Annotated in this window: 53 protein-coding genes and 1 pseudogene (2 of these 54 cut by a window edge); 15 read left to right on the forward strand and 39 right to left on the reverse strand. The window is 45.2% G+C overall.

The window, feature by feature from the left end:
• Positions 1-484, reverse strand: partial view of a triacylglycerol lipase gene (locus BK026_RS13055; RefSeq protein ID WP_071816213.1) — the 5' portion only. It extends 491 nt beyond the left edge of the window; the window shows 484 of its 975 coding nt (coding positions 1-484); it begins with the start codon at positions 482-484; its stop codon lies beyond the left edge, outside the window.
• A gap of 249 nt (positions 485-733) precedes the next feature.
• Entirely contained in the window at positions 734-1486 is a 753-nt protein-coding gene (ubiG, locus tag BK026_RS13060; RefSeq protein ID WP_071816214.1) for a bifunctional 2-polyprenyl-6-hydroxyphenol methylase/3-demethylubiquinol 3-O-methyltransferase UbiG, read from the reverse strand.
• Positions 1487-1653: 167 nt separating this feature from the next.
• Here ubiG and BK026_RS13065 point away from each other — a divergent pair, with 167 nt between their 5' ends.
• Positions 1654-2013 carry a DUF2237 family protein gene (locus BK026_RS13065; RefSeq protein WP_083575088.1) on the forward strand — a complete coding sequence of 120 codons (360 nt, stop codon included), beginning with the start codon at positions 1654-1656 and terminating at the stop codon, positions 2011-2013.
• 201 nt (positions 2014-2214) lie between these two features.
• Here BK026_RS13065 and BK026_RS13070 read toward each other — a convergent pair whose 3' ends face one another.
• From BK026_RS13070 to BK026_RS13135, 14 genes are all read right to left on the reverse strand, one after another.
• Positions 2215-3645 carry an aldehyde dehydrogenase family protein gene (locus tag BK026_RS13070; protein ID WP_071816216.1) on the reverse strand — a complete coding sequence of 477 codons (1431 nt, stop codon included), beginning with the start codon at positions 3643-3645 and terminating at the stop codon, positions 2215-2217.
• A 31-nt stretch (positions 3646-3676) separates the two neighbouring features.
• A complete protein-coding gene (locus BK026_RS13075; RefSeq protein WP_071816217.1) occupies positions 3677-5317 on the reverse strand; it encodes an acetolactate synthase large subunit in 1641 nt (546 codons plus the stop codon).
• Positions 5318-5473: 156 nt separating this feature from the next.
• Positions 5474-5881, reverse strand: coding sequence for a DUF4112 domain-containing protein (locus tag BK026_RS13080; RefSeq protein ID WP_071816218.1), 408 nt, complete (start codon positions 5879-5881; stop codon positions 5474-5476).
• A gap of 118 nt (positions 5882-5999) precedes the next feature.
• On the reverse strand, positions 6000-7079 hold the full coding sequence (hemH, locus tag BK026_RS13085; protein WP_071816219.1) for a ferrochelatase: 1080 nt from the start codon (positions 7077-7079) through the stop codon (positions 6000-6002).
• Positions 7080-7290: 211 nt separating this feature from the next.
• Positions 7291-8868, reverse strand: coding sequence for an AbgT family transporter (locus BK026_RS13090; RefSeq protein WP_071817645.1), 1578 nt, complete (start codon positions 8866-8868; stop codon positions 7291-7293).
• A gap of 314 nt (positions 8869-9182) precedes the next feature.
• Positions 9183-10064 (reverse strand): protease modulator HflC, encoded by an 882-nt coding sequence (gene hflC, locus BK026_RS13095; RefSeq protein ID WP_071816220.1) that lies wholly within the window; start codon positions 10062-10064, stop codon positions 9183-9185.
• Positions 10065-10067: 3 nt separating this feature from the next.
• Positions 10068-11219, reverse strand: a complete 1152-nt coding sequence (hflK, locus tag BK026_RS13100; RefSeq protein ID WP_071816221.1) for an FtsH protease activity modulator HflK — start codon at positions 11217-11219, stop codon at positions 10068-10070.
• Between the two features lie 67 nt (positions 11220-11286).
• Entirely contained in the window at positions 11287-12576 is a 1290-nt protein-coding gene (gene hflX / locus BK026_RS13105) for a ribosome rescue GTPase HflX (protein WP_071816222.1), read from the reverse strand.
• A 17-nt stretch (positions 12577-12593) separates the two neighbouring features.
• Positions 12594-12842, reverse strand: a complete 249-nt coding sequence (hfq, locus tag BK026_RS13110; RefSeq protein WP_071816223.1) for an RNA chaperone Hfq — start codon at positions 12840-12842, stop codon at positions 12594-12596.
• 78 nt (positions 12843-12920) lie between these two features.
• Positions 12921-13814 (reverse strand): tRNA (adenosine(37)-N6)-dimethylallyltransferase MiaA, encoded by an 894-nt coding sequence (gene miaA / locus BK026_RS13115; RefSeq protein ID WP_256253938.1) that lies wholly within the window; start codon positions 13812-13814, stop codon positions 12921-12923.
• Positions 13815-13857: 43 nt separating this feature from the next.
• Positions 13858-15684, reverse strand: coding sequence for a DNA mismatch repair endonuclease MutL (gene mutL / locus BK026_RS13120; RefSeq protein WP_071816225.1), 1827 nt, complete (start codon positions 15682-15684; stop codon positions 13858-13860).
• Positions 15685-15826: 142 nt separating this feature from the next.
• Positions 15827-17176: an N-acetylmuramoyl-L-alanine amidase gene (locus BK026_RS13125; protein WP_071816226.1), complete on the reverse strand. Its 1350-nt coding sequence runs from the start codon at positions 17174-17176 to the stop codon at positions 15827-15829.
• A gap of 85 nt (positions 17177-17261) precedes the next feature.
• Positions 17262-17744 (reverse strand): tRNA (adenosine(37)-N6)-threonylcarbamoyltransferase complex ATPase subunit type 1 TsaE, encoded by a 483-nt coding sequence (gene tsaE, locus BK026_RS13130; protein WP_071817646.1) that lies wholly within the window; start codon positions 17742-17744, stop codon positions 17262-17264.
• Positions 17745-17813: 69 nt separating this feature from the next.
• Positions 17814-19313 (reverse strand): NAD(P)H-hydrate dehydratase, encoded by a 1500-nt coding sequence (locus tag BK026_RS13135; RefSeq protein ID WP_071816227.1) that lies wholly within the window; start codon positions 19311-19313, stop codon positions 17814-17816.
• A gap of 6 nt (positions 19314-19319) precedes the next feature.
• Between BK026_RS13135 and queG the strand changes: the two genes are divergently transcribed.
• Positions 19320-20462 (forward strand): tRNA epoxyqueuosine(34) reductase QueG, encoded by a 1143-nt coding sequence (gene queG / locus BK026_RS13140; RefSeq protein ID WP_071816228.1) that lies wholly within the window; start codon positions 19320-19322, stop codon positions 20460-20462.
• 53 nt (positions 20463-20515) lie between these two features.
• Here the strand turns inward: queG and BK026_RS13145 are convergent, their stop codons facing one another.
• The 3 genes from BK026_RS13145 to nudC all read right to left on the reverse strand — a co-directional run bounded on the left by BK026_RS13145 (position 20516) and on the right by nudC (position 23341).
• Complete coding sequence (locus tag BK026_RS13145; protein WP_071816229.1) at positions 20516-21139, reverse strand: hypothetical protein; 624 nt, start codon at positions 21137-21139, stop codon at positions 20516-20518.
• 23 nt (positions 21140-21162) lie between these two features.
• Positions 21163-22254, reverse strand: a complete 1092-nt coding sequence (gene hemE, locus BK026_RS13150; protein ID WP_071816230.1) for a uroporphyrinogen decarboxylase — start codon at positions 22252-22254, stop codon at positions 21163-21165.
• A 253-nt stretch (positions 22255-22507) separates the two neighbouring features.
• Positions 22508-23341: an NAD(+) diphosphatase gene (gene nudC / locus BK026_RS13155; RefSeq protein ID WP_083575090.1), complete on the reverse strand. Its 834-nt coding sequence runs from the start codon at positions 23339-23341 to the stop codon at positions 22508-22510.
• A 438-nt stretch (positions 23342-23779) separates the two neighbouring features.
• On the opposite strand from nudC, the gene BK026_RS13160 reads away from it, so the two are divergent.
• The 4 genes from BK026_RS13160 to BK026_RS13175 all read left to right on the forward strand — a co-directional run bounded on the left by BK026_RS13160 (position 23780) and on the right by BK026_RS13175 (position 26431).
• Positions 23780-24253, forward strand: coding sequence for a transcriptional repressor (locus tag BK026_RS13160; protein WP_071816231.1), 474 nt, complete (start codon positions 23780-23782; stop codon positions 24251-24253).
• Positions 24243-24707 (forward strand): chemotaxis protein CheX, encoded by a 465-nt coding sequence (locus BK026_RS13165; RefSeq protein WP_071816232.1) that lies wholly within the window; start codon positions 24243-24245, stop codon positions 24705-24707. The genes BK026_RS13160 and BK026_RS13165 overlap by 11 nt, the downstream gene beginning before the upstream one ends.
• Positions 24697-25134: a secondary thiamine-phosphate synthase enzyme YjbQ gene (locus BK026_RS13170; protein WP_083575091.1), complete on the forward strand. Its 438-nt coding sequence runs from the start codon at positions 24697-24699 to the stop codon at positions 25132-25134. The genes BK026_RS13165 and BK026_RS13170 overlap by 11 nt, the downstream gene beginning before the upstream one ends.
• Positions 25135-25234: 100 nt before the next feature.
• On the forward strand, positions 25235-26431 hold the full coding sequence (locus tag BK026_RS13175; RefSeq protein ID WP_071816233.1) for an OmpA family protein: 1197 nt from the start codon (positions 25235-25237) through the stop codon (positions 26429-26431).
• Between the two features lie 148 nt (positions 26432-26579).
• Here BK026_RS13175 and dnaB read toward each other — a convergent pair whose 3' ends face one another.
• The 5 genes from dnaB to BK026_RS13200 all read right to left on the reverse strand — a co-directional run bounded on the left by dnaB (position 26580) and on the right by BK026_RS13200 (position 30900).
• Positions 26580-27965 carry a replicative DNA helicase gene (gene dnaB / locus BK026_RS13180; RefSeq protein ID WP_071816234.1) on the reverse strand — a complete coding sequence of 462 codons (1386 nt, stop codon included), beginning with the start codon at positions 27963-27965 and terminating at the stop codon, positions 26580-26582.
• A 114-nt stretch (positions 27966-28079) separates the two neighbouring features.
• Positions 28080-28550, reverse strand: coding sequence for a hypothetical protein (locus BK026_RS13185; protein WP_071817649.1), 471 nt, complete (start codon positions 28548-28550; stop codon positions 28080-28082).
• 254 nt (positions 28551-28804) lie between these two features.
• Positions 28805-29806 (reverse strand): DUF4097 family beta strand repeat-containing protein, encoded by a 1002-nt coding sequence (locus BK026_RS13190; RefSeq protein WP_083575092.1) that lies wholly within the window; start codon positions 29804-29806, stop codon positions 28805-28807.
• A 13-nt stretch (positions 29807-29819) separates the two neighbouring features.
• Entirely contained in the window at positions 29820-30332 is a 513-nt protein-coding gene (locus BK026_RS13195; protein ID WP_071816235.1) for a hypothetical protein, read from the reverse strand.
• The gene (locus tag BK026_RS13200) at positions 30325-30900 is read right to left on the reverse strand and encodes an RNA polymerase sigma factor (protein ID WP_071816236.1); all 576 of its coding nucleotides are present in this window, start codon (positions 30898-30900) and stop codon (positions 30325-30327) included. Before BK026_RS13200 ends, BK026_RS13195 begins: the two co-directional genes overlap by 8 nt.
• 172 nt (positions 30901-31072) lie before the next feature.
• Between BK026_RS13200 and BK026_RS13205 the strand changes: the two genes are divergently transcribed.
• Positions 31073-31723, forward strand: coding sequence for an MOSC domain-containing protein (locus BK026_RS13205; protein ID WP_071816237.1), 651 nt, complete (start codon positions 31073-31075; stop codon positions 31721-31723).
• A gap of 21 nt (positions 31724-31744) precedes the next feature.
• Here the strand turns inward: BK026_RS13205 and BK026_RS13210 are convergent, their stop codons facing one another.
• Entirely contained in the window at positions 31745-32869 is a 1125-nt protein-coding gene (locus BK026_RS13210) for an MBL fold metallo-hydrolase (RefSeq protein WP_083575167.1), read from the reverse strand.
• 260 nt (positions 32870-33129) lie between these two features.
• Between BK026_RS13210 and BK026_RS13215 the strand changes: the two genes are divergently transcribed.
• Together BK026_RS13215 and BK026_RS13220 are read left to right on the forward strand one after the other, a co-directional pair.
• A complete protein-coding gene (locus tag BK026_RS13215) occupies positions 33130-33819 on the forward strand; it encodes a response regulator transcription factor (RefSeq protein WP_071816238.1) in 690 nt (229 codons plus the stop codon).
• Positions 33816-35222, forward strand: coding sequence for a sensor histidine kinase (locus BK026_RS13220; protein ID WP_071816239.1), 1407 nt, complete (start codon positions 33816-33818; stop codon positions 35220-35222). The genes BK026_RS13215 and BK026_RS13220 overlap by 4 nt, the downstream gene beginning before the upstream one ends.
• Here BK026_RS13220 and BK026_RS13225 read toward each other — a convergent pair.
• The 5 genes from BK026_RS13225 to rpsF form a co-directional block, all read right to left on the reverse strand.
• The gene (locus BK026_RS13225; protein ID WP_071816240.1) at positions 35200-36330 is read right to left on the reverse strand and encodes a PepSY domain-containing protein; all 1131 of its coding nucleotides are present in this window, start codon (positions 36328-36330) and stop codon (positions 35200-35202) included. The genes BK026_RS13220 and BK026_RS13225 overlap by 23 nt on opposite strands.
• 13 nt (positions 36331-36343) lie before the next feature.
• Complete coding sequence (locus BK026_RS13230; protein ID WP_071817652.1) at positions 36344-38389, reverse strand: TonB-dependent receptor; 2046 nt, start codon at positions 38387-38389, stop codon at positions 36344-36346.
• Positions 38390-38650: 261 nt separating this feature from the next.
• Complete coding sequence (rplI, locus tag BK026_RS13240) at positions 38651-39103, reverse strand: 50S ribosomal protein L9 (RefSeq protein WP_012519953.1); 453 nt, start codon at positions 39101-39103, stop codon at positions 38651-38653.
• A gap of 26 nt (positions 39104-39129) precedes the next feature.
• Entirely contained in the window at positions 39130-39357 is a 228-nt protein-coding gene (rpsR, locus tag BK026_RS13245; RefSeq protein WP_012519954.1) for a 30S ribosomal protein S18, read from the reverse strand.
• 11 nt (positions 39358-39368) lie between these two features.
• Complete coding sequence (gene rpsF, locus BK026_RS13250; protein ID WP_014951120.1) at positions 39369-39770, reverse strand: 30S ribosomal protein S6; 402 nt, start codon at positions 39768-39770, stop codon at positions 39369-39371.
• Between the two features lie 246 nt (positions 39771-40016).
• Between rpsF and BK026_RS13255 the strand changes: the two genes are divergently transcribed.
• The 3 genes and pseudogenes from BK026_RS13255 to BK026_RS19960 all read left to right on the forward strand — a co-directional run bounded on the left by BK026_RS13255 (position 40017) and on the right by BK026_RS19960 (position 42636).
• Positions 40017-40304 (forward strand): YebG family protein, encoded by a 288-nt coding sequence (locus BK026_RS13255; protein WP_014951121.1) that lies wholly within the window; start codon positions 40017-40019, stop codon positions 40302-40304.
• A 222-nt stretch (positions 40305-40526) separates the two neighbouring features.
• The gene (locus BK026_RS13260) at positions 40527-41309 is read left to right on the forward strand and encodes an ABC transporter ATP-binding protein (RefSeq protein WP_071816242.1); all 783 of its coding nucleotides are present in this window, start codon (positions 40527-40529) and stop codon (positions 41307-41309) included.
• Positions 41309-42636: pseudogene (locus BK026_RS19960) on the forward strand (ABC transporter permease). The gene BK026_RS13260 and the pseudogene BK026_RS19960 overlap by 1 nt, the downstream one beginning before the upstream one ends.
• Positions 42637-42753: 117 nt before the next feature.
• Here the strand turns inward: BK026_RS19960 and BK026_RS13270 are convergent.
• The 9 genes from BK026_RS13270 to BK026_RS13310 form a co-directional block, all read right to left on the reverse strand.
• Positions 42754-44337 carry a PAS domain-containing methyl-accepting chemotaxis protein gene (locus tag BK026_RS13270; protein WP_071816243.1) on the reverse strand — a complete coding sequence of 528 codons (1584 nt, stop codon included), beginning with the start codon at positions 44335-44337 and terminating at the stop codon, positions 42754-42756.
• A gap of 155 nt (positions 44338-44492) precedes the next feature.
• Complete coding sequence (locus BK026_RS13275; protein WP_071817653.1) at positions 44493-45998, reverse strand: sensor histidine kinase; 1506 nt, start codon at positions 45996-45998, stop codon at positions 44493-44495.
• Positions 45999-46073: 75 nt separating this feature from the next.
• A complete protein-coding gene (locus tag BK026_RS13280) occupies positions 46074-47156 on the reverse strand; it encodes a methyl-accepting chemotaxis protein (protein WP_071816244.1) in 1083 nt (360 codons plus the stop codon).
• 150 nt (positions 47157-47306) lie between these two features.
• Positions 47307-47618 carry a hypothetical protein gene (locus BK026_RS13285; protein WP_143142165.1) on the reverse strand — a complete coding sequence of 104 codons (312 nt, stop codon included), beginning with the start codon at positions 47616-47618 and terminating at the stop codon, positions 47307-47309.
• A gap of 137 nt (positions 47619-47755) precedes the next feature.
• Positions 47756-49081, reverse strand: a complete 1326-nt coding sequence (locus tag BK026_RS13290) for a sulfite oxidase (RefSeq protein ID WP_071817654.1) — start codon at positions 49079-49081, stop codon at positions 47756-47758.
• Positions 49082-49119: 38 nt separating this feature from the next.
• A complete protein-coding gene (locus tag BK026_RS13295) occupies positions 49120-50124 on the reverse strand; it encodes a YeiH family protein (RefSeq protein WP_071816246.1) in 1005 nt (334 codons plus the stop codon).
• A gap of 4 nt (positions 50125-50128) precedes the next feature.
• A complete protein-coding gene (locus BK026_RS13300) occupies positions 50129-51136 on the reverse strand; it encodes a TauD/TfdA family dioxygenase (protein ID WP_083575093.1) in 1008 nt (335 codons plus the stop codon).
• Positions 51137-51145: 9 nt separating this feature from the next.
• A complete protein-coding gene (locus tag BK026_RS13305) occupies positions 51146-52099 on the reverse strand; it encodes an aldo/keto reductase (protein WP_083575168.1) in 954 nt (317 codons plus the stop codon).
• Positions 52100-52476: 377 nt separating this feature from the next.
• Positions 52477-53226: a GntR family transcriptional regulator gene (locus BK026_RS13310; RefSeq protein ID WP_071816248.1), complete on the reverse strand. Its 750-nt coding sequence runs from the start codon at positions 53224-53226 to the stop codon at positions 52477-52479.
• 98 nt (positions 53227-53324) lie between these two features.
• Between BK026_RS13310 and BK026_RS13315 the strand changes: the two genes are divergently transcribed.
• The 3 genes from BK026_RS13315 to BK026_RS13325 all read left to right on the forward strand — a co-directional run.
• Positions 53325-54077 carry a sulfite exporter TauE/SafE family protein gene (locus BK026_RS13315; RefSeq protein WP_071816249.1) on the forward strand — a complete coding sequence of 251 codons (753 nt, stop codon included), beginning with the start codon at positions 53325-53327 and terminating at the stop codon, positions 54075-54077.
• Positions 54078-54167: 90 nt separating this feature from the next.
• Positions 54168-56234 (forward strand): alpha-xylosidase, encoded by a 2067-nt coding sequence (locus tag BK026_RS13320; RefSeq protein WP_071816250.1) that lies wholly within the window; start codon positions 54168-54170, stop codon positions 56232-56234.
• Between the two features lie 16 nt (positions 56235-56250).
• Positions 56251-57671, forward strand: the 5' portion of a protein-coding gene (locus BK026_RS13325; RefSeq protein WP_071816251.1) for a solute:sodium symporter family transporter. The gene runs 301 nt beyond the window's last position; the window shows 1421 of its 1722 coding nt (coding positions 1-1421); its start codon is at positions 56251-56253; its stop codon lies off the right edge, out of view.

A 57671-nucleotide genomic window follows, 5' to 3' on the forward strand; every position in this document is an offset into this window, starting at 1 on the left:
AGTCTTCAGCAAGGGCATCGCGTAGTTCGTCGGCCACTTTGCTACCCCAGTTGACCCCAGCAACCGAGCTTACTGATGCTACTTTGTCAGGAGCGACGCTTGCTGCATATCGTGCTGTGGGGCCGCCATGGCTGTGTCCGATAAGGTTAACCTTTTCAGCACCCGATAAGGCGAGTACCTCATCGATGTACTCCAGTAATTGCTCGCCTCGCACTTCTGTTGAGTTTGCTGGTGAAACCTCAGCAATGTATACAACAGCACCGTTACGGGTAAGTTTGTGTGGAACTTTGTAGAAATAATCGACAAATAGTATATCTTCAAAGCCGAAAAGGCCGTGCACCAATACTATTGGGTGATTCGTTTTTGCATATGTACCTGCGAAGGCTTGTCCTGCTCCTCCAACAAATACACTCATGCCTGCAAACATTGCAAGCAGGGAAACAATGAGAGCATTCCTTGCTCTTTTATTTTTGGATTTTCTCATCGTGTGTGTGCCCCATAATTATGACATTGTGGTCTGTGGTCAGACCTTTGTTATAATAATGTAAAACATATGTAAAGATCAACCTTACTGTTGAAACTTTAATAATGCCAATGAGTAAATATAGATAAAAAGTTTGTAGAGCTGCTCGCTATTAATCATTTAATTCAAGAAGATAGGTTTTTCCTGATGGTATATTTCCCCACACCATTTACGCCTAAAATATAGGGGATAACTAATATTTATAGTCGTCTATTTCTTTTTGGAATATGCTTGAATGAAGTTTACCGCAAGGCTTGAAGTGGTTAGCCACATTCCCTTAAACGGGTTGAGCTTCATACCTATTTGGTGCTTCAGCGTAAAATCATCTCCGACCCACCTTTCTAATTCACTTGGCTTTACAAATTTTTGCCAATCATGGGTTCCCACAGGTAAGTAACGCATTACGTATTCAGCGCCTAAAATAGCAATAACATAGCTTTTTAGCGTTCTATTTAACGTTGCCAAAATCAGTAAACCACCAGGCTTTACTAAACTGGCACATTCTTGAATAAGCTGCTGCTGGTCGGGAACATGCTCCACTACTTCAGCATTGATCACGACATCATACTGTAAACCTTCTTCTACTATCTCACTGGAAAGCATATGCCGGTAGGTAACCTCAACGCCATTTTTTTGCGCATGACGTTTTGCCACTTCCACGCTCACCGCGCTGGCGTCTATACCCGTCACCTGCGCTCCCAATCTAGCCAGCGGTTCACTAATAAGTCCGCCCCCGCTGCCAATATCAATAATAGACAACGCGGAATAGTCGGGGGGTAAGTTCCCTTTGCCAAAGTGACTCTCTATTTGTGTTTTTATCACATCCAGCCGCGCACGGTTAAATTCAAGGGCTGTTTTGTATTTTCCTTTCGGGTCCCACCAAGACTCAGCTAACGCATCAAAACGCGAAATCTCTTGTTCAGAAAAGTTATTTCCGCCAGTTTTTTTACTTTTATCTAGCACGATATTTTACCTTTAAACGTATTTAGTTGAGTGCTTTACAGTTGACCCTTATTACAGAGGGTCTTAAGGTGAACATAGGTACGGTTTTAACACCTGTCCGCATGCTATCTAGCTATTGAAAATAGGTATACCTTTAAAAATATACGTTGTAAGAGAGGGTTCTGATTTTGGCGAACGCAAAAAATGTTTATGGTCGTCCGCTCCAGCTGTGTTGTGGAAATACTGGGTTTACTCGAGAAGGTTTTTGTTATGTACCCGATGCTGATGTCGGTAATCACAGCGTGTGCGCGGTTGTCACCGACGAATTTCTTCAATTCTCGTTACGTCAAGGCAATGATCTTATTACACCGTGGCCGAGCATGTCATTTCCAGGGCTACTGGCTGGTGACAGATGGTGTCTGTGTGCAGCTCGCTGGCTACAGGCTTACGAGGCAGGTGTAGCGCCGAAAGTACGCTTAGAAGCCACGCATGAAAAAGCGCTAGACATCATTCCCCTTTCACTACTAGAAGAATATGCCGCAGATTAAGCGAGCGCTTTAATACCTAATATCTTCAACATGGTTAGTTGATAAAACTAGAAAAGTATAAATTGGAGACGAAAAGGCATGCTGTTAAGCATGCCTTTTCAATAAGCTCATAAGTGAGCAAATACTGCCGCTTGGCCCTCAGATGTGTTTATATGCAGCGTTGAGGGCACCCATATTGATAAGGCAACACATCACCGTCATTTACTGAGGCGTACGAATAACCATAAGTCGAGTTTCAGACATATCCTCTATCGCGTAGCGAATACCTTCGCGCCCCAGACCTGAGTCTTTAACGCCACCATAGGGCATGTTGTCGACCCGCCAGCTAGGTACATCTCCGATCACCACACCGCCAACCTCAAGCACATCCCATGCTTTGTGGGCTTTGTATATGTCGCGAGTAAACACGCCAGCTTGTAGCCCATATCGGCTGTTGTTCACCTCATTAAGTGCTTCGTCATAATCATCAAACGGTACTAGGATAGACAATGGCCCAAAAGCTTCCTCGGCACTGGCATCGCAATCTTTCGGTACATTTTCCATTACCGTAGCCTCAAGCATAGCACCGTCACGGGTACCACCACACAAAATGGTTGCCCCTTTTTCTTTTGCCTCTTTAATCCAGCTATAAAGGCGCTCTGCTTCACCTTCTGAGATCATAGGGCCAATAAAAGTATCTTCGTTTGAAGGGTCACCAGAAACAAGCGCCTTTACTCTTTCTACATAGCGCGACTTGAATTCTTCGTATATTTTGCTGTGCACCAGTAGTCGCTGAACGCTAATACAGCTTTGACCTGATTGATAGTAAGCTCCAATTATTACACGGTCGATGGCGTCTTCAATATCGGCATCTTCGTCAATTACACATGCAGCATTACCGCCAAGCTCTAATACCACTGGCTTCTTTCCGGCCTTAGCTTTAAGCGCCCAGCCAACATCAGGTGAACCCGTAAAGCTAAGCAGCTTTAGTCTTTCATCGGTGGTAAATAAATCAGCGCCATCACGGCTACACGGCAAAATTGAAAACGCGCCTTTAGGCAAATCAGTTTCCGCCAATACTTCACCGATAATAAGTGCACCAATAGGCGTACGCGAAGCAGGCTTGAGCACGAAGGTGCAACCCGCAGCAATGGCAGGCGCCACTTTGTGCGCCGCTAGGTTAAGAGGAAAGTTAAACGGCGATATAAATGAACACGGACCTATGGGGACCTTCTTGGTCATGCCCTGATAGCCTTTGGCTCTTGCCGATATCTCTAAGTTCACCACCTCGCCATTAATGCGAACGGATTCTTCAGCTGCTATTTTAAAGGTGTCGATAAGCCGGCTAACTTCACCCTTTGCATCTTTAATTGGCTTTCCAGCCTCAATACAAAGCGCTTGAGCCAACTCATCGGCCCTTTCAGTAAAGCGTTTTACACAGTGCTCTAACACCGCTTGCCTTTCATACGGGGCCATAGCTGCCATCGCAGGCTGGGCTTTTTCTGCGGCGGCAATGGCCTTATCGATGGTATCCGCATCTGCCAGTGCAACCTTAGTTGCCACTTCTTGGGTATATTTGTTTGTCACTTTTAAGTCGGTATTCGCGTATTTTGGCTCGCTCGCTAAATAATAGGGATAGCTATCCTTTAACATTGTTCACTCCTTACCTGTGTATTACGCTGGCTTAAAGCTTGGCGCTTAACGCTTTAATCGTTTGATTAAGCGTTTTGTCATTCATACTGTAATCAACTGGACAATCGATAATATGCACGCCTTTTGTGTTCAAACACTTATCCACCATGTGAATGAGCACGTCAGCATCATCAACTCTCCACCCTTGCGCACCATAACTTTGTGCGTATTTAACAAAGTTGGGATTACCGTAATCTAAGCCAAACTCGTCAAACTGCATGTTTGCTTGCTTCCACTTAATCATTCCGTACGCATCATCACGCAAGATGATCACCACAAGGTCTAGCTTTAGCCTGACAGCGGTCTCGATTTCTTGGCTGTTCATCATAAAGCCGCCGTCACCACAAACGCTTAATACGGGCACGTCTGGCTTAACAAGCTTTGCAGCGATAGCTGAGGGTAGGCCTGCTCCCATTGAAGCTAGTGCATTATCTAATAGCAGTGTATTGGGGTGATAAGCAGGGTAGTTTCTCGCAAACCAAATTTTATAAACGCCGTTGTCTAGGGTCACGATACCATTGTCTGGCATTACCTTTCGAATATCCCGAACCAAACGTTCCGGTAAAATGGGGAATCGGTTGTCATCTTCTGCTTCTGCACGGTGCTCAACATAGGCTTGATGAACGTCCTTGTAAAAATCTAGCGTCCAGTTATCCTGCGGTGTAATGCCTTCTTTTATTTGCCAAATACTGTTGGCAATGTCGCCAACGACTTCAAGCTGTGGGAAATAAACCGGGTCGACAGCTGCGGCATCAAAGTTAACGTGAATAACTTTTTTGTCGTTGTGATGCATAAAAAACGGTGGTTTTTCTACTACATCATGGCCAACGTTAATAATAAGGTCAGCCCGTTCTATAGCTCGGTGAACAAAGTCGCCGTCAGATAACGCCGTATTTCCGGCAAAGCGGGGGTCACTTTCATTCAGCACGCCCTTACCCATTTGAGTAGTGACAAATGGAATACAGGTTTTATCAACAAATTCCCTAAGCATTTTGGCAGTGAGCTTTCTATTGGCGCCTGCGCCAATCAACAACAAGGGTGACTGAGCTTCTTCAATCATGGTGATAGCCGAGGAAATAGCTTTGTACTCAGCAATAGGCCTGCGCGTCTTGCTTGGTGTTAAAAGCTGCGCACTGGTTTGCTCAGCCGCAATATCCTCTGGTAACTCTATGTGCACTGCGCCAGGGCGTTCTTCTGACGCCAAGCGAAAGGCCTCTCGAACGGTAGAGGGAATTCGGTCTCCACTCACTATCTGATTGGTGAATTTGGTGATGGGACGCATCATATCCACGATATCGATAACTTGGAAACGGCCTTGCTTGCTGGTTTTGATTGGCTTTTGCCCCGTAATCATAAGCATGGGCATTGCACCTAGCTGAGCGTAGGCAGCAGGAGTCACTAAGTTAGTAGCGCCAGGCCCTAAGGTGGACAGACAAACGCCTACTTTCCCCGTTAGCCTGCCATAGGTGGCGGCCATAAAACCGGCCCCTTGTTCATGGCGAGTGAGGACCAACTTAATGGATGACTCACGCAATGACTCTAATAAATCGAGGTTTTCTTCGCCGGGAATACCAAACACGTATTCCACACCTTCAGCTTCTAACGCTTTCACAAATAAGTCGGACGCTTTCATGTACTGCACGCTCCTTGTAAAGAGGTATTTCTATGTATTTAGACTGATTGCTACGACTTCAGCATAAAAAACGATTGGTATTTTATGACTTACTTAAGTTACAGGGACGGTTTTATGAATGCCAACTTTTATTGACGGATGGGTAGCAGTGGGCGCCTAGCTATTTTCCCGCTCCCACTGTGCTAGTTTAGCCTGTGTAGCAGCGTCAACGTTCGCTTTATTTTCTGTTATCCACCAGCGTTCCATAATGCGGACATTTTTTTGATTCGCTTTGTAAAAGACGTCGACAATATCACCAACAAAGGGAATAAAACCTAATCCAAAATCGATGGCAGAGTTTTTCACCATTTGCGCAACAAGGGCTTTCGGCATGCCCAACGATTTTCCAAGCCAAACGATGCGTAGTGAAACAAATAACATAAGGGCGTCACCTGCCCCAGGGATAAGCCCGACAATAGAGTCTAGACCTATCCTAATTGGAATAAGGGGGAGCTTAACCGCGGTGTCGAGCAAATTCGCCAGCTTTTGCGCTTTTAGTAATGCCTTTGGTGCTTTAACGTCCACGTTGTTATCTCCCTTTATCTAATTGCTCAAAACCCTTTAGCAGAGTGAACACTCAATCTAATAATATGCCTATTGCTTTGGCCCTTTACAAAAGCGTGGGATGCAGCAGCCTCGGCAGCTACTTTTCTGCGCCGAGCGCTCTTGCGAGTCCTGCACGCAAACCGTTGTCCGATTCTACCGTCCAACCATGTAAATTTTCTTGCACTATGTCAAACAACACATCAATGTGTTCTTTATCACTGTTTAATGCCGCGATGTATTCATAGCGTTCCCCCCCCGCTTCCATGAAGTATTCACGATTCTCTTCACCAATTTCTTCAATGGTTTCCAAGCAGTCGGCTGAAAAACCAGGACACATAACCTGAATCGATTTAACACCTTTTTCAGGCAATGATTTCAGTGTTTCATCCGTATACGGCTTCAACCATTCTTCTCGACCAAAGCGGGATTGGAAGGTTGTCATGTATTCGTCGTGAGAAAGCCCAAGTTTCTCTGCGAGTAGCCGCGATGTTTTATGGCATTCACAGTGATAAGGGTCGCCGTTCATCAAGTAGCGCTTCGGAATACCGTGGTAAGACAAAACAAGTTTATCTGCGCGGCCATGTTCTTCCCAATGGGCTTTTACTTTGTTGGCAAGCGCAGTAATAAAGTTGTCGCGGTCGTGATAATGATTAACGAAACGAAGTTCAGGAAGCCAGCGACGCGAGGTAAAATCTTTTGCGATAGCATCGAAGGTAGAGCCAGTTGTCGACGCGCTGTACTGCGGATAAAGCGGAAGTACTACAAGCTTGCGCACGCCTTTTGCCAACATGGTATCAATGGTGTCGCTTATCGCTGGCTTTCCGTAGCGCATAGCAAAATCAACAATGACATCATCGCCGTATTGGGCTTTACAGCGCTGTGCGATTGCCGAAGCTTGCGCTTTAGTTATTGCCATAAGCGGTGAACCTTCTTCGGTCCACACAGTAGAATACGCCTCTGCTGAGCGCTTGGGGCGAAAGTTTAGAATGATACCGTTTAATACAAACCACCATATTGCTTTTGGTACTTCCACTACGCGGGGGTCTGAAAGAAACTCTTTTAAGTAAGGACGTAGCGCCTGCTTTGTTGGCGCTTCTGGCGTACCTAAATTCGTTACCAGCACACCAATTTTATCTGATTGCCCGTGAGTAAAGCCTTTATTTGGTTTGTAATTCATTTATTCATCGTCCGAGAAGTACTGCGCTATATCCGTATTATACTGAATTACCTTAGATTATGATCTGCCATAACGCCAAAAAAGTGCGATTGCACTAATAGATTTTAGGCATTAAAAAAGCGGAATACATTCAAGAATACAACTCCAGAACATAAACCGCTTTTTTAGTTGCCATCGAATGAGTCGAATGGCAACGAGCCATGTTGATTATTTACGGCTGATAATACGTGGCTGCACCAGGTCCTACCGGCATGCCGAGCAGAAAGACCCATATGTAGAACAACACAGTCCAACCCACAATAAAGACCATAGAATAAGGTAGCATCATGGCGATGAGTGTCCCCATCCCTAAGTCTTTTTTATATCTAGCAGCCATTGCCAAGATAAGTCCAAAGTAACTCATCATAGGTGCAATAACGTTTGTGACTGAGTCGCCAATTCGATAGGCTGCTTGAATAACTTCTGGCGCGTAGCCAATGAGCATAAGCATGGGGACAAAAATGGGTGCTGTTACAGCCCACTGCGCAGATGCACTTCCCAATGAAAGGTTTACTATGCCACACATTAAAATAAACAGGATAAACACGGCTGGGCCATCTAATCCTGCCGCTTGCAATAGTGCAGCACCTTTAACGGCTAATACTGTGCCTAAGTTCGTCCATTTGAAAAACGCAACAAATTGCGCGGCAAAGAATACCAGCGTTATATAAAGCCCCATCGCTCCCATGCTTTTAGACATGGCATCAATGACGTCTTTGTCGTTTTTCATTGACTTAGTCACTTTACCGTAAACAAAACCTGGAATAGCAAAAGTAATAAAAATGAAAGCAACAATCCCTTTGAGAAACGGAGAGCCAGCCACTTCGCCTGTTTCTGGGTGACGCAAAATACCGTTTTCTGGCACAACTGTCAGCGCTAGTATCGCGCAAACAACAACAAAAGATACGCCGGCCCAGCGCAAACCTTTCTTCTCCAGATCGGTTGGTGCATCCATTGACTGCTTGCCTAAATCCACCGAAGCATCAGCCGGATCGAACTTCCCAAGTCTAGGCTCGACCACTTTTTCCGTAACGACGGCGCCCATTGTTGCTACCACAAAGGTACTAATAAACATAAAGTACCAGTTCACCTCTGGGCCTACCATATAGTCAGGGTCAATCATGTGCGCTGCGGCTTCTGTAATACCCGACAACAGTGGGTCGACAGTTCCAAGCAGTAGGTTGGCACTATAGCCAGCCGATACTCCAGCAAACGCAGCTGCCAACCCCGCTAACGGGTGGCGACCTAGCGAATGGAAAATCATGGCTGCCAGCGGAATAAGCACCACATAGCCCAGTTCCGAGGCTGTGTTTGATATAATTCCTGCAAAAACGATCGCAAAGGTAACAGCGCGCTTAGACGCATTCATCACCAATGCGCGCATTGCCGCCGATAAAAGGCCTGAATGTTCTGCTACTGACACACCAAGAAGCGCGACAAGTACGGTTCCAAGCGGGGCGAAACCGGTAAAGTTTGTTACCAAACCTGTCACTATTCGCTGCAACCCTTCAGCACTCATTAACGATATGACTTCGATCATGCCGTCTTCTTCACGCCCTTTCGCGCCGACAGGGCGAGGATCAGCAACTGCGATGTCGAAGTACCCTAATATGCCGCTTAACACTACGATAAAGAGTGAGAGCAGAGCAAATAAGGTTACGGGGTGAGGAAGAAGATTCCCTAACCATTCTACGGTTGTAAGAAACCGAGAGAATAACCCGCCTTGCCCGCTACTGTTGTTCGCGGACATTTTATTGGTATTTTCCGTTGTCAAAATGTTCCCTCTGTCGTTTTTAAACGCCTACTACATCAAAGCTTCCGCTGGGAGGGCATCAGCTATGTACTTTTTCGTGGCGTGTTTTAGTTGTAATCAGGCCGTATTTTACCCGATTTAGTGAATTTTTGGCAGTAAAAGGGATAAATGAAGCAATAATGCGTGTACACATGGCCTGGTGTAATGTCCGAGGACACCCTACATAGAATATTTCGTAGTTGCGCGACAGGTCAGCAATAAAAAACCAGCCTGTTTAGGCTGGTTTTTGAGTAGCTTCATGGCAAAAGCAATTATTTGCCGCTTGACTGATTCATATATTTGAAAAAATCACTGTCTGGCGCAATAACCATTACATCCTGCTTACTGTTAAAGCTTTGTCTGTATGCATCCATACTGCGTAAGAAGCTATAAAAGTCTGCGTTTTGAGAGTAAGCATCAGCGTAAATTTGTGCAGCAATCGCGTCACCTTCACCTCTAAGTTGACGTGCGTTTCGTTCTGCATCGGCGAGCATTACTGTCACCTTCGCATCAATGTTTGCCTTGATGACTTCAGCTTGCTCCTGACCTTCCGAACGGTGTTCACGAGCAACGGCAGCACGTTCAGCGCGCATGCGCTGGAAAATCGAGTTGCTCACTTCCGTGGGTAGGTTAATTTGCTTCACGCGTACGTCAACAATTTCGATACCTAGCTCGTCAGACGACGTTGACGCCTGCTCCATTGCTTGGTTCATCAGTGCTGAACGCTCTCCAGAAACGATTTGTGCAATAGTACGTGTACCAAACTCAGAGCGAAGACCATTATTCACTTTCTGCTTAAGAAGTGCCTCTGCTTGCAGCTTGTTACCACCTGTTGAAAGGTAGTAGCGTGCAAAATCTTCAATTCGCCACTTTACATATGAATCGACAATAAGGTCTTTCTTTTCGCTGGTAACAAAACGGTCAGGTGTACCATCAAGCGTCTGGATACGCGCATCTAAGTGACGTACTGAGTCGATAAATGGAAGCTTAAAGTGTAAACCTGGTTCAAACACTTTGGTATCACCAGTGGTATCTTCACGCTGAACTTTACCAAACTGGATTACGATTGCTCGCTCACCTTCTTTAACCACAAAAAGGGCGCCCGAAGCAAGTAATACAAGCAGTACAAACGCGGCAATTAGCAAGTTCTTCATTTCTTATCTCCCCTCTCTATAGCTGTCACCGCGTAAGCCTGACGACGGCGAAGTATTGCGACTGCGACCAGCTGAGTCTGTAACAGGAGCCTGTAGACCTTCTAGTGTGTTACGCGAACGAGTAGAAGACGTTGATTGTTGTCTTTCCATTATTTTATCAAGCGGGAGGTACATCATATTATTTCCGCCTTTACTGTCCACCATGATTTTACTGGTGTTACCTAGCACTTCTTCCATAGTCTCAAGGTATATCCGCTCACGCGTGACTTTCGGCGCTTTCTCATATTGTGGTAGAAGCTCGTTAAATCTCGCAACCTCACCTTGCGCCTCTAGCGTTACTCGCTCTTTGTACGCCTGTGCTTCTTCATTCATACGGTTAACTTGTCCGCGCGCTCGAGGTTCAATCTCTCTTGCATAAGCCTCTGCTTCACGGATAAAGCGCTGTTCATCTTCCTGTGCAGCAATGGCATCATCAAAGGCGTCTTTAACCTGCTCCGGTGGGCGGGCATCGCGGAAGTTCATATCAATAATTGACACCCCCATATTGTAAGGTTCAATGATTGCTTGAAGCTCTTCCCACACTCGCTGACGCGTCACTTCACGACCGTCAGTTAATACATCGTCCATCGTTGAATGACCAACAACATAGCGGATAGCGCTATCTAGAGATTGGCTTAAACTCTGCTCAGGGCTCTCTACTGCGAAGGTCCATCGGTAAGGGTCAACTACGCGGAACTGCATTTCCATCTGGACACTTACTACGTTTTCATCTTCAGTAAGCATTGAACCAGAAGAAGACTGATCACGAATAGACTGAACATCAACCGGAATTACCGTGTCAATAAACGTTGGCGCCCATCGTAAACCTGGCTCTACTTGCTGATGGTATTCGCCAAAACGCAATACCACGCCTCGCTCGGCCTCGCGGATGGTATAAAAGCCGCTGATGAACCAAATTACTACAAGTAAACCAACGAGAATACCAGCACCGATACCGCCCAAGCTTTTGCCCGAACCACCGCCGTTGCCGCCTGACTTCCCAAACTTACCAAATAAGTTTTTAAACACATCGTCTAAATCTGGGGGACCTTGATCTTTCCCACCGCGATTTTTCCACGGGTCGTTATTATTGCCACCCGGCTCATTCCAAGCCATGCTGATACTCCGTAATTACTGTTATATTTTTTAAAAATTCGTAGGCACTGTTGATGAAAGTTATCAACTAATGTCGCACAACATACTCTGATATTCCGTTTTCCAAACGCTTTTCAAGCCTATTCCAGTCGGCAGCGGGCATTCTTACATCAACCACCCAGTCTCCCTGACTGTCGTATTCTTCACTAGAAATACAGTTTAGCTCGTACAACACGCCGCGCAATCGACTTTGAGCAGGCGGAATTTTCAACGTGTAATTCACCATACTTTTACCTAAGCATTCGGTTAAAGCTTGGCTTAACAATTCCGTTCCTTCGCCTGTTTGTGCAGATAACCACACCCTAACAGGCACGCCTTCATCGTTTCTTTCTATACGCGGTTGAACGTCGTCTAGTTTATCAATCTTATTACAGATTAGTAATTGTTGAATGTCGCCTGCTTCAATTTCTTCAAGAACATCGTTTACTTCGTCCATAGTTTCACGATATTTTGCATCAGCAATATCAACAACATGAAGCAACAAGTCTGCTTCTTGCGTTTCTTGAAGCGTTGCTTTAAATGCGGCGACGAGATCATGAGGAAGGTGGCGAATAAATCCGACGGTATCGGCCAAAATTGCAGGGCCAACGTCCTTTAACTCAATTTTGCGCAGCGTTGGGTCTAACGTAGCAAATAGCTGATCAGCAGCGTAAACGTGAGAGTCAGTAATTGTGTTAAACAGCGTCGATTTACCCGCGTTTGTATAGCCAACTAAGGATACCGTAGGAATTTCAGCGCGTTTACGCGAGCGACGTCCCTGCTCACGTTGCTTCTGCACTTTTTCCAGACGACGAAGAATGGCTTTTATACGCCCACGCAGTAATCGACGATCTGTTTCCAGCTGGGTCTCACCAGGCCCCCGAAGACCAATACCACCTTTCTGACGCTCAAGGTGAGTCCAGCCCCGGATCAGGCGCGTTGAAATATGCCTAAGTTGAGCAAGTTCCACCTGAAGCTTACCTTCATGCGTTCTTGCTCTTTGAGCAAAGATATCGAGTATCAACCCTGTTCTGTCTAACACTCTGCATTTACACACGGCCTCTAAATTACGCTCCTGTGAAGGAGAAAGCGCGTGGTTAAAAATAACAACATTAGCGTCGTGCGCTTTCACTGCAGCTGCTATTTCTTCTGCTTTACCAGATCCAACAAAAAACTTAGCATGTGGCGCACTGCGAGAGGTCGTTATAACCTCCACAGCGTCTACCCCCGCTGAAGACACAAGCAATTCTAATTCGCTTAAGTCCTCTTTGCTGTTTTCGTCAGAAAAATTTACATGAACAAGTACAGCCTGTTCACCGGCTTCATAACGGTCAAACAAGCGCGTTACCTTTTAATTTATTCACCTTTAGTATTTTCAGACTCTCCTGAACTGGGCATTGTGATAGCACGAGCAGGCACAACTGTTGAAATTGCGTGCTTATACACCATTTGGCTTACTGTATTTTTCAGCAGGATGACGAACTGGTCGAAAGACTCAACCTGTCCCTGTAGTTTTATTCCGTTTACCAGATAAATAGATACTGGAATACGTTCCTTACGCAAAGCGTTTAAGAATGGGTCTTGTAAAGATTGCCCTTTAGCCATTTGATATCCTTAGTTTTTATTATTCGCAGTAGCAAAAAAACTACTGCTGCACGTCTAATGTATACCACACTCATACGCTCAAAGTGTGACTTCTGCTCTAATTTTAGTCAAATTATCGTTAGCAAATGTGTCTAGCCAAGTAACTCGCTCCCAGCCGCGTAACCACGTTAACTGACGTTTCGCAAGTTGACGCGTTGCGATAATACCGCGTTCACGCATTTCAGCCTTCGACAATTGGCCATCTAAGTATTGCCACATTTGCCTGTAACCTACTGAACGAATAGACGGTAAATTTTCGTTTAAATCGTCTCGTTCATAAAGTCCCGACACTTCCTGCTCAAAGTCTTGTGCTAACATCAAGTCAAAGCGGGTAGCAATTCTTTGATGCAACACTGCTCTATCGGCCGGTGCAATAGCAAACTGCAAAAAATTGTAAGGGCAACGGGCCCCTTTTTGCTGTTGCCAGTGTGTCAAGGTTTTACCTGTACTTCGATACACTTCCAACGCGCGCGTGATACGTTGTGGGTCGTTCGGGTGAATTCTTTCACCACTTGTTGGGTCTATATTACGCAATTCGTCATGAAGCGCTGCCCACCCTACACGCTCTGCCTGCTGCGCTATTTCATTTCTTACTTTTTCATCTGACTTAGGTAGTGACGAAATTCCATTTATCAAGGCATTAAAGTACATCATTGTACCCCCTGCCAAAATTGGCAGTTTGCCTCGCGCCAGTATTTCACCAATCAAACGTTCAGTATCGTATACGAATTGCGACACTGAATAACTTTGTGATGGGTCAATGATGTCAATAAGGTGATGCACTACACCCGCTCGCTCCTCCATTGAAGGCTTCGCGGTGCCTATGTCCATACCCTTATAAACAAGGGCTGAATCAACACTAATTATTTCACCGCCAATCTGTTGTGCCAGAGAAATCGCCAGCGCAGTTTTTCCAGATGCCGTAGGCCCCATGATTGCAACCACAGGAGATGCAGTATTTATGCCACCGGACACCTTATTTCTCCCATACATTAAGCACTAATTCTAACGGGCGCACTTTACCAAATTGTTCAATAATTTCCCATTGTTTAGAGTGACTTTGGTGATCCAACCAGTACCATATAGCGCCGGCTACCTCATCATCTAAATCATGTTCCGATAAACTCATATCTTTAATTACAACATCGATGGCGTTGTGTTGTGCATTCGACTTAACGCCTAACAGGTGCTCAAACCACTTAATCCATGGCAAATGACGCGTCCCAGCAGGCACCTGCTGTAATCTGTATTTGCCTGCGGTTTTATTTATTTCAAAATGAGACGAATTCAAAAATTCGAGTATTTTCTCATCGACGTCATCACATTGTAACGCAACCGGCATCAGCAATGGTTGACTATGTTTAGCATTTAAAAATAGTTCGCCTAGCCAAATAGTTGCAAACTTTTCCAAAGGTAAAAGGTAAATAGTTTCTTTCAGGGGGTAAATCCTACAGCGCGGTGAAAGGTGACAATGTTCTATACCAACGTTGGAAGCCGTGGCATCTCTATCGCTATTACCCATAGGCGTCATGAGTGCAGAGAAGTTTGCCTGATAAGCAGCACTCGGTCCCTTCGATTGGCGCTGGGAACCGACACTGAATACGCCTGTACTAGGTTTAGAACGCGCTCCAGTTGCATCTAATGGCACAGATCTTTCTGCCACGTTGTCAGAGGGACTATCATTGTATTGTGATTTATAAGCACTAAACGACGTCGACTTTTCCTCGCTGCGTTGCTCTTGAAGTGGACGAATATAGTCGTGATTAACACCCGTTTCCAGCGACCGTAATGGCCTCTCACCAGTGTTTGTCGCTTCATTTAACGCATCGCATACTGACTTACAAATAAAATCGTGGACGAGTCTGCTCTGTTGAAACCGCACTTCATGTTTTGCCGGATGCACGTTTACGTCAACATCTTTAGGGTCAACAGTTAAATATACGACAAAGCTCGGTTGCTCAATGACACCCCAAACCGTTTCATAGGCCTGTCGAATAGCGTGCATAATAAGTTTATCGCGCATGCCCCGGCCGTTGACGAAGCTAAATTGGCAATCATTGCTGCTTCGCAGCATCAACTCGTTGCCCAACCACGCATTGATAGTTAATCCATCGTACTCTGCGCTGATATGAACCGCATTTTGCACAAATTTTTGTCCTACCACCGCACCAATACGAGTCTCAAGTTTACCCGCTTTATCAGACATATAGCGTTTGATGACTTTATGATTGTGCGATAGCACAAAGGAAACGTTAGGGTGACTCAACGCTATCCGTTTTACTACGTCTTCTATATGCTGAAATTCGGTTTTTTCTGTTCGCAGGAATTTACGTCGCGCCGGCGTATTATAAAACAGATCGGCTACATCTATGGTCGTTCCTGTCGGATGCGCTGCAGGCTTAACATTCACCGCCATTTCACGACCTTCACAGTATGCTTGCCACGCTTCATTTTGCTCAGCGGTTTTAGACGTTAACGTAAGCCTAGTGACAGAGCTAATACTTGCTAATGCCTCTCCCCGAAAACCTAATGATAAAATCTGTTCTAAATCATCAAGCGTAGTGATTTTACTTGTTGCATGGCGACTCAATGCAAGCTGAAGTTCATGCTTTGCTATCCCGCAGCCGTTATCTTTGATTTTTATTCTTTTATGGCCGCCCTTTTCAATATCAATCTCTATTTTTGACGCGCCAGCATCAAGGCTATTCTCCAATAGCTCTTTAACCACAGAAGCCGGGCGCTCAACCACCTCACCTGCGGCAATTTGGTTTGCTAATTGAGGAGACAAAAGTTGTATAGGCACAATACTACCCTGTGGAAATATTAAAATTATGAGTATAGAAATTCGTTACCCACTGAGAATTACACATTTAATGTGTGTACATTTTTCAATGGTTTGAGACAAGTTGTGCCATTTAGCAAACAACACTTTTCGTCGGATTAGTCTATGTTCTCGGAATATTTAAAACCTGGCCGACCCGCACAACATCACTGGACAAATCATTAGCAGCCTTAATGCTACTTATTTTAACGTTGTAGCGCTGCGCCAAAAGTGAAAGTGACTCGCCACTGCGGACTTTATGGGTTCGATTTTTCGCTTTTTCTGACGCCCAAAGTGTACCATCTGGAGGAACTTGCTTAAAATATCGTTTTGTCGCTTCAAACATAGCTTTAGCCAAACGCTCGCGATGCTTACCCCAATTGAGGTTTTTTTCCTCTTGCGGATTCGATATAAAACCAACCTCGACGAGAATAGAGGGTATATCGGGTGCGGTCAAAACCGCAAAGCTGGCTGCCTGAGGCTTTCTTTTGTGAAGGCTGGTTACTTGCTTTAGTTCCTCAACCACTTTGTTGCCGAGATCGTGGCTTGCAGCCATACTGTGATCCATAGAGAGCCCTAAAATTGTTTCGGTAAGATAGCGCTCGCTAGATTTATCGCTTATTACTTCAGCTGCACCACCCAGCAATTCTGAATGTCGCTCTGACTTTTCCAACCAACGGCCCAATTCTGTATCTGCTCTGCGCATTGACAGAACCCAAACTGACCCACCGCGTGGTTGAGGCTGACTAAACGCATCGGCGTGTATAGAGATTAACAAATCAGCTTTTCTTTCGCGTGCTATCTCGGGCCGTCTGTTTGGTGATACGTAATTATCTCCGCTGCGCGTCATTATTGCTCTCATGCCTAATTCAGCATTAATCATGTTCTCTAATTTTTTGGCGATACTGAGAGTAATATGTTTTTCAAATGTTCCAGACGGACCCACTGAGCCAGGATCATGCCCTCCGTGGCCGGCATCAATAGCAACGATGATGTCTCGGTCGCGGGCGCTGGAAGAATCATCAATAACGACAGTGCCGACTGATGTCGACGCTGATAACGTTGGCGACGGCTGCGGCGCGCTATCCGGTAGGTCGATCACCAACCTGTGCCCGTAAGCACCGTCGGGGGTTACTGCAAATAACGAAGGCTTTGTATTTCTATTGAGCTCAACAACTACTCTGGCAGATGATTTGTTTTTCGGTGTGGAGTAGCGCAACTTTTTAATCAAATCACCGCTGTTTTCTATACCAGAAAGCTTAGCGGTGTCGCTGGTGTTGTTGAGATCGATGACAAGCCGAAGCGGATTTTTAAGCGTAAAATAGGTGAACTCTGGCGCTGATTTCATATCGAAAACAACACGGGTATTGTCTGGCGACGGCCATATTCTCACCCCGTCGATGTTATTTTGCGCGCCGTATGCAAACTGCACCACGAAACACAATAATAATATCGAAACTACACTGCGCACCATAATTAGCCTTTGAGTTATTATTGATTTGCTCTTGTGAACTACAGAGCAACTACTTATTCGTTTTTTCTTTCATTTTGCATTTGCGCTACACGCGCTTGCATTGTTGAAGCAATTTCGCACCGTGGGCACTTTTTGCTTCCAGAGTAAACTGCCTACCCGATGGCATAATATTTATACTAATCACTAAGTCCGGGGATGCCAAGTATTCGCCCCCTTTTTCCGACCATTCAACAAGCGCAATGGCACCCGAGCCAAAATAATCGCGAATTCCCATGAACTCTAACTCTTCTGGGTCGGCTAGGCGGTAAAGGTCAAAGTGATAAATATTGACGTCGTCCAGCTCATAAGGTTCAACCAATGTATAGGTTGGACTTTTAACGCTACCTGAATGACCTAGTGATTGAATGAAATAACGGCTAAACGTCGTTTTCCCTGCACCTAAATCGCCGTTTAAATAAATAACAGCATCGGTGGGGAGTTGACTTGAAACAGCTTGCGCTAAGTCTTTGGCAAGCTGCGCGGTATCATCTACTTCATTAGCAAAAAAAGAGGTGTGCGGGTAAGACATCAACAATATTCCACAGTAATACAAAGAAACACAGTAGATGCCTGCCCGTTTAAGACAAAACCAACCTATTTAGTGGTTGATAAGCGCACGTACTGCGTCGAACAAATCACTCGCTATCATACCACGTTGACCATATAGTTGGGCAATATCATCACCTGCCTTAGCATGAAGCACTACACCATATTTTGCCGCGATATCCGTTTCTACACCTTGCGCCAGCAGTGCACCTAAAATTCCGCTCAGCACGTCACCGCTTCCAGCGGTAGCCATTCCAGGATTACCGTGACGGCAAACCCAGGTTTTCTTTTCATTGTCGATAAGCGTGCCCGCTCCTTTTAGTACACAGACTGCGTGGTATCGCTGTGAGCACTGTCTTGCGTAGTTAAAACGGTCACTTTCTACATCATCAATAGAAACACCAAGTAAACGCGCGGCCTCACCTGCGTGAGGGGTTAAAATACTGTCCGACAACGTGTAAGCGGTTGACTGCTTACACAACAAATTCAGCGCGTCGGCATCGATGACCACTGGCTTATTCTGGCTTTGACAGTGTTTCATGGTGGTTTCAAATGTGCTTTCTGCCCATTCGTCTTGCCCAAGACCCGGTCCAATGACCACACAGGTCGCCCACGCTAGTGCATCTTCTAAGTTGAAGTCGGTGACCATGAGTTCGGGTCTACCTGCACTGACCTGAACAACTGAAGATTCATGGGTATATACGCGTACCATTCCCGCACCACTTCGTAGTGCGGCTTCACTGGCTAGGCGAATAGCGCCTGCCGTTCCGCGATTACCGCCAATGCACAGCAGTCGTCCATACGTCCCTTTATGACTGTTAATCTCCCGTGGCCCCATCCCTTTAAAATGGTCAATATTCAGCATGGTCGCACTGGCTTTGGCGAGCGCTTGAAAGGCTTTACCAATACCTAAATCTGCATAAACTAATTTACCGCAAGACTGTTTACCCGCGCCGGTTACAAGCCCAGGCTTTATACCGACAAATGTCACCGTGATATCGGCCTGCACACAGCGGCCTAAGCTTTGCCCAGTGTTAGCATCAAGGCCAGAAGGAACATCGACACTTACTACAGGTGTTGATGACGCATTTACCGCATCGATTACATCGGCAAACTCGTTACGAATATAGCTATTAATACCTGTACCAAGGAGTGCATCAATTACTACGTCAGACTTCTCAAGTAGTGCAGCGTCAAAGCCATTGATACTTCCTCCGGCATCAAGCCAACGCTGCTGAGCTTTGCCTGCATCACCCTCGAGGGTACGTTCAGGCTCTACCGCGCATAAATGTACTTGCTTACCCGCAAGTTTTGCATTGATTGCCGCTATGTAGCCATCGCCCGCATTATTACCTTGGCCCACTAATACTAAATAAACATCTGAATTTGGCATTAGCTCTAAACATTGTTTGAACACCACATCACCGGCTCGTTGCATCAACGTAAACAAATCACAGCCCGAGTCAGCGGCGGCTTGCCCCTCATTTTCTCTAACCTGATCGGCCCGAAATAGTTTGTATGATAAACTTGATGTTAATTGAGTATCTAGCATGAGCAAATGTCCGAAATTAGTTCTATCGACCTTGTTGAATTGGCCAACAATATCAAGGCTTGGGGTACAGCGCTAGGCTTTCAGCAGGTTGGCATCAGCGATATTGATTTACATCAGCACGAGTCACACCTTCAGGAATGGTTAGACAATGGCTATCACGGTGACATGGCCTTTATGGAGAACCATGGGATGAAGCGTGCCCGGCCAAATGAGCTGGTACCCGGTACGTTGCGGGTGATCAGCGTTCGCATGAATTACTTACCGCCGGACGCCTCGTTTGCCAAGCATTTAAACATGCCTGAAGTAGGGTATATTAGTCGCTATGCGCTGGGCCGTGACTATCATAAAGTGTTGCGCAAACGTTTGAAGCAACTGGGTGAGAAAATTACCGCCTCTCTGGCTCATACCCAATATCGCCCCTTTGTAGACTCGGCCCCCGTGTTGGAACACGCCATTGCCGAAAAAGCCGGTATCGGTTGGACGGGGAAGCACAGCCTGACATTAAATAAAGAAGCCGGTTCTTGGTTCTTCTTAGGTGAGCTCTTTATCAATTTGCCGTTACCCGTTGATGCACCAATTGAAGAAGGCTGCGGTAGCTGCACAGCGTGTTTAACCATTTGCCCGACAAACGCCATTATCGCACCTTATAAAGTAGATGCCCGTCGCTGCATTTCCTACCTCACCATTGAGTCAGACAAAGATATTCCCGAAGATTTGCGGCCTATGATGGGTAATCGCATTTATGGTTGCGACGACTGCCAGTTGGTCTGCCCTTGGAATCGATTCGCTGATATAACCAGTGAACAAGATTTTCATCCAAGGCAGGTACTTCACGGTCAAAGCCTGAATGCACTTTTCAGCTGGTCAGAGGAAACCTTCTTACGCAACACCGAGGGGTCTCCCATTAGACGGATTGGCTTTGAGAAGTGGCAGCGAAATATTGCCGTTGCGTTAGGAAACGCCCCATATAATGAACAAAGCATTCTACTTTTAAAAGAAAGGCGAGGTTGCGTAAGTGACTTGGTGGACAGACACATTGATTGGGCGCTCAAACAGCAGCAAGAAAAACAACAGGTATCTGACGCTCAAAACAGGCAACAATCGCGACTTATTCGCGTCATTGAAAAAGGTTTACCGAGAGACGCCTAGCGCTAGTTAGCGCTCAAACCAGATATTCCGCAAGGTACATGTGGTTCAGCAGATTAACCTGTTGAAGCTAACTGATTGTTTAAATCGGTTTGGATGTTATTACGATAACGCACGCGGGCATTTGGCGAATGGGAAGCGGCGAAAGAAACGTTAAGTTTTAACCCCCGCTGTGCCACTTGAGTAGTGATAACAGGCGAGCCAAATTGCCACCAAGGCTCTTGCTCCAATGCTTCAATAACTCGCGATAGCTCAGTCTCAGAGCCGTCATATTCTCCGGTTATTTCGCAATGCCCGTTCTCACACTTTACGGAATCTAATACGAAGCGTTCGTTGTTGGGAGGCAGTGCAAAAAACGTATTGAGTGAGCCTTCAGTTTTCGTGTAGAAAACATCCGGTGCTATCATCTGCGTATTCTTAGCGGTGGGGGCAGAATCCATCTCCCCCTTATTCGCATTGCGAGAGTCTGAAGGCGTTGCGCTGGTTTCATTAGAAATGAGCTTGGCAGCGGGCTTAATAACTTTCAGTTCACTCGTTTCCGTGGCGCGAGAGCGCGCTAACACGTTAGTTAGTCGCTCTTTCTCTGCATTGGATTCACTGAGTTGGTGTTGATAGCCGGAAAATTTATACCCCGCTATCAATGCAAACGCTATCAGCAACAACACAAACCACGTTTTCATTCCACTTCCTTTATTGAAGTCGCTTACTTGTGATATTGCTTACTAAGTTCGTGTACCGCATTAACGAAAACACCGGCATTCTCAGGTGGTACGTCTAGGTGAATACCATGGCCTAAATTAAATACGTGACCGCTTCCTTCGCCGTAACCTTCTAAAATAGACGCCACTTCTTGCTCGATTCTTTGCGGCTGAGCATACAACATTGAAGGGTCCATGTTACCCTGAAGCGCTACCTTATCGCCAATGCGCGCACGCGCCTCTTTGATGTCGATAGTCCAATCTAAACCTACTGCGTCACAGCCTGTTGCCGCAATCGATTCAAGCCACATGCCCCCGTTTTTTGTAAACAAGGTAACAGGCACTTTTCTACCTTCGTTTTCGCGGGTCAGTCCATTTACGATGCGCTCCATGTATTGAAGCGAGAACGCTTTGTAGTCGCGAGGAGATAACACGCCGCCCCAGGTATCAAATACCATGACTGACTGCGCGCCCGCAGCGATTTGAGCATTTAAGTACTCGGTAACAGAATCAGCCAGTTTTGCTAGTAACGCATGAAGCGTTGCTGGCTCAGCAAAGGCCATTTTTTTAATTTTAGTAAAGGCTTTACTTGAACCACCTTCAACCATGTATGTCGCTAGCGTCCAAGGGCTTCCAGAAAAACCAATTAACGGCACTTCACCTTTAAGCTCACGGCGAATGGTACGGACGGCGTTCATTACGTACTGTAATTCGCCTTCTGGATCAGGAAGGCCAATTTTATCCACATCTGCTTTACACGTGATTGGATTTTTAAAGCGTGGGCCTTCACCTGTTTCAAAGTAAAGACCGAGGCCCATCGCATCTGGAATGGTCAAAATATCCGAAAAGAGAATTGCAGCGTCGAGAGGGAAACGACGTAAAGGTTGCAATGTAACTTCACACGCAAGCTCGGCGTTTTTGCACAGAGACATAAAGTCGCCAGCTTCTGCCCGCGTTGCCTTATATTCTGGAAGGTAACGCCCTGCTTGTCGCATCATCCATACAGGTGTGACATCAACCGGCTGCTTAAGTAACGCACGTAAATAACGATCGTTCTTCAACGCGGGCTTATCAACACTGGGGAAATTTTGCGACATATAACTCACCTAAATAACTGAAGACAATTAAGCGCTCAAGTATACCAGTATTCTTGAGCAAGGTGTGTTAAAACCTATGTAAAAAACAAGGCCTGTAAAAACTTGCGACGTAACCACAAAAATAAAAGATGAAACATACTCCCAATTTCTGCTTGCACTGCGTAAGCGGGTTTGCTATTACTAAATGTAGAAAAATAAAGAAGCCCTGAAAGGGACCGTGCAACCTATTGAGACCCTGCTTTCGCAGGGTTTTTTATTTGTCGGCGATTAGAGACAGTGTCTTTTCAATCAGCTTACCTGCTATCGATAATCGGGGCGGTATGTTCGGAAGACATTCTGCATCAAACCACTGAGCATCATCAATTTCATTTTCTTGGCATTTAATATCACCGCTATCATATTCCGCAATGAAGCCTATCATCAAAGAGTGCGGAAAAGGCCAAGGTTGACTGCCAAAATATTGTAAATTTTTCACCTTAACACCCACCTCTTCAAATACCTCTCGATGGACAGCTTGCTCTAGGTCTTCCCCACTCTCAACAAAACCAGCTAACGTCGAATACATGTTAGCCTCTTTGTGACGTACACCTCTCGCTAGCAGTATTTGTTTTCTGTTGTGAATTGAAACAATGATACACGGTGAAACTCGAGGGTAGCTTCGGTGTTGACATTGGTGACAGTGCACGGCCATTTCCCAGCTAACTAATTCGGTTTTCGCTCCACATTGGCCGCAAAATTGATGGGTACGGATAAAATGAACGTATTGCCACGCTCTCCCGAAAATAGAAAACGCAGCGCCTGGTTCACTGTAAAGCAACTGTCGTAAAGATGCTCTCTCCCAGCCAGGCTCGTCAAAGCGCTGTGAACCGAGATCAACGACAAAAACCGGCATCTCTTTATGTGCAGTCTCATTAAGCGGCGGTAATTGATGAATGCTGTCACTGTATGCAGCAAGAAAAGGAAAATCTGAGATCAAACCGATAGGAACTGTTTTATCCTGCTCTCGAACGAGAATTTTAGAACGGCTAAACACAACCCAAATTGCGCGTTTGGTTGCCATCTTTTCTTCGTGTAGTTTTATCATCATCTTGCATTACCCCTTATGCTTATTAGAGCGTATTGATCTCTGCTGTAAGAATCTAGTATGAGATAAACGCATTTTGATCAAGGCGCGCCACGTGTGGTTTAGTAATCTAGATAAATATGGCGGTACAGAGATCAACAATCGCTAAACATTAACACAAAATACTTGAACGCTAGAGCCCGAATATGGTGACCAAAATTTGTGTCGCAAGAACACAGTGTTATACTGAAGCTAACATCGCGTGAAGGGTCATTAACTGTTCAAGTAATGGCATTGAGAACGCGTTGAGTGAGTGGAACACCTAATGCCAACTTGATAAAAAGAGGGCGCTAGGTGCTAGCTCATATCAGAGATAAAAAATTACAGCGCACGCTCACGAAAACGTGATCCTAAAGTGACGCTTTATTATAACAATGAAAGTCGAGATTACGGTTGTCGTCCATGAATAAATCAACGCTGATCCATAAAGCACGAGCGTTTTGCGAACAACGAGGAGCCAGATTCACTCCTTTACGAGAAAAGGTATACGAAATTCTGGTTGCAAAGCACGGCCCGATGGGTGCTTATGAGTTGCTTGATGAACTAAAAGAAACTGAGTCCAGCGCCAAGCCAGCAACCGTGTATCGCGCATTAGATTTTCTTTTGGATTTCGGACTTATTCATCGCTTAGAATCCACCAACGCTTTTGTAGCTTGCTATCACTTCGGATGTAATCACCCGGTGCAATTTTTGATTTGCGATAGCTGTGGTGATGTTGTAGAGATACAGTCAGAGGGCTTACAGGAAACACTTCAAAACCAAGCTGAGCAGCACGGCTTTAAGGTTTTTAAGCAGACGATAGAAGCACATGGCTTATGTTCTGATTGTAAGCAATCAGAAAAAGCGTCTATGGAGGAGAAACAACATGAATGCTGATTTCGTTAACCCTTTCATCGCAGGTCTGTTAAACGTTATGGAAACCATGGCGCAAACAAAACTTACACCCGGCAAACCAAAGCGCAAGCAAAGCGATATAGCCAAAGGTGATGTATCTGGTCTTATTGGCATGGTTGGACCTGACGTAAGGGGCTCTATGTCAATAACGTTCGATGAAAATTTGGCGTTAACAATCATGGAAAGAATGGTGGGCGAGCGTCCAGAGAAATTAGACGCTGAAGTCGGCGATATGGTTGGGGAAGTTACCAACATGATATGTGGTAACGCAAAACGAGACCTTGCAGAACGCGGGTACGAGTTTGGAATGGCCACCCCTATTGTGGTATCAGGAAGGCAACATACCATAAGTCACCAAGTTGACGGTGCTAAAATTATCCTTCCTTTTATGTGCGACGAAGGGCTTGCTCATTTGGAAATTTGTTTTGACAAATAATATATGGCAGTCTGAAAAAATTACACTCGAGCGTTTCCCAAGGGGCTTCCATCTCATCACTCAACGGATTGAATCGTCGCTGCCATCGATAAAAAGGGTTGAAGTTGGGTTATTGCACCTTTTTCTTCAACACACGAGTGCAAGTCTTACAATCAATGAAAATGCTGACCCTACGGTGCGTCAAGACTTAGAAGCATATTTCAACCATAGTGTAAAAGAAGAGCTTTCTTTTTTCAGGCATACTTATGAAGGTAAAGATGATATGCCTGCTCATATAAAATCGAGTATACTAGGGTGTCAGCTTACGATTCCTGTCCAACAAGGCAAGCTTATGCTAGGAACATGGCAAGGAATAATACTCGGCGAACACCGAGACAACGGTGGAAGACGAACAATAGTTGCCACATTACAAGGGATAGCAGCATAACCCACATTATAAATGGCACACATCGTGCTTACTAATTTTCTAAGCACGATACAAAATTATCAAAAATCGATAATCACTCAACGTTTAACAGGATGTGACTATGAAACAACATTTTAAAATGGCAGCGCTGTCTCTTGCAGTACTATCATCAACACACGCATTTGCTCAAGAATCAGAAGAACCGGCATACAAAAGCTGGGGTGCTGTTTCTGGCATGTATTACAACACGGACGAATCTCGCCCAAATGACCTAACCGGCAACAGAGTTACTGATGACGGTCAAGGCATGACATTCGAATACGGTTTTAGATTCACGCAAAGCTGGGCGGCGCGTATCGAATTTACCGCTTTAGATTTAGATTACACTGACTCTAGTGATGACAGTGGTGAAATGACTGGCGTTGACGCTATGTACTTTATGCCAGATGACGCTTGGTTCCTATTTGGTGGTATCAAGCGCCAGTCGGTTGGTGAGTCTACTACTCTTGGAAACATCGGTATTGGTAAACATTGGAATGTAAGCGAATCGTACAAACTAGTTACCGAAATTGCTGCATATCATGACTTCGGTGAAAGCTATAATGATTATAGCGTTAAACTTGGTCTGGCTATTCCGTTTGGAAAATCAACGCCATCTGCTCCGAAAGACAGTGACAACGATGGTGTTGTAGACAGCAAAGATCAGTGCCCTATGACGCCTGCTGGTGTTCGCGTGGACGCAACAGGTTGTAGCATTGATGACGACAACGATGGCGTATTGAACAGCGTTGACAAATGTCCAAACACACCTGCCGGCACAAAGGTAGATGCGACTGGATGTGCAATTAAAGATAGCGATAACGATGGCGTTGTAGACAGCAAAGACATGTGCCCTGATACACCTGCTGGTGTTAAAGTAGATGCTAAAGGCTGTACAGTGTTTGACGAAGAAACGGTAGAAATTACACTACGCGTTCTTTTCGATAACGAAAGTGCTGTAGTTAAAATGCCAAAAGATCCAGAAATCTCTGAATTCGCTGAGTTCATGAAGCAGTATCCTTCAACAACTGCGGTAATCGAAGGTCACACTTCTGCACCAGGTACAGAGGCATACAACATGGACCTTTCTAAGCGCCGCGCTGCTAACTTTAAAGAAGTTATGGTAGATATGTACGGTATTGATAGCGCTCGCCTAGATACTGTTGGCTACGGCGAAACTCAGCTTCTAGACGAAGGTAACAATGCTGAAGCTCACCGTATTAACCGTCGCATTTCAGTGACAGTTAAAGATACAGTGAAAGTAGCTGAAGAAAAATAATTCATTCGATATGAATTGAGAAAAGGCGCCGGAAGGCGCCTTTTTTATGTCTATCGATTTTTATTAATGAGCGCAATATTGAAACCGCTACCTCTCATTTATCTGTAAAAGCTAGCGAGCTTATTAGCAAGTTAGCCACAGGAAAACATTAATACTCGTCGGCAATGGCTGGCCCCGCGTAGTTATCAAAGCGTGAAAATTGACCCTGGAATGTTAATCGGCAAGTGCCTATTGGCCCGTTACGCTGTTTACCGATAATGATTTCTGCAATACCCTTGTATTCACTGTTTTCGTGATATACCTCGTCGCGGTAGATGAACATGATAAGGTCGGCGTCCTGCTCGATTGAGCCAGATTCACGAAGGTCAGAGTTTACCGGTCGTTTATCGGCACGCTGCTCTAGCGTACGGTTTAGCTGCGACAGTGCAACTACTGGCACTTCAAGTTCTTTCGCCAACGCCTTTAATGAACGAGAAATTTCCGCAATTTCTAACGTACGATTATCACTTAATGAAGGCACACGCATTAATTGAAGGTAGTCCACCATAATAAGGCTTATTCCACCTCGCTCTCGCGCTAGCTTGCGGGCTCGGCTTCGCACATCCATAGGAGTAAGGCCTGACGAATCGTCAACGAAAAGACTGTCTTTATCTTTCAGCATGGCCATTGTATTAGATATGCGCGCCCAGTCTTCATCGTCTAGCTGAGCGGTACGAATTTTCGTTTGATCAACCCGGCTTAATGATGCCAACATACGCATCATGATTTGTTCTGAAGGCATTTCAAGACTGAAAACCAATACCGGTTTATCTTCTGCCATCATGGCGTTTTCAATCAAGTTCATGGCGAAGGTCGTTTTACCCATCGATGGACGCGCCGCCACAATGATGAGGTCCGACGGCTGCATACCACTGGTCATTTTATCTAAATCGGTAAAGCCAGTTGTGACACCCGTTACTTCTTTATTAGTTTTCACCAACTCTTCTAGGCGGTCGATGGTCTTGCCGAGAATAGACTCGACATCACGGGGACCTTCATTTTCACCGGTTCTTCGCTCGGCGATTTCAAAGACTTTACTTTCCGCAAGATCAAGAATATCGGCACTGTCTCGGCCTTCAGGGTTGTAGCCTACTTCAGCAATTTCATGGGCTACGCCGATTAGCTCCCGTGTTATGGCCCGTTCGCTGATAATTTGCGCATAAGACACCACATTTGCAGAGCTTGGCGTGTTTTTAGCTAGCTCACCTAAATACGCAAAGCCGCCGGCATCTTCTAACTCATCGTGTTTTTCGAGTTCTTCTGAAACGGTAATTAGGTCAATAGGCTGACTGCTATTAAGCAAGCGGGTAATAGCACGATAGATAATTTGGTGAGAACGGTTGTAAAAGTCGTTATCAGTAACGAGTTCCGCGACTTTGTCCCAGCTTTCAGGGTCGATAAGCATGCTGCCTAAAACAGACTGCTCGGCCTCAATACTATGAGGTGGAACCTTCAATTTATCAACATTTTTATCGCTTTTAGACGCAGACGCCACAAGTCAAACCTATTCCAATGCAAAAAAGTCAGTTGGTTATTATGCGCTTTTAGCGCACATCTCTCAACAAAGTAAGCAGGTCTTTTATCGCGACAGTTCAAAAACACGGCGGAGCTAAAGGGTTTTCTCTAACTTTAAAAAAGTACCGTCTATCAAGGTATAAGTGCGGCCTTGTTCCTGAAAAATAAGGGTAGAACCAATGGTTTGATAATTATCTACACAAGACAAACTTACTTGAGTGATAGTATCGTCGCTGAAGCCTAGGGAAGCCGGATAGGCGTTAAAAGCAGCGTAAAAATCGTTATGACTGATGTCTTTTGTTGAATACTGTGGCGTTTCACATGATGTCTGATCGAGTTTAGCCGAGTCTGAAGCATACGTTACCGAGCGCCCCAAGAATTTTTCTGACTCTATAGAAGAGTGAGCTGAGACACCTACATTATAGGCCTTAGTTACAACCCAAGTACTTTCATAATAAGCGGGTTCCTGAACAGCACAGCCTAGCGTAAATGCGCATATTCCAAACGCACCGAGAATTAGACCATGAAATCGCCAAAACCTTTTGACGTGTCCAACAATACTCAATTTTACCTCCAATGAAAAAATAACGAACCATGTGATGACGTGGGTGAAGCGTTAAGGTTAGCTGCTTTGTTACTAAGAACTATAAAAAAGTACTTTTGTTACTTAGAAACGCTCAGCCACGCATTTTTAGCGACCAAACAAAAAAAGCTGCAATTACTCGCAGCTTTTCAACAATAACCACATATCTAATTAATAAATGTGGACTAAATTCATTTTTTCAACCTAAAGTATCAATTGCGTTGTCTATAGCTTATTCACTTTTGGTCTATTTCAATTCGCCCATGTACCGTAGAGATGTCTACATTTGCCGCGCCACCGTTGTGGATAAAGCGCAGCCAGCTACCCGGACCATACTTTGGCTTTTGAGACTTGTCATCACTGAGATTGTTTACAATATTGCCACCAGCATGCGTCTCAATATCGAATTGTGCCGATAAGCCATCTTGAAAAACAAATTCCATCGCACCGCCTACAGAATTCGCTTTTACGCTACCGTTCTTATTAAGACCTAAACTTGCATAAGTCCTTCCATTGACCGTATTTATTTGCAGTGCGTCCACCGCTTGAAGTGATGCATCAATTCGGCCATTCACTGTTTCTATAGATACATCAGGGCTATCAGAGGTGATGTCAAGTTTACCGTTCACAGAGGCAAAGCTCACTGACGTGTTTCCTGAGTGTGACGCTTCAATTTCGCCATTCACTGTTTCCGCTTCTAAACGGCCTCTCACATTCTCAAGCACGATATCGCCATTGACCGAGTCAACTTCAACCCGCTCACCTATGTTTTTAAGGGTTACGTCGCCGTTTACAACCTCTATGTCTACGGCTTTTGTTATACCTTCTGCAATAAGGTCTGCATTGACGGCGGTGTAATGAAGGTCGCTTGCCGAAGGTATATAGATTACAAGGTCGTCGCCATCTTTTTCTTTATTGAACCAGCTTTTTGAATGGCGCTCCACTTCAACGTGTATCACCACAACATCTCCGCGTCGTTCAAAGATAAACTCCTCGGTTTGATCGCCAAGTTCACCGGTAACACGAACCTGAGCCTTGTCCCATACTCGAATATCAGCTTTTCCGTTAATGTGCTCAACATCGACCTTCGGCGAAGACGATGTGTCGATGGTCTTATCTACTTTTTCACCTGCATATGCTGCAGTTGCGACACTGAGCAGCGCTGTAGTGAAGAGCACCTTAGCCACAACAGGCGTTTTAAACGTGTGCAACAATGCGTTTTTCGTATTCATAGTCATCTTTAAACCCTTTTTATATATGCTGCCACTTTGGCGCGTGCACTCGCTCAATTAAGGCAATTTGCTGTTGATATACGTGATGCAGCATTTTGATTAATGCTGAGTTGTCTGGATCGTCCTTTAATGCCGCTTTAATAACATCTGCAGCATCGTCCAATTCTTTTAATTGCTCTTGCCAATCTTCCGTTAGCGCTGTTGTACTTTCATAACTAGCAAGAAGACTATTCACTTGTTGTTGCTGCTGCATACTCATTGCGTCAATCAGGGCATAGCCATCGCGTCGACTTTCATCAGCTTTAAACGCAAAAGAAGCAGCGAACCACAATAAAGAAACTAAACAAGCGCTTGCGGCGATTGCCATCCACTGTTTTGATGAGACCGCAGATGATAAAGCGTCATCTTGTGAAGCGTCGTCTTGCTGCGATGTGATGCCGAGTTCAATACCTCGCCACAAATCTCGTTCTGGCTGCTTCTCTTTCGATATCTCACAAATATGCTGAGCAAGCTTGTCGTCAAAATTACTCATCATCGACTCCCATAAAACCTCTCAATAAGTGCTTAGCACGAAAAAACTGTGCTTTGCTAGAGCCCACTGCCATGTTCAACATGTTGGCAATGTCTTCGTGTCTGTAACCTTCAAGTGCATGGAGTACAAAAACCATTCTGGCTCGCTCGGGTAGGCGAATGACTAATGCTTCTAAATCCACATTGGCGCAGTTTTCTTCAGCCGGCATCTCGTTAATACCGCTGCTTTCCAAATTGAGCATTCGCTGTACCCAGCCTTTCTGCTTGCGCATATAGGAAATGGTAATGTTTGCTGTAACGCTGTGTAACCACGTAGAAAATTGGCTTTGCCCATCAAAATTACCAAGCTTTTTCCATAGCTGAATAAAGACTTCTTGTGACGCATCTTCTGCCAGCCCCTTTTCACCTGTAAGCCGGTAACAAAGGGCGTAGACTCGCCCAATATGTTCTTCGTAAAGGGACCGAAACGCCTGCTTATCGCCCTTTTTCGCTTTAGATATCAGCGCGCTTTCGCTTTGATTACCAAACACCACATTGGCGTGTACAACACGTTGTTGTGTGTGTTCCATTAATTTCTCTTTGTTATTTGTGGAAAATACCAATCCGTATAGATAATTGCCCACTCAGAAGATGCAGGTAATTATCTATGCGGACTGGTATAAGCACTTGTTAGTGTTATAAGGTTAGTCGTACCCTATAGTAGAAAGGTTTAAATGCACAAAAATAATTTTTGGAGATGCCATGTCTACCTCATTTTCTGTTAACGCTCTGTTTGCTGGAAAGCCTCAGCCGCTAGGCCCTCGTGGGGCACCAAGCAGTATTGTTAAAGCCCCCGTCGACGCGTTAACGGTACATATGGACAGAACCGATGAAGACGAACAGGCCAACAAACGCCTTCACGGTGGACCGGAGAAAGTGCTGCATCAGTTCAACCCGACCAACTATCTGACATTAAGAAAGCATTTTCCTGAAGGCGAATTTTCGCTGGGCAGCATTGGCGAAAACATCAGTGTAGAGGGCATGGACGATGCTACCGTTTATATCGGCGATATATGGAAGTTCGGCGAGGTAGAACTGCAAGTAAGTGCACCCCGTGCCCCTTGCAATAAAATCTCGCAACGCTTCGAAATTCCCAATTTAGACAGATTTGTTGGTGAACGAGGTATCACTGGCTGGTATTACCGGGTTATTAAAACCGGAACCATCAATGTTGGCGACGAAGTAACACTGCTGCACCGTGAGGAAGATACCGTTAATGTTCACACCCTAATGCAATGCGTCCATACCAAAGCCGACAAAGCCCTGGCCCAAAAGCTAGCGAAACTTGAACCGCTTGATGATGAATGGCGGGGAAAATGCCAAAAAATTGCAGATAAGATTGCGGATAAATAGGCCATTTATCCCTAGCTTAAATTAAAAAGACGCTCGCTCACCTTCATTCAAAATAACCCAAGGCATTGCAGGGTTTAGCTGCTGCTTCATTTTCATCAGTCGAAATAGCGCAGAATGTGACGTCTTGTCACCCATCATCCAGCTGGCATTTCCATAGCCCCAAGGCACTACGGCTTTACAGCCTAGGTCTTGGGCGGCAACAATGGCATCTTCTGGCGTTGTATGTACCTTGCGATACCATTTAGGCGAGGTTTCGCTAAAATAAGACGCTATAGGTAACAGGCAAACATCTATTTCACCAAAGCGCGCTTTAATATCCTTGAAGTGCGGTGAATATCCCGTATCCCCCGCAAAGAACAATGTTTTGCCTTCACTCTCAAATACCCAACCACCCCACAGTGTCGCATTGTCGTCCTCGTACAAATACGGCACCCAAATTCGGTTACTGAAATGGTGGGCAGGCACGAAGTGAATAGAGGTTTTGCCTACGTTTTTGCTGGTATACCACGCCATCTCGTTAATGGTGTAGCCTCTATTAGGGAAGTGCTCTGCGAAACCTAACGGAACAAGATATTCGGGCTTTGTGCCTAATTCGGCTATATCGGCTTTATTGAAATGATCATAGTGAATATGGGAATAAACCACAGCATCGGTTTGTGCGAGTTTGTCTCCACCTACTTTAGCGGGTTCGTTGCGGTTAAACCCCTCTGCCAATCGAAAAGCCCAGTTAACAGGCCAATCAAACTGACCAAACACGGGGTCGATAAGTATTTGCTCACCACTTGCGGTGTTAAGTATAAAACTTGCGTGCCCTAACCAGGTGACATTAAAGCCGGTGTGCGAGTTCACTGTCGGGTTGTTGCCAACAAACTGACAATTCTGCATGTCGCTTTCGCACTCAATGTCAGTAGATGCCGGATAACAATCATTAGTACAGGTAACAGGGTATGCTTTAAAACCGCCGTAGATATTGCGGAATCTGTCCTCGAAGCCAGGTTCATTAGAGTATTTAATTACCGCCTCGTCACTGTCTACTTGGGTAACCTTATTAGTCGTAGCACACCCTGTCACAACTAGTGAAACCGTAGCCATAATTGGCGTTAAAAACGTCCACTGTTTTGATAGTTTCTTTAAACAACTTGTCATTTTTAATATCTCGTCCTTGTAATTCCAGTCTTGCAGATAAACATGAATTTTGTGTCTATGTTCGTCGCTTTTATCAAAGGCGTTTTTGGAACAGCTCACGTTAGTACGCAACAAGAAGATGAGCATCATTGTAAGGCGAGAAAGTATTCGCTTAACAGTAAATTTGTAACAAGATGAAAGTGAGAGAAGAACAAGAACGACAAGTTGCAAATGATAATGATTATTAATAATATAAAATGAAATTTATTTCCAAAATCGTTATGTGTAAACCCCGAATACTCATCATTGAAGATGACGCGACGTTAAGTGAACAAATTACACAGCTGCTACAGGCTCGAGGGTTTGTTACTCGCCACGAGAGCGATGGCCATGCGGGTTTACACGCTGCGCTTGAAGAAGACTTTGACCTAATACTGCTCGACATACGCATTCCTTCGCTGAATGGCCTTTCATTACTACATCAACTCAGACAAATAAAGCAAACTCCTGTCATGATGATCACCGCGTCAGGTGCCGAACAAGAAAGGATTGAAGGCTATCGCAAGGGCGCTGATGACTACTTACCCAAGCCCTTTAATTTCACTGAAATGATGCTTCGCATCAACGCACTGCTGCGACGCAGCAAAACACTAAACGACTCAGGCGCGCAAAAGTCGGAAATCATTGTTGATGTGCTTTATTTAAATCGCATTCAGCAAGTTACCAAATACCACTCTAGATTACTCGAATTCACACCAATACAATTTAAGCTTCTTTGGATGTTAGTAGATAACAAAGGGGAAACGTTGAGCAAAGCATTTCTTTATCACAGCGTGCTTAACAAACCCTTTTCGAGGTACGACCGAAGCTTAGATATGCACCTGTCTAGAGTACGCAAAAAGCTCGTTGAGACTGGCATGCCCCCTGAACGCCTTGCCACTGTCCACGGTCAAGGATATCGCTTTTCGTGAAAAATAAACTGCTATGGCGACTGTGCGCATTTATTGCCGTTGGTACTGTTCTGTTATTTTGGGCCATCGCGTGGCTTACCAATCATACCGAGACCAGCATGAGTTTTATCGATAAAGCTCATCAAGAAACCCTTTATTCCTATGGGCAAGAAGCGGAGAAAATCTACCTGGAAGATGGAGAACAAGCGTTAGCTGCTTTTTTAAAAGAAGTGAGAACCAAGGAGGACACGTGGCTTGCCGTAGTTAACTCCCAAATGACCACATTCGCTGACACCCAAATGTTAGATGAGTTTGTTGACCGATTTCAAATAGGCCGCAGCCCCGAATGGAAAATACATTTGTACTTTTCTGAAAACCCTGTGATGGAAGTCCCGTTCGTCGATGACAACACGCACTTTTTAATTCAACTTCCACAGCGTATGCGTCCAGGTTCGTTATTGCTAGCCACGCGCTTAACGCTTCAAATTGCATTGCCGTTGGTAATATTGAGCCTATTAAGTTTTATGCTGTATCGACACCTAATGACGCCACTAAAGCAATTAGAAAATGCCACAAAAGATTTCGCAAATGGCAATTTAGAAGCCCGTGCAATGGCTGCAATGCCCAAGCGAAATGACGAGCTTACTGGGCTTGCCCAAACGTTCGACAAGATGGCACAAAGAACCAGCAGTCTCATTTATAATCAAAGAAGTTTGCTTGCTGATCTCTCTCACGAGCTTCGCACGCCTCTTGCTCGCATTGATATGGCGATAGACTTTGTAGAGCAAGATATTAATCGTGAACAAGCGCTTTCACGCCTGCGTTATGAAGCCAACACGATGAGAGAGCTTGTAGAAGATACCCTAACCTTTGCATGGCTAAATACAGAATCACCACAATTGAACAGCGATGACTTTGATTTGGTGGAACTTATCAATGTTATTTGTGAAGATGCGCGCTTTGAATACCCTGATAGAACCTTGTATGTCGACACACCTGAATGCGCGAATATTGAAAAGAGCAGCCAGCTTGCTTTGGGGCAGGCGCTGGAAAATATTATTCGCAATGCCCTTCGCCATACCCCTGAGCAAAGCAAGGTGAGTTTAACGCTTATCAGCGATAACAATAACTATGTTATTACTGTTACAGACGAGGGCACAGGCGTTCCTGAATCAATGCTAGACGCCATATTCGAACCTTTTTTCAGGGTAGACAAGGCACGTGCGGCCAAAAACTATGTACATGCCGCAAAGCGCTCTGGCTTTGGTCTTGGGCTTGCACTGGCAAAGCGTCAGATTGCCGCTATCGGCGGCGACATATCAGCAAAAAATGGCGCGCATAATGATACTCATACAACAAAACAGGCAGGGCTAATGATTACCATTATCCTGCCTAAGTTTTCTAACGCTGCTTGCGCAAATTGAGAAGTCTCTTCACACCAAGTAATGTACCAGTATAAACCAAGATACAGCAAAGCAAGCTAACCAGCCCTGCAATAGTCTGTCCTACAAAGCCGAAATATTCTCCCGTATGTAAAAAACGAGAAGTCCCCCAAGCCTGACTCCCTTTAGGCCAATCTTTTTTGTGCAGTACTCTAGCAATATCACCACTTGTTGTGTCGAAGTACAGTGAATACGCGAGCTCTTGTCGGTGCCCTATACTTTTATCGATATAAAATCGTGCGACCCCTTCCAATTTTCCAATTTCCATCCACATCGAATACCAATTCTGATAGCCATTCTCATTAGCATGTTGCTGAGCTTGGTTAAATAACGTGTGATAGCTAACAACATCGGCATCTAGCGTTTCAGGCATTGCTTTTTTCTCGCGAGCAGGTACTTGTTCACCGTACACCCCATAGAGCGCTTTGTTAGCCCATTCAAAATAAAACAGCGTTGCAGTTAGCCCAATCACAAGTAAAAATGGCAGCGACCATATGCCAAAAACAAAATGCCAATGTCTGCGGCGGTGTTGTTTACTCGTGTACTTTTGCCTTAACCACATTTGCTGCTTTAAGGACTTTTTCGATATGTGTTTTGGCAACCAAATGATGACACCCGACAACAGCAAAAAAATGAAAATAAGATTGCTGTAAGCCGTTATGGTTTTGCCAATTAATTTATAATCCCCTTCCATTAACAGGTATCGATGAAGGTCAGTTATGACATGAAATGCCTCTTCAACAAGCCCTTCACCCTCTCGTAATACCTCACCAGTATAGGGGTGAATAAGATAGCTATGTTCGCCGGCCCATGCCGGAATTGCCGTTCCCTCGCTATTGACCCATCGAACAAAAATATGCGCTTCGTCAGGGTGCATTTCACGAAGTATTGAAACAACATGATCGGTTGAGATAGCCGACTTTTCGATATCAATCGTTTGTGCATATGCCATTTCACTCAGTTCTTTAAACTGGCGTTCATAAGTCAGCAACACGCCAGTAAAAGCCATAATAAAAACAACAACGCTAGCTAGCAGTCCGGCGAAGAGATGGGTCCAAAAGACCCATCGTTTAAATGAAGAAAATATCATCTGAAAAGACCACTTAGAAATCGAAGGTCACTGACAAACGAATATCTCTCCCAGCTTCTTGCGGACCAACAACGCTTGGGAATACTTCGCTGTAGTCACCCACACTTGAATGGTCGATATACGCTTCATCAAACAAGTTCGTTACCGCCAGATTTAAGCGAAGGTCGTTTGTGACTTCCCACTCGCCATAAATATCCACTAGGGTATAGTCTGCTTTGTTAAGTGAATAAAGCGAGGCGGTCCAACCGTTTTCCACGGCCTGATGTAGCGTATCTATGTTGATGTCGTCAACCATAGTGATGTTAAAGCCAACGCTAATGTCTGCAGTAACGGTGTAATCTGCACCTAGTACCCACGTATCACCGCGACTGTTGCCTAAGCCAACAAACTCGTATCCGTTAATATCGATGCTGTTATAGGGTACGCTGTACAGACCTTCACGAGGCATCAATTCAACATCTACGCTTGAAAACCCAAAGTACACGTCAACAGAGTCCCAGCGATACGCAAGGTTAAACTCTACGCCAGATGATTCTAGGTCACCGATATTATTAAATACCGAGTTGCCTTGATAACCGCTAAATAGCACATCATCAATAGTAGATTCATAGGCGCTAAGGCGCGCATTAAGGTTATTCGCGCTGTATTCGATTGACGCTTCAATATTGGTGACAGTTTCAGGCACCACGTCACTGGCTACAACGGGAACGTCCTCACCATCATATAAATATTCGTCGAGCGTGAAGCCATCACCAATTTGCTTACCGCGCGCCGCTTCTGCGTAACCAAGACCAAGGGTCCAAGCTTCGGTAAGCTGATATTCAAGACCGACGTTAAAGCTAAGTTCATTGTCGTCGAGTCCAGATGGCTCATCGGTAACGGGTGTGCCGTAATAGTCATCGATCAAGATTTGTTGCTGAAAATCAAAGTCGTCATAACGAACACCGTAGCTCAACAACAACTCTGGTGTGATATTGCTATGAGCTTGCGCGTAAATACCCATTACGCTGCCTTCTTCTGCGTTCTGCACAGGACCTACACCAGGGCCACTTTCTACCTCATCTTTACGGTAGTCGATTCCGTAGGTGAATACATGGTTTGAAATGTCGGTGGTGTTTCTAATATCAAAACCATAGGTATCGATATCAGACAAGAAATCGAAACGACCACCGCGGAACGATGATGAAGTTTGGTATGCAGTGGCCTCTAAGAAAACCAGTGCACTGTGGTCAAAACGGTAGTTTGCTACGTAAGTATCACGCTCTGCTTCACTTGGATAAAGCGGAGCACCTTCTAGTACTACCCAGTTAGGTCTTGCCGAAAACTCACCCTCTTCATCGCGCTGCTCTGCACTTATTGAAAGGTATTGATTATCAGCAATGTAACCACTGGCTTTAAGGAACATGAGATCTTGATCTGCGGCAGTACCCAGCACTTCGTTGCCGTCGCCGTCTTCAAAGTTATCTCTGTCAACCGTACTGTAATAACCTAGCAAACCCCATGAATCACTTAGCTTTCCATAAAGGCTGCCGCTATATCGGGTGCCTTCGTTTGAGAAATAACTCGCTTTTACTCGGCCACCAAATTGTTCGTCGCCTCTCAATAAATCTTGCGCATCTTTGGTTTTAAAGCGGATTGAACCACCAATAGCACCTGGACCACTGGTTGCTTCACCTGCTCCAGCCTGCACATCGATTTGCTTCAGAAGATCGGGATCTAGCGTTACGCGGCCAATGTGGTGAAATAGGGTTGAGGTTTGCTGCGCGCCATCTACGGTTACATTCAGGTAGGCATCTTCTAGTCCACGGATAAAGATTTTCTGTGCTACACCTACTGAACCGCCAACGCTGACCGACGGCGACTCTCTAAAAACGTCAGCTAAATCGTTTGCCTGGAACTGCTCAATATCCTCGGCAGTAATGCTTAAGTTAGTTGCTGCGCCTACCACAGCAACTCGCTCTATAGACTTGGCTTCTTCATTCTGGTCTTCTAGGGATTGCGCAAATAATACCGGACTGGATAGCGTGCATACTGCACTGACTAAAACTAACGTTTTCAAGGATGTCTCCATTTGATAATCAACAATTACAAATAAGAAACATTCTCATTAACTTTAGTCTAAATGGATAGCACTTTTACATTTGTTACAACTTTCTACCTAACTTACAAGAATACAGCGATAAAAGGGTATCGGTTTCTTGGCGTTTTAGTATTTGCAAAAGAAAATCCTGCGAAAGCAAAGCTACTTTCACAGGTTGACGAGAAATTATACGCAAAAAAAAGCCGCTCTAAGAGCGGCTTTTTTCAAATACGTCAGCGATTACGCTTCAGCAATGATGATCACTTTGATTGAAGTGATAACGTCAGAGTGAAGTTGTAAGTCGATGTCATACTCACCAGTCTCACGAAGAGTACCAGTAGGTAGTTTAACTTCTGCTTTTTGTACTTCAACGCCAGCTGCAGTGATTGCATCAGCGATGTCACGAGTACCAACAGAGCCAAATAGTTTACCTTCGTCACCAGCAGGCGCTGCGATTGTAACTTCAGCAAGCTCAGCAACTTTTTCAGCGCGTGCGTTAGCAGCAGCTAGTTGCTCAGCAATTTTCGCTTCAAGTTCAGCACGACGTGCTTCGAACTTTTCAACGTTGTCTTTAGTTGCAGGAACCGCTTTACCCTGTGGGAAAAGGAAGTTACGAGCGTAACCAGACTTAACAGTCACTTGGTCGCCCAGGCCGCCAAGGTTGGCGATTTTATCTAGTAGGATGATATTCATCTTAGCTAACCCTTATATTCGCCAAATTACTTGTGTGAATCAGTGTACGGAAGCAACGCAAGGAAACGTGCGCGCTTGATCGCAGAAGACAGCTGACGCTGATATTTTGCGCTTGTACCAGTAATACGGCTAGGGACAATTTTACCGCTCTCAGTGATGTAGTTCTTAAGAGTAGCGATATCTTTGTAATCAATCTCAGTCACACCTTCTGCAGTGAAACGGCAGAACTTACGACGTCTGAAAAAACGAGCCATGGGTAATCTCCTTAAGCGTTGTCTTCAGTGGTTTCAGTTTTCTTTTCCGCGCGATCTTGGCGAGGAGCAGAATCGTCACGACGCTCACGACGAGGCTCTTCTTTCATCATTGGAGAAGGCTCAGTCACAGCAGTCTTAGTGCGCATAACCATGTTACGTAGGATCACGTCGTTGAAACGGAAAGCATTTTCCAATTCATCAACAGCTTCTGCAGACGCTTCAGCATTGATTAGTACGTAGTGGGCTTTGTGCAGCTTTTCAATTGGGTAAGCCAGTTGACGACGGCCCCAATCTTCTAAACGATGAATCTGACCACCGTCTTGCTTTAGGATTGTGGTATAACGCTCGATCATACCAGGTACTTGTTCACTCTGATCAGGGTGAACCATAAATACGATTTCGTAATGACGCATTATAGCTCCTTACGGTTGTAGCCTCGACAGTACAGCCGACTGTATGGAGACAAGGAACGAATTGGGATGGCTGTAAGGGCGCGCATTATACGCAGCAGTTACTAATTGCACAAGCATTAATCACCTCTAGAACAATCATTTGTCTTTTGTAATAAACACCGAGCTAAAACATTTAATAAAATACTGTTTATTTATACAGTAAAATACTGTACAGTTTTTGTGTCTTTAATAAACAGGGGACCTACCATGGCCATTACCACACAGTATGTTGTTACGCACAAAGGGGTAGAAAAATTGGTAACTACCGACAAAAAAGAAGCCGATCAGTATGACAAAATGCTTGATGCAGCAGATAACCTTGCTGACTACATTCATGCGAAGGGGATCAAGCTAGACGATAGCGTAGTGGAAGAGCTCACTATTATGCTGTCTAAAAACAAAGATAAAATCAGCAAGATTTTTAAAGGCGCAACGGCTGAAAGCGTATTAGAAGATGAAAGCGCAGAAGTTGTAAAGCTACAAGCTAACGGCTGATAATTTAGGCGCGCCTCTCCTTTGCGTCGTTATGATGAGCAATTAATAAGAGCAATTGCCGCTTTAGGCTGATGAGATCTGATAGCATAGCTATACGCAAAAATGTTATTTGATAACATTACCTCAACGCGGCAATGTGTTTTCTCTGGTTTTCAACTGGGTGAACAGACGTGTCGCTTTTGCTAATGTGAACATAAGACGTAAATACAGGTCGGGCTTAGCGTGAATACCATCAATAAAAACAATAGCACTCACTTCCAGCGCAACGCAGTGATAAAAGAGCGCAACACAGCGATTGAAGTTAGCAATTTACAGTTTTCGTACACCAAAGAAAGCACGCCTATCATCGACATTAAAGCGTGGCAAGTTTCGCAAGGTGAGCACGTTTTTCTCTCAGGGCCTTCGGGTAGCGGGAAGAGCACATTGCTCAATTTGCTGTGCGGAACATTAACTCCAACTCAGGGCGACATCGCCTTATTAGCACAGCCGTTCTCCGCATTATCGAATCGACAGCGGGACAAGTTTAGAGCACGCAATATCGGCGTTGTTTTTCAACAGTTTAATCTTATTCCCTACCTTTCTGTGGCACAGAACATTAATGCGGCGGTGTATTTTGCAAGTACAAACGTCAGCAAGACAGCATCAGACGCAAAGCTTCGTCATTTACTGGACAAGCTACAGCTGCCTTCTCACGTGCTGCATGCGAAAGCTGACGCATTGAGTATTGGTCAGCAGCAGCGCGTTGCCATTGCCAGAGCACTGATTAACGACCCACAATTATTAATTGTCGATGAACCTACCTCTGCCCTAGATACCGATGCCAGAGATAGTTTTATGTCGCTGCTAAAAGACGTTGCAGGTGAAAGCACCATGATTTTTGTTAGTCACGATAAAGCCATGGAGAGTTATTTTGACCGCCACTGCAGCATCAGTGAATTAAGCCCTAGTACAAACCACATAAAAACGCTAGGCGATGAGGCCCCAAAAGCACAGGAGCGTGCGTAATGCTAAGTACCATTGCTATTGAAAGCTTAAAGCGCAGAAAAACCACGGCAATCCTCACACTGTTAAGTATTACCATCAGCATTAGTTTACTTTTGTGCGTGGACATTATTCGTACCCAAGTTAAAACCAGTTTTACGCGCACCGTTTCCGGTGTTGATCTTATTGTTGGCGCACCAAGTGGACAGCTTAATTTACTCCTGTCGTCAGTGTTTAATATAGGTGCGCCCACCAAAGGTATTGAATATAAAAGTATTGCTGCTCTTCAATCTAACAAGCAGGTATCGTGGCTTATCCCGCTATCTTTGGGTGATACCCACCGAGGTTTTAGGGTGGTAGGCACAACCAACAGCTTTTTCGACCACTTTAAATATGGTGACATGCAGTCACTTGAAATGACTTCGGGCTCAGCATTTACGCAGCCACTGTCTACCGTTGTTGGCGCGGACATTGCCCAATCATTGGGGTACAAAGTAGGGGATAAGATTATTATTTCCCATGGTTTGGGTAACGTATCGTTCAACAACCATGACGATCACCCTTTCACTGTCTCAGGTATTCTTAAGAAAACCGGTACGCCCGTAGATAAAGCGGTATACGTTACCCTTCAGGGACTCGAAGAAGCCCACACAGGGCCTAAACGTTCGCCCGCCTTAATGTTAGGCCGTAAATCTGCTGACAAGGCGAACGAGCATGAGCATGAGCATGAGCATGAGCATGAGCATGAGCCGAGCATACAAAAGAACATGCAGCTTACAATAGCGAAGCGTTTACGCCTGAGTCAGTATCTGTGGTGATGCTGGGGCTTAAACATCGAGTAACTGCACTGCAGCTTCAGTATCAAATTAATCAAAGTAAAAAAGAGCCGCTAATGGCTATTCTACCGGGCATGGCACTCGCAGAACTTTGGCAAATTATGGGAAATGTAGAATCGCTATTGCTTGGTCTTTCCGGTCTTATCGTCATCTGTGCGCTTATTGGGCTTGCCACTATGCTACTGGCCACGATGCGAGAACGTTACCAGGAAATTGCCGTTTTACGAACCATAGGCGCAGGGCCATTTACCTTACTGCTACTCATACAGATTGAAGCTATGCTGCTGACGATTGTGAGTGCCGCACTGAGTTTAGGCTTGGTAGCCGGGCTTATGAGCACACTTAAGCCATGGTTAAGCAGTACTTATGGCTTGTTTTTAAGCAGCCCGCTGTTTGGACAAAGTAGTGTTATTATCATTTTACTGATACTGGGGTCTACCTATTTGGTTTCGCTATTCCCCGCTGTGGCCGCCTACAGACGTGGCCTACACGCAGGACTAAACGCGAACTCATAAATACCCATGCCTACAGCGTTGTTTCGGGTTTTACAGCCTTCTATGTAGCCCCGCATCGGTGCGCCAATAGGCAATAGGTCTTTTAATGGAGTTAGCTTAAGAGAGCTGGAGAGAGTCTTACTCTCCTACTCGCTTATCTGTGCTGAAACGCAATATTAGCTCGTGAACCTGATTAACCGTTGCGCGCAAATCGTGACTTGCGGCAAGCGATGCTTCAGATGAACGCTGGGTTTCAGACGCGCCGTCAGCAACCTCTACTAACTGCTGGTTAATATGCTCTGCCACCGTGCTTTGTTCTTCCACAGCTGAAGACATCTCTACCGTGGCATCGGCGATACCTTTCACGGCATTGTTAATTTCAAACAATGCTCCTCGGGTTTCTTCTACTATCGCGCTGCCGTGCTCTGCTGAAGCTAGCCCTTCCGTCGATACCCTTACAGCTCGGTCAGAACGCTCTGCTAACTCATTAATAATGTTGTGGATTTTATCGGTCGATTCGCGAGTTTTCGAAGCTAAAGTACGGACCTCGTCGGCAACAACCGCAAAACCTCTTCCCTGCTCGCCCGCTCTTGCGGCCTCAATTGCAGCGTTAAGCGCTAGCAGGTTAGTTTGTTCAGCGATGGTTGAGATGATATTGGCCGCTTCGCCAATATCGCTGGTTGACTGAGCAAGCTCAGTCACGGTTGTCGATATTGACTCTACCGCCTCGCGCAACGCAACTATCGCCTGCATGGCCTGTTCAGCTTTTTGGTTGCCTGTTTCTACGTTAGCTGCTGCAGTTTTTGCGCTTTTGGCATTACCCTCAACTCGCTCAGCAACTTCTTGAATAGCCTGACTCATTTGCGTGACCGCAGACGCAATTTGCTGTGTAGCTTGATTTTGCTGCACAACCGCCGAACTGGTGCTTTCCGCTTGTTGATGTGTTGTGTGAGCTATTGACTCAAGGCCCGCTGATGCATCTTTAATTCGGGTTAACGCCGTGCGATTTCTGGCAAGTTCACACCCCAGTGCAAGTTTAGCTTGGCTTATATGAGGAGGGTCTGGAAAGTAGGTTTGGGCCACCGTTTCATTAGCATAGCTTTCTGGACTAAGAGAAAGCAGCGCACCCCAGTCTTTTCTTGTCTTGGCTTCCTGAGCAGTTACTAACACGGCCAATCCAATCAACGTGATACCAGCCGCTGCCCAACCATGGGTAAATGCGAGTACTAAAATAAGTAAGGCACCTATGAGCAATGTCGGCGCCATGTGCATTAAGTTTTGCGCCACTCGCGACATCGGTGATACCGCAGACTTTCCTTGCTGCATTCTGGCATATACATTCGATGCACGCTCAATCTCGTCTTTTAATGCTGGTACCCGAACAGACTCATACCCTGTGATAGTTTTGCCTTCATAGACGGGGGTAACAAACGCTGATACCCAATAGTGATCGCCGTTTTTTCTTCTATTCTTAACCAGCCCTAGCCAGCTTTGTCCAGACTCAAGCGTCCTCCACATCTCTTTAAAAACAGGCGCTGGCATATCAGGATGACGAATAAGGTTGTGGTTTTTACCAATTAACTCTTCACGAGTGAACCCGCTCGCTTCCACAAATTCACTGTTACAGTGTTGGATCACGCCACGCTTATCAGTTGAAGAGATGAGCCGGTGATGAGAGGGAAATTTATACTCTTTTTGCGTTACAGGCTGGTTATTTCTCATTTAATACTTTCTCCATTTGGCAAAGCACTCATCCATAAAACCAGACCGTCTTTGCTATCTTTTAAGACTAGAACAAAAACGCAAGCTGTCTAGCCTTCAAAAATAATTTGGGAAATATTAACTTTTATCAATGAGTTAGAAAAGAAATTTATACTTTAGGCTAAAGGTAAAACAACCTTTACTGTCGTCCCTTCTCCCTCGACGCTCCTAATATCTATACTGCCATTGTGCTCTTCCACTATTGTCAAAGAAATGGACATCCCCAGCCCCGTGCCTTCACCGGGTGGTTTAGTAGTAAAAAAAGGGGTGAATATCTTACCTAACGTTTCTTTCGACATACCTACGCCTTCGTCTTCAATTATTAGCGACACACTTTTTTCGCCTTCCATAATTTTAAGCGTAATTCCTTTTCCCTGAGGGGTTGCGTGAATTGCGTTGGTGAGAAAATTTACAAGAACCTGTTGTATTTGACCGGCATTCCCAATAAAAAAAGCATCTTTTTCAGGTACTGAAAATTGCACGGCATTGCGATACCGATGTAAATTATTCGTGAGTTTGATCGCGGTATTCATGGCCTCGATGGCACTAATTTCTACATGCTTACCCGACCCAGGATAAGAAAAACTTCTTAATGCTTTTACAATCTCGATGATCCGCTCAATACCTTCGTGAGATTCATCAAACATTTCCGCGATTTCTATGGCGCTGTCTTTAAGCGAAAATCGCTTCTCTAGCGCCTTAAAATGCGCTTCTAATTCGCCACCTGCTTGGCAACACAGGTTCTCTATTTCTTCGAGCGCTCGCTGATAATCACTGAAGATTTCTTTTGCCACAACGGTGTTACTTCGTACATAACCTATAGGATTGTTAATTTCATGAGCTATACCTGCAGCAAGCTGCCCTAACATCGCCATTTTATCTGCACTGACCAACTTTTCCTCGAGGGAATCGCGATCCTTTTTGACATTTCGAAGCTCTCGCTGCCTGCGATTCAGTTCAGTTTTCTTCCTTTGATACCTAGACGCTATATTTAGATAGTGTTTCGTAGTATCTAAAATATAAAGCATTTCCTCTTTTAGGTTGTCGTCTTTGGTGAGCAGCACAAGCCACGTGAATTCTTCCTTCGACATTTCATGCATAAAGTGTAGTAAACGCGATTCTTTTTCTGTACCAGGCGGTGTTACAGCACTAACACACCAGTGAGAATAGCTTTCGATCATATGTAGTGGCGTTTCAGCGCGGAGAAAGTCTGCAAGTATCGGGGAGTCTATCCAGCCCCCCTCTTGAAGTAGTACCCTACTATCGTTACCAACAATGACTTCACCATTTTTAACAGAGAAAGCTTTACCGCAAAACGCATCGCTGAACTCAACCGCAGATTCTAAAGCCGAAAATACATATCCTTCATTGGTGTTTGATAGGGTTAACTGGGAGGCTGTACGATTTAAATAGAGGAGTTCTCGCTCTCGTTGTTTCGAGTCTTTGAGTGCTTTTCGTAACGCCTGGTTAGCAAGGTAAGCATCCTGAGAATAGGTTTCTAAAAACGATTCTGCGTTTTTACGTGCAATTTTTTGACGTTTGAGCTGCCGCTCTAGCGAATTAACACGGGCTTCAAGTGCTCGAATGCGATCGTTTTCGGTGGAATACGACGTTTCACTCATCCCAAAGCCCTCCATTGTCCGTCCGCTTGTTACTAAGCGCTCGTTATATTTATTAGTGCCCCATCACACAATAGCTCAACCAGCTAGGCGGTCAAGAAGCATCATAACGCGTTCACTTGCTTGTTCCATTTCTATTAGTTTCGCATCTGCCTCTACAATGTTACCCGCGAGTTTAGCTTTAACCGCTTCCACACCACTGCTATGCACTTTCGCGTGAGGTGTTTCAATTTCCCTAAAAGCAGTAGTCTGGCCAATGGGGCCGCTCGCATTTTCGCGGAACCACTGCCCCAAACGACAATTCATGTGATCACTAAATTCAGACGGCGATTTGCTGCTGAAGCCGCAGAAAACTTCATAAACCCCAGATTTCCACACTACGTGGTCTAACTTCACAGTTTGGATAAACGTAGCGATTGCTCCTTCACTAATCGTCGCTTTCATGCTGTCGCAATGCTGCACCATTGTTTCGTAGCTACTGTTAAGCTGATTGATCCCTGTTTCTAACTGTTCATTGTTCCCACGCAGTTCATTAACGCCTGATACCGCTTTCGATGTGGATTGAATGATACCATTGACAAGTTCTGACACTTCCGTCGCAGATTTATTCGTTTCTGTTGCCAACGCTCGAACTTCATCGGCAACAACGCTGAATCCACGCCCCGCGTCGCCTGCGCGGGCAGCTTCAATAGCTGCATTCAGTGCCAGCAAGTTAGTTTGGTCGGAAATACTGGTGATAGTGGTTACAAATTTATTAATGTTGTCAGCTGTAGTAGAAAGACCTGATATGCGCTCGCTCATACTGCCCATTTGTACATTAAGGCCACTCATGTCAGATACGATTTTACTGAGTGTGGATGCCGACTCACTAAACAAATCATTAATATTTACAATAGATTGGCTTTCTGCATTAATTCTCTCATAAGAACGTAAAACCGTTTCACGAACGCCTTCAACTTGCGACAGAGAATCCACTAAACACTTTATCACAGTCGAATTAGCGGTGGACGTTTCATCATTGTTTGCAGTTTCGAGAGCCGCGGTCAGTTCAAGGTTTTCAGCTTCAAGTGAGGACACTCTATCTAGCGCCTCTTGAAGGCGTTTTTCTAATAGGACAACCTGAGCTTCTTTTTCTTCGAATTTACTGCGTGATACAAACATGTGGAGATACCGATTGTTGTTATAGGATTATTTTACTCAGACTAACAGAGGTTACATCGTCTTAGCCATTAGTCTGAAGTAGCGTTATTGTTTGATTATCGGCAGAAAATTATAAAACTGAGGGGATAAATTAAACTATTATCTCTGTTTTTAGTTTGCAGGCAGTAAATGTGGTGGTAGAGGTGCACGACGAGCGCTTTTTTTAGGTCCATACCAGGTTGATAGGTAATCTAATATCATTGGTTCTGCGTCACCCAATGGCCACAGTTTCTGCGTTTCTTGCATCCAGCGAATAGTCTCAAGCCACCTTTCACGGCTCATGGCATTTTGAGTAATAAGAGAAGTCGAGTGACAGGCACTGCAATGGGCTAACACTAAGTTGAAGCCTTTTGCTTTTACAAGACCTGACTGAGGATCGACTTCATGCAGCACGTGCTCTTTTGATGAACTTGCCATGCTCATCGTTTTATTGGTCTCGGTATCGGCTGCTGCTACGGATATGTGAAGCCCCCCTACTAAGGCTAAAAGTCGAACGGCTATGCAAACCATACCCAGTGCCCCATTCCCCTTAATAAACATAAAATCTTGCACTACTCTACCTACACCACACGCACAGCTATACGATGACAGGCATTGTTTAAATACCCTTTTGGATTCCATCCAGGTAGCACCATAGGCTGAGACTTTCCATGCTCATCTTGTGCTTTAGCCCATACCTCGTAATAGCCCTGCTGAGGGAAGTTTATCTGAGTACTAAACTGCTGCCATGCGTGTCTGTTTGCCGGTGCGTTCAGCTGAGCAAGATGCCACGTTTGGCCAAAATCGATAGAGGTAAACACCTTGGCAATTTTGCCCTCACCACTCCATGCATGTCCCCGAACGGTTAGCTTTTCTTTAAGAGAGTGGTCGCTGCCAGACTTTGGAAAGGTAATAAGCGACTTAACTGGCATGGCTTCAATAATACACATGTCTTCGTCGGCAACTTTCGCGCCAGGCGCTACAGGTTTACACGGCATTCTATAGGCTTTACCCAGCATTTTTGCACCGTCGTGCACACGGTCTCGAATTACAATTTTCTTAAGCCACTTGCCTGACGTTGATGCAGGCCAGCCACCAAATACAAGCCGCAGCGGGTAGCCGTTCATTAAGGGAAGCGGTTCATCATTCATTGCCCACGCGATTAACGACTCGTCCTCCATCGCTTTGTCGATGGGCACGCCACGAGAAATAGCCGCTTTGCCCGGTGTTCGGCTTAAATGCTGATCATCACCGTAATAGCCAATGTAAACCGCGTCTTCCTTTACGCCCACTGCTTTTAGCACGTCTTTTAGCCTCACTCCTGTCCAGCGTGGGCAGCCTACTGCTCCTGTCGTCCACTGGTTACCGGTAGCGGCCGGTGAGAACTCAGCACGCCCATTTCCACCACACTCTAACGTTAACTGATAGGTGTAATGCTTAAATTGAGCTTTTAGTTCTTCAAGGGTAAAGGTTTTTGACTGTGCTGCAGACTCCCCTTCAATAGTAAGCGTCCAGCTGCTTGCATCGGGCGCTTGCGGGGGAATACCGTTATTTCTTACAAACAAGCGCGAAGCAGGTGTGACTGCATCATCCAATAGGTGTGCTGGTGTTTCTGCGTTTAATGGTCTGTCATTGAGTATGGTTAAACCGTCTTTACCTTTAACAGAAAAAGGCGTGTCGGCCTGCGCAAATGCTGCAGGAATGAGGCCCGCTGGCATAAATTGCCCGTACACCACTTCGGCACCGAGTAACAAAGACAGTGACTTTAACCCTTTGATAAAACCTCGGCGAGTCAGTGTATTGCTGGTTCTTTGAAAAACCTGTTCGTCGGCTTTTACAGGATCTTTGGCATAAAGTTCGTGAAGACCGCGTTTTTTCACTGAGACCACCTTATCAGTACAAAAGATTTTGTATTTAAAACATGTTGCAAAATGATGAACGGCTTTTACATAGCGTAAAGAAAACCAAGAATAAGCAGTGCAATCCAAAGGGTTTCAACAACTATCATGACAATAGGCAACACGCCCACTTCGGCAAGCTTGCCCAGGTTTGACTTCATGCCAATCGCGGTAATGGAAACAACCAGAAAAAAACGAGAAACCTGCGTACCTGCTTCAATCACAAATTCAGGTAACGATACAAAGCTATTGAGCAACATGAGTGCAATAAAACCGATAAGAAACAGAGGCATTTTAGGTACTTCACCGCCCTCTGCTTGGGTACTGGCTTTATAGAATCTCTTAATAACGAGCATCATGATCAGTACTACCGGCATCAGCATGGCTACGCGCACCAATTTGGTAAGGGTCGCCATATCACCCGCACTTTCTGACACCGAGTAACCAGCCCCTACCACCTGCGCCACGTCATGAATTGTGCCGCCTAGAAAGATACCCGCTTCAGTGTCGGTCATGCCTAGTTGCCCCGCGATTATGGGATAAAGCACCATCGCAATAGTGGACATGGCCGTTACGCCTATAACGGTAAGCAGGGTGTCTCGCTCGTGGTTTTCACCTTTTGGTAGTATGGTAGAAATGGCTAACGCAGCAGAAGCACCGCAAATAGCCACGGAGCCGCCAGTAAGTGCACCAAAGCGCTTTTGAAGTCCCAACGCTTTTGCCAAGCCTACGCCCAATACAATGGTCGTAAAAATGGCGCCAGCAAGCATGAGCGCTGTTTGCCAACCTAGCACTGCCAAGTCACCTAGCGCTATTCTTAAGCCCAGTAAAACCACACCCGCGCGAAGCAAGGTACTTGCGGTAAAATCGATACCGCACGCGCATGGCGTATCGTTTTGGTACAAAAACGAAACTGCCATGCCTAACAGTAAAGCGAACAACATAGCAGGGGCATTGTAGTGCTCACTTAAAAACAAGGCCGCCATGCCTGTGATAGTAGCAATACCCAGCCCAGGCCAAATGTTTTTACATTTTACTGCTATGTCATTCATTGCATTAACGCTCTGAAGCAACCAATGCCACAAGCACTACACGCTTGCGATCGCCAGAGTAGGGACGACGGCCGTGCATTGCACGATAGTTATCGACAATTGCCACGTCCCCGTCTTGCCACTCTAAATCAAACGTGAAGTCTTCAGAAAGCTCAGCAATACGCTCTAGCCCTTCTTTCGGGATAGCGCTACCGTCACCAAACGAAATGGCTGAAGATGGGTTCTCGCGAACGCCTTTCCAGCCCATGTAAGCTGCAATAAGCTGGTTGTAGAACACTTCAGAACCGTCAGCTAACTCAATGACTGCTGGAAGTACAGGCGTAATCGCTTTTAAGCTACCATCTTCCATCCACTCCCAGCTGTAACCTAATTCTTTAAGCTTAGCTTCACCCTCTTCTACGGTTTCAACACTCAATGTGCTTTTCCAGCTACGCCCTTGACCTGAATTGATGTCATTTGCTGCAGGCATGGTAGTGGTGTACTTCAGACCTTTTTCTTTAAAGTCCCTTGCCAGTTCGGGGCTTTCCGCTTTCAATGCTTCAAACAGTTTGTCTGAACGACACAACGGCGTAGCACCGCCCTCATCTGCTGCAGTTTTACAAAAGAAGAAAAGCTTACTTGGAGAAATAGGTGTTTGAGCCATTTCGTGATGAAGAAAAATCTCTACATCTTTAGGTGCTTCGTTAGCGGTAAATACACGTTCGGTGTAGTTAATACGCACCGCGTTAGACAGAGACTCTTGATAAGTAAAGTTAGGATAGCCGAAGCCTGCTGAAAAAACGTCAAAGGTCTCTGCTGAATCAAGAGGGAACCCTCTAAACAGCAGCGCACCTGATTTAGCTAGTCTTGCTTCAAGTTCTGCCTGATTCGCTTTAACAAACGCAACCGTTTCTTCTACAGTGGAACAGCTTTCATTGTTCACGACAATTTCAGGGAACACGCCGCCGTTGTAGTTGTGCTGAGTAGGTACGCTTGCATACGCTACCGCAGAGCTGTCATTGACGTTTTTCATAGTTTACTCCTAGTCGTAAATGGGGTGAAAACGATTAAAGGCCGCTTCACAGAAGTGACCCGGATCGTTAAATCGACGATTCATGTTTAATGCAGAAATAGCCTGCATTTCACTTTCACTCAATGAAAAATCGAAAAGCGCCAGGTTCTCTTTCATGCGTTCTACTTTTGACGTTTTCGGAATAATCGCGTTGCCGCGCTGAATGCCCCAACGCAATACGATTTGCGCTGGCGTTTTACCGTGGGCTTTTGCAGCAGCTTTCACTACATCCTGCTGGAGTACTGATTCAGTTTGGTCAGCCATTTCAAGCTCGAGGTATGAAAGCGCACCTAAAGGTGAGAACGCGGTAACGTTTAAGCCATAGTCTTTTGCCAAGCGAATTAAACGCTCTTGGGTAAGGTAAGGGTGAGATTCAATTTGCAGCATTGCCGGCTTAATGCGCGCGTAGCTCATTAGGTCGTTAAGCAACCCTGTGTTGTAGTTACACACACCGATTTGTTTTACTTTGCCACTATCCGCTAGCGCTTCCATGGCTTCCCATGTTTTATGAAGCGGTACTGGAGCAAGCTCCATTTTAGGCTCGGCTGCATCGGGCTCATAAAACCATTCAGGTGGATATCGCGTTTCGATTGGTACGAACTTTTGCGCGATAGGGAAATGGATAAGGTATAAGTCTAGGTAGTCTAGCTGTAAATCAGATAGCGTTTTTTCAAGCGCCAGCGCTACATGCTCAGGGGCGTGAAAGGTATTCCAAAGTTTCGATGTTACCCACAACTCTGCTCTGGTACATAGGCCTTCATCAATAGCGCGCTTTATGCCTTCGCCCACTTCTTTTTCGTTACCATAATCTGCGGCGCAGTCTAAATGGCGATAGCCAGCCTTAATTGCTTGGTACGTGGTTTCGGCACAAATGGCTGTATCTACTTTCCAAAAGCCAAAACCTACCTCAGGTATCTTATTCATTGTTTCATTCACCTTAGAATTTGTTGCATTAAGCTAATTCGTTTTACTTTAACAGCATGCTCTTGTATAACTTCAGCTTCAAACTTTAGTCTTGTATAAGACATAAGTTATTACACAGCCATTATGATGTCAACAAAGTGTTAACAGGTCGTTCTGCATGGTTGTTGAAAAAGTGAAATGATCGCGACTAGTGTGCTAAGCAGTGTTCAACCTATACGCTATCGGCTGGACTGTTTTTTGAAAGCGCAGATGAAGAGGAACTGTAACGCGATCGATCAAACTTAAGACGTGAGCAATTAACCTTGGAAATTTGAAAGGTCGGCCTGATTAAAAAAGCCGCAACCACTTAGACAGAGCGCAGCAAAAATCAACGCGAACTAATCTAGCTCCACTTGATAATGATAATGGTCGCTTCTGCATTTACTTTCGCGATACTCGATAAGTTTGCCATCTATGGATTCAGTGACACGAGTGACCAAAAGCAACGGTGTACCCTTTTCAACACCTAGATTTTTTGCATCACTTTTTGACGCAAGGACAGCTTTGATACTATCTCGAGTTTTAAATACGGTTTGATTGTAGTCTGTTTGATAAAAGTGATACAACGTGTGGGGAATGTCTTCGCGCTTTTCGATATCAGAGAACATTTTGGATGGTAGAAATATGGTTTCTAACATACAGAATTCATTTTCTAATATACGTCTACGTTTGATCTTTACTGTTTTATCCTTGGCGGCAAGTGCAAGCGCAAGTTGAACCGTTTCGCTCGGCTCTACCAACTCTTTACTAATGAGCTCGGCCTTAGGCAAATCGGCACCTTTGCCGTCAGCTTGTAATGGAAAGAAGCGAAACAAGGCATCTTGAGCAGTATGTTCAGAAACGAATGTACCAACACCTTGTCTACGGGTTACAATTTTAGTGTCGGTAAGCAACGTGAGAGCTTTACGAACAGTTCCTTGGCTCACCTTGAACTCATCTGCAAGTTTAAACTCACTAGGTAGCATCTCACCAGGTTGCCATCGACGCTCGACAATAAGTTGCTTTATGTATTCAGCGACCTGTTGATACAAAGGCTGAAAAGCAAGACTTGGACCGCTGAGTTTGTGATCGAATTGAGATGAAGACATGAACCCTAACCTAAACGCTTAATTATTCTTTTTATATCATACACAAGAGTTATAGCGCATTTTTGATTTAAATCACATATATCATAGGAATAACGTACATGCTTTTGGAAACACTGCTGCCCATGTTCGTCCTTTTAGGGCTTGCGACGCTTCTTCAAACATTAAGCGGGTTTGGTTTTGGGCTGATGGTCGTTTCAAGCTTTACTCTGTTTAATATAATGCCCCTTACCGCTACAACCTTCTTAGTCTGCTTTTTAAGCTTGTTTAACTCTATTAGCCTTGTGATAAAAAGCAGAGAACATATCAACACGCGCGCATTTAGAATTATTGTAATTAGCGGCATACCATTCATGATTTTAGGCTATGCTCTGCTAGAGTATTTGTCAGAGCAAACAGCAAGTTGGCTGAACATTATTTTAGGCTTCGCAATTTTGAGTTGTTGCGCTTTGTTGCTGATAAAGCGAAAACACACTGCGCCGTCGGGAAAAGCCTACGGCTTTAGCATTGCCGGTGCACTAGGAGGGTTGCTTGGAGGACTGTTTTCAACATTTGGCCCCCCGGTGGTATTTCAATGTTATCGACAACAGTGGCCAATAAATCAAATTCGAATAACACTTCTTGCGGTATTCAGCGTGACCGCGGCCATACGGTTAGCTATCATTCCTTTTGGCACACTTCCAAGCCAAGGAACGTTACTATTAACTGTATGTGCCATTCCTGTCGTTCTTATTTTTACTCGGATTGGACGTCTACTTGCTGCGAAAGTTGATGCTTCGTTCGTGCGACTTTTGGCTCTGCTAATGTTAACCGCTAGTGGTGCCACGTTGATTATTAAAAGTTTGCCTGTGTAACTTTTATCATCATTCATCAAATCCAGATTGACACCTAAGTTACATTTCATTAACTTATGTCTTATATAAGACATGTAGAGTAGTGAAAATATGAGTAACGCATTTTGTGTGACTGAGCCAGACTGGAACGACATTAAAGCGGCTGACATCACTGAACAGCCCTTTTTGTCAGACGATAAAACACTCATCGTCCCTACCCAATACGGTGAGTTGAGTTTAAGTATTAGTCAGTTTGGGTTGCGTATTCAAAGTGACGTGAATGCTACTGATAAATTCGGCATGCTCACCCAGGCGCCCGATAAGCAAGTGTTAGTGCTCTCAGGTGATAAATCGCACAGCACGCTAGCGGCGGGCGACTATCGACTGGAAATTTTTGCCTCACCACTGCATTTCAAACTTTACAAAAATGATGTACTTGTTCAACAAAGCGCCACTGACGGACACTTTGTGCGCCAACATCGCTTGCCACCGTTCGCCAAAACCGACAAAGGTTGGTTGGTCAGCTTAGAACTCAACTACGACGAGGCCGTTTATGGTCTTGGTGAAAAATGGGGCAAACTCGACAAGCGTGGCCAACTTATTCGTTCATTCAATCACGACGCTTTGGGCGTAAATGCCGAAAAATCTTACAAAAATACGCCTTACGCGTGGAGTCCAGAAGGCTGGAACCTTTTTGTACACACACCAGCTCCAGTTACCCATGGCATCGGCTACGCACCATGGTCACAACGAGCCTATGTATGTTTTGTAGAAGACAATCTACTCGATTTATTTTTGTTCCATCAAGACTCGCCAGCTAAAAGCCTTCAAACCTACAGTGAGTTAACAGGGTTTGCCCCTACGCCTCCTACGTGGAGCTTAGGCGTGATCCTGTCTAAAGCGTATTATAAAGATGCGGATGAGCTGCTCGCCGTCGCCCGCGAAGTGCGTGAAAAGAATATGCCTTGCGATGTAATTACTCTAGACGGGCGCGCATGGCAAGACACTGATACCCGTTTTGCTTTTGAATGGGACCCTAAGCGCTACGCCGATCCACAGCCAGTTATCGATGAGCTAAAGGCATTGGGCTTTAAAATCTGTGTGTGGGAATACCCCATGATTTCAGTGAAAAACCCGCTTTACAAAAAAGCCGCTGAAAAAGGCTGGCTAATAAAAGACAAACGGACCGGAGAAGCTTACCGGTATGAGTGGGATTTAAGCCCTTTTGGCGAAGTGCTTACGCCACTACCAGACTCGGGTATTTTAGACTTTACTAATCCAGACGCTTACGAATTTTGGAAAACCTCGCACAAGCCTCTATTTGACCTTGGCGTGGACATGATAAAAGCTGATTTTGGTGAACAACTTGAAGACGACAACATGCTGTCGTACAGCGGTGATTCAGGCAATCGCCTGCATAACGTGTACAGTATGCTCTACAACCGTTGTGTTTACGAAGCCGCAGAAGCTTACTGTAAAACAGGTCCTTTCTTATTCAGTCGCTCAGCTTGGACGGGAAGTCAGCGTTATCCATCGCAGTGGGGCGGCGATCCTCAAGCAGACTGGCACGGCCTTGCAGCCAGTATTCGCGGCAGTTTGTCGTGGGGTATGTCAGGCGGCCCCTTTTTCGCTACCGATATAGGCGGTTTCTACAAAGACACCCGAGATGCAGAACTTTACGTGAGATGGGCACAAGCGTCAGTGTTTAGTGCCCACATGCGATTGCACGGTATTGGCCCTCGTGAACCATGGTCATATGGTGAAGCTGCCTCTGATGCTGTATTTAAGGCGCTAAGACTAAGATACAAACTTATTCCATATCTAAAGGAAACTGCCGAAAAAGCATCACAAACAGGGCTTCCAGTTCAACGCGCAATGGCATTAGCCTTTCCAGAACAGCCGCTTTCTCACGGTTTTGAGCAGCAATTTATGTGTGGTGATGACCTACTTGTTGTTCCCTGTGTGGTGCCCGGTGGAAAAATTAAGTACTACTTACCAAAAGGAGAATGGATACGGTTTGGAACCGACGACGTAGTACAGGGAGAGCAATACAAAGAAGAAATACTTGCGCTAAACGAAGTGGCGGTGTTCATACAAAAAGGCAGTCGCATAGCAATGGGTCCAGATGTTCAACATACCGATATGGATATGTCGAACACAACATTTTGGCCAGCGTAGCGCTTAGGAGCAGTTCATGGATATCACCCTTACCCTATTGTCATGCATGGCATTTATGGCACTGGTTGCCGTTATTTCTTACGCGAAAACAAAAGGGGAAGTTAACACACAAGACGGTTACTTCCTCGCAGGAAGAGGGCTTACCGGCACATTTATTGCCGGGTCCATGATCCTTACCAATCTCTCCGCAGAGCAGCTTATTGGTTTAAATGGCTCTGCGTTTGGCTACAATTTAAGCGCCATGGCATGGGAGGTTACCGCCGGTATTTCCACTATCATCATGGCATTGATTTTCCTACCGCGATACTTAGCTGGCGCCTTCTCTACCTTACCTGAATTCCTGCGTAATCGCTTTGATGACAGCGTTCGCAGAATGACAGTTGTCCTTTTTATGGTCGGCTACTCATTAATAACCATTCCGTCGGTGCTTTACTCAGGCTCTATTGCCGTACTGCGGCTTTTCGATGTACCAGGCCTTTTCAACATAAGCTATGAAGTTGGTTTAGTGCTCACCATCATTGTTGTCGGTACAATTGGAGCACTATACGCCATCTTCGGAGGCCTTAAAGCGGTTGCTGTATCAGATACAATAAATGGTATAGGACTTTTGATTATAGGTCTGCTGGTACCTATTTTGGGATTAATCGCATTGGGCGACGGCAGTTTTAGTCAAGGCCTTTCAACGATTGCTACAACAGATACCGAAAAGCTTAATGCGATAGGCGGCGCAGACGATCCCGTCCCCTTCGGCACTATCTTTACCGGTATGATTTTAGCTAATCTGTTCTATTGGGGTACTAATCAATACGTTATCCAACGAACGCTTGGGGCAAAGAATCTGGTTGAAGGCCAAAAGGGCGTGCTGTTCTCGGGTTACTTCAAAGTGCTAGTGCCTTTTATGATGATGTTGCCTGGCGTAATCGCTTATCACTTGTACCAAGACGAAAACCTTCAAACTATCGATCTTGCCTATCCTCATCTAGTCAAAGATGTTTTGCCGCAATATCTGTCGGGGTTCTTCTTAGCAGTATTACTCGGAGCAGTGTTCAGCTCGTTCAATTCGCTACTCAATAGCGCTGCAACCCTATTTTGCCTTGATGTTTACAAACCTTTCAAAAAAGATAGGGTGAGCGATGAAAAACTCATTCGCGTAGCCAAAATCACCAGCATTGTCATTGCAGTGCTTTCTTTTATCACTGCCCCCCTGCTAATGTTCGCACCAGAGGGACTGTGGCAAATTATTCGTATTTTTACCGGGTTCTACAATATTCCCGTCATTACTATCGTGCTCGTTGGCTTATTTACCAAACGCGTTCCGGCGCTTGCAGCAAAAGTCGCGATTATCTTTCACGTCATTGCTTATGGATTATTAAAGTTCGTTTGGGAAGTAGATATTAATTTCATTCATATCTATGCCATCTTGTTCGCCATAGAACT

This window comes from Alteromonas sp. V450, assembly GCF_001885075.1.
Taxonomy (GTDB): domain Bacteria; phylum Pseudomonadota; class Gammaproteobacteria; order Enterobacterales; family Alteromonadaceae; genus Alteromonas.

Bases quoted from the DNA above. Each gene is read 5' to 3' on its own strand.
- nudC (WP_083575090.1), bottom strand. From the start codon at position 23,341: ATGATGATAAAACTACACGAAGAAAAGATGGCAACCAAACGCGCAATT.
- BK026_RS13175 (WP_071816233.1), top strand. From the start codon at position 25,235: ATGAAACAACATTTTAAAATGGCAGCGCTGTCTCTTGCAGTACTATCA.
- BK026_RS13215 (WP_071816238.1), top strand. From the start codon at position 33,130: ATGTGTAAACCCCGAATACTCATCATTGAAGATGACGCGACGTTAAGT.
- BK026_RS13165 (WP_071816232.1), top strand. From the start codon at position 24,243: ATGAATGCTGATTTCGTTAACCCTTTCATCGCAGGTCTGTTAAACGTT.
- BK026_RS13190 (WP_083575092.1), bottom strand. From the start codon at position 29,806: ATGACTATGAATACGAAAAACGCATTGTTGCACACGTTTAAAACGCCT.
- BK026_RS13310 (WP_071816248.1), bottom strand. From the start codon at position 53,226: ATGTCTTCATCTCAATTCGATCACAAACTCAGCGGTCCAAGTCTTGCT.
- BK026_RS13125 (WP_071816226.1), bottom strand. From the start codon at position 17,176: ATGGTGCGCAGTGTAGTTTCGATATTATTATTGTGTTTCGTGGTGCAG.
- BK026_RS13285 (WP_143142165.1), bottom strand. From the start codon at position 47,618: ATGAGCATGGCAAGTTCATCAAAAGAGCACGTGCTGCATGAAGTCGAT.
- hemE (WP_071816230.1), bottom strand. From the start codon at position 22,254: ATGTCGCAAAATTTCCCCAGTGTTGATAAGCCCGCGTTGAAGAACGAT.
- BK026_RS13225 (WP_071816240.1), bottom strand. From the start codon at position 36,330: ATGATATTTTCTTCATTTAAACGATGGGTCTTTTGGACCCATCTCTTC.
- BK026_RS13135 (WP_071816227.1), bottom strand. From the start codon at position 19,313: ATGCTAGATACTCAATTAACATCAAGTTTATCATACAAACTATTTCGG.
- tsaE (WP_071817646.1), bottom strand. From the start codon at position 17,744: ATGTCTTACCCGCACACCTCTTTTTTTGCTAATGAAGTAGATGATACC.
- BK026_RS13205 (WP_071816237.1), top strand. From the start codon at position 31,073: ATGTCTACCTCATTTTCTGTTAACGCTCTGTTTGCTGGAAAGCCTCAG.
- BK026_RS13255 (WP_014951121.1), top strand. From the start codon at position 40,017: ATGGCCATTACCACACAGTATGTTGTTACGCACAAAGGGGTAGAAAAA.
- hfq (WP_071816223.1), bottom strand. From the start codon at position 12,842: ATGGCTAAAGGGCAATCTTTACAAGACCCATTCTTAAACGCTTTGCGT.
- BK026_RS13090 (WP_071817645.1), bottom strand. From the start codon at position 8,868: ATGTCCGCGAACAACAGTAGCGGGCAAGGCGGGTTATTCTCTCGGTTT.
- BK026_RS13210 (WP_083575167.1), bottom strand. From the start codon at position 32,869: ATGACAAGTTGTTTAAAGAAACTATCAAAACAGTGGACGTTTTTAACG.
- BK026_RS13305 (WP_083575168.1), bottom strand. From the start codon at position 52,099: ATGAATAAGATACCTGAGGTAGGTTTTGGCTTTTGGAAAGTAGATACA.
- miaA (WP_256253938.1), bottom strand. From the start codon at position 13,814: ATGGGGCCTACGGCATCTGGAAAAACTGCGCTGGCGATTTCTCTGGCA.
- BK026_RS13070 (WP_071816216.1), bottom strand. From the start codon at position 3,645: ATGTTAAAGGATAGCTATCCCTATTATTTAGCGAGCGAGCCAAAATAC.
- BK026_RS13195 (WP_071816235.1), bottom strand. From the start codon at position 30,332: ATGAGTAATTTTGACGACAAGCTTGCTCAGCATATTTGTGAGATATCG.
- BK026_RS13280 (WP_071816244.1), bottom strand. From the start codon at position 47,156: ATGTTTGTATCACGCAGTAAATTCGAAGAAAAAGAAGCTCAGGTTGTC.
- BK026_RS13320 (WP_071816250.1), top strand. From the start codon at position 54,168: ATGAGTAACGCATTTTGTGTGACTGAGCCAGACTGGAACGACATTAAA.
- BK026_RS13270 (WP_071816243.1), bottom strand. From the start codon at position 44,337: ATGAGAAATAACCAGCCTGTAACGCAAAAAGAGTATAAATTTCCCTCT.
- hflC (WP_071816220.1), bottom strand. From the start codon at position 10,064: ATGAAGAACTTGCTAATTGCCGCGTTTGTACTGCTTGTATTACTTGCT.
- queG (WP_071816228.1), top strand. From the start codon at position 19,320: ATGTCCGAAATTAGTTCTATCGACCTTGTTGAATTGGCCAACAATATC.
- rpsR (WP_012519954.1), bottom strand. From the start codon at position 39,357: ATGGCTCGTTTTTTCAGACGTCGTAAGTTCTGCCGTTTCACTGCAGAA.
- BK026_RS13160 (WP_071816231.1), top strand. From the start codon at position 23,780: ATGAATAAATCAACGCTGATCCATAAAGCACGAGCGTTTTGCGAACAA.
- BK026_RS13275 (WP_071817653.1), bottom strand. From the start codon at position 45,998: ATGAGTGAAACGTCGTATTCCACCGAAAACGATCGCATTCGAGCACTT.
- BK026_RS13295 (WP_071816246.1), bottom strand. From the start codon at position 50,124: ATGAATGACATAGCAGTAAAATGTAAAAACATTTGGCCTGGGCTGGGT.
- BK026_RS13145 (WP_071816229.1), bottom strand. From the start codon at position 21,139: ATGAAAACGTGGTTTGTGTTGTTGCTGATAGCGTTTGCATTGATAGCG.
- BK026_RS13200 (WP_071816236.1), bottom strand. From the start codon at position 30,900: ATGGAACACACACAACAACGTGTTGTACACGCCAATGTGGTGTTTGGT.
- BK026_RS13075 (WP_071816217.1), bottom strand. From the start codon at position 5,317: ATGAAAGCGTCCGACTTATTTGTGAAAGCGTTAGAAGCTGAAGGTGTG.
- hflK (WP_071816221.1), bottom strand. From the start codon at position 11,219: ATGGCTTGGAATGAGCCGGGTGGCAATAATAACGACCCGTGGAAAAAT.
- rplI (WP_012519953.1), bottom strand. From the start codon at position 39,103: ATGAATATCATCCTACTAGATAAAATCGCCAACCTTGGCGGCCTGGGC.
- hemH (WP_071816219.1), bottom strand. From the start codon at position 7,079: ATGAATTACAAACCAAATAAAGGCTTTACTCACGGGCAATCAGATAAA.
- BK026_RS13315 (WP_071816249.1), top strand. From the start codon at position 53,325: ATGCTTTTGGAAACACTGCTGCCCATGTTCGTCCTTTTAGGGCTTGCG.
- rpsF (WP_014951120.1), bottom strand. From the start codon at position 39,770: ATGCGTCATTACGAAATCGTATTTATGGTTCACCCTGATCAGAGTGAA.
- BK026_RS13300 (WP_083575093.1), bottom strand. From the start codon at position 51,136: ATGAAAAACGTCAATGACAGCTCTGCGGTAGCGTATGCAAGCGTACCT.